33 protein-coding genes, 9 pseudogenes and 1 other annotated feature (1 of these 43 running past the window's edge) are annotated in these 57,671 nt (G+C 60.0%); of the genes and pseudogenes, 21 read left to right on the forward strand and 21 right to left on the reverse strand.

The genetic code is table 11. The annotated features are described in order from the left end of the window. Positions 1-621: 621 nt before the first annotated feature. Positions 622-1,815 carry a CoA transferase gene (locus IVA88_RS27880; RefSeq protein WP_247500432.1) on the forward strand — a complete coding sequence of 398 codons (1,194 nt, stop codon included), beginning with the start codon at positions 622-624 and terminating at the stop codon, positions 1,813-1,815. Between the two features lie 150 nt (positions 1,816-1,965). Here IVA88_RS27880 and IVA88_RS32360 read toward each other — a convergent pair. The 3 genes and pseudogenes from IVA88_RS32360 to IVA88_RS27890 form a co-directional block, all read right to left on the reverse strand. Then, positions 1,966-2,310, reverse strand: a pseudogene (locus IVA88_RS32360) (outer membrane beta-barrel protein); the annotation flags it as partial. Beyond that, positions 2,208-2,792, reverse strand: coding sequence for an outer membrane beta-barrel protein (locus tag IVA88_RS32365; protein WP_253075362.1), 585 nt, complete (start codon positions 2,790-2,792; stop codon positions 2,208-2,210). The gene IVA88_RS32365 and the pseudogene IVA88_RS32360, both read right to left, overlap by 103 nt. Positions 2,793-3,218: 426 nt before the next feature. Then, a complete protein-coding gene (locus IVA88_RS27890) occupies positions 3,219-4,088 on the reverse strand; it encodes an outer membrane protein (RefSeq protein ID WP_247500433.1) in 870 nt (289 codons plus the stop codon). A gap of 173 nt (positions 4,089-4,261) precedes the next feature. Here IVA88_RS27890 and IVA88_RS27895 point away from each other — a divergent pair. Further along, positions 4,262-5,028 (forward strand): IS5 family transposase gene (locus IVA88_RS27895; protein ID WP_247500434.1). Its coding sequence is split into 2 segments (ribosomal slippage): positions 4,262-4,586 and positions 4,586-5,028, totalling 768 coding nucleotides; the frame shifts between segments, so codons are not numbered across the junction. A gap of 36 nt (positions 5,029-5,064) precedes the next feature. Here the strand turns inward: IVA88_RS27895 and IVA88_RS27900 are convergent. From IVA88_RS27900 to IVA88_RS27915, 4 genes and pseudogenes are all read right to left on the reverse strand, one after another. Beyond that, positions 5,065-6,412 (reverse strand): annotated as a pseudogene (locus IVA88_RS27900) (IS701 family transposase). A gap of 112 nt (positions 6,413-6,524) precedes the next feature. Further along, positions 6,525-8,042 (reverse strand): tripartite tricarboxylate transporter permease, encoded by a 1,518-nt coding sequence (locus IVA88_RS27905; RefSeq protein WP_247500435.1) that lies wholly within the window; start codon positions 8,040-8,042, stop codon positions 6,525-6,527. Between the two features lie 11 nt (positions 8,043-8,053). Beyond that, the gene (locus IVA88_RS27910; RefSeq protein WP_247500436.1) at positions 8,054-8,596 is read right to left on the reverse strand and encodes a tripartite tricarboxylate transporter TctB family protein; all 543 of its coding nucleotides are present in this window, start codon (positions 8,594-8,596) and stop codon (positions 8,054-8,056) included. A gap of 155 nt (positions 8,597-8,751) precedes the next feature. Beyond that, positions 8,752-9,738, reverse strand: coding sequence for a tripartite tricarboxylate transporter substrate-binding protein (locus tag IVA88_RS27915; RefSeq protein ID WP_247500437.1), 987 nt, complete (start codon positions 9,736-9,738; stop codon positions 8,752-8,754). A 919-nt stretch (positions 9,739-10,657) separates the two neighbouring features. On the opposite strand from IVA88_RS27915, the gene IVA88_RS27920 reads away from it, so the two are divergent. Continuing rightward, entirely contained in the window at positions 10,658-11,113 is a 456-nt protein-coding gene (locus IVA88_RS27920; RefSeq protein WP_247500438.1) for a hypothetical protein, read from the forward strand. Positions 11,114-11,232: 119 nt separating this feature from the next. Here the strand turns inward: IVA88_RS27920 and IVA88_RS27925 are convergent, their stop codons facing one another. After that, the gene (locus tag IVA88_RS27925; protein WP_247500439.1) at positions 11,233-12,030 is read right to left on the reverse strand and encodes an enoyl-CoA hydratase/isomerase family protein; all 798 of its coding nucleotides are present in this window, start codon (positions 12,028-12,030) and stop codon (positions 11,233-11,235) included. A 43-nt stretch (positions 12,031-12,073) separates the two neighbouring features. After that, a complete protein-coding gene (locus IVA88_RS27930) occupies positions 12,074-13,273 on the reverse strand; it encodes an aminotransferase class V-fold PLP-dependent enzyme (RefSeq protein ID WP_247500440.1) in 1,200 nt (399 codons plus the stop codon). A 244-nt stretch (positions 13,274-13,517) separates the two neighbouring features. Between IVA88_RS27930 and IVA88_RS27935 the strand changes: the two genes are divergently transcribed. The 3 genes from IVA88_RS27935 (at position 13,518) to IVA88_RS27945 (ending at position 18,682) form a co-directional block, all read left to right on the forward strand. Beyond that, on the forward strand, positions 13,518-16,529 hold the full coding sequence (locus tag IVA88_RS27935; protein WP_247500441.1) for an FAD-binding and (Fe-S)-binding domain-containing protein: 3,012 nt from the start codon (positions 13,518-13,520) through the stop codon (positions 16,527-16,529). Continuing rightward, the gene (locus IVA88_RS27940; protein ID WP_247500442.1) at positions 16,522-16,950 is read left to right on the forward strand and encodes a heme-binding protein; all 429 of its coding nucleotides are present in this window, start codon (positions 16,522-16,524) and stop codon (positions 16,948-16,950) included. Before IVA88_RS27935 ends, IVA88_RS27940 begins: the two co-directional genes overlap by 8 nt. A gap of 964 nt (positions 16,951-17,914) precedes the next feature. Beyond that, a complete protein-coding gene (locus IVA88_RS27945) occupies positions 17,915-18,682 on the forward strand; it encodes an outer membrane beta-barrel protein (RefSeq protein WP_247500443.1) in 768 nt (255 codons plus the stop codon). Between the two features lie 402 nt (positions 18,683-19,084). Here IVA88_RS27945 and IVA88_RS27950 read toward each other — a convergent pair whose 3' ends face one another. The 3 genes from IVA88_RS27950 to IVA88_RS27960 all read right to left on the reverse strand — a co-directional run bounded on the left by IVA88_RS27950 (position 19,085) and on the right by IVA88_RS27960 (position 20,551). Then, complete coding sequence (locus IVA88_RS27950; RefSeq protein WP_247500444.1) at positions 19,085-19,222, reverse strand: hypothetical protein; 138 nt, start codon at positions 19,220-19,222, stop codon at positions 19,085-19,087. Between the two features lie 665 nt (positions 19,223-19,887). Beyond that, positions 19,888-20,310, reverse strand: coding sequence for a hypothetical protein (locus IVA88_RS27955; protein ID WP_247500445.1), 423 nt, complete (start codon positions 20,308-20,310; stop codon positions 19,888-19,890). A 19-nt stretch (positions 20,311-20,329) separates the two neighbouring features. Further along, the gene (locus IVA88_RS27960) at positions 20,330-20,551 is read right to left on the reverse strand and encodes a hypothetical protein (RefSeq protein ID WP_247500446.1); all 222 of its coding nucleotides are present in this window, start codon (positions 20,549-20,551) and stop codon (positions 20,330-20,332) included. 449 nt (positions 20,552-21,000) lie between these two features. On the opposite strand from IVA88_RS27960, the pseudogene IVA88_RS27965 reads away from it, so the two are divergent. After that, positions 21,001-21,270, forward strand: a pseudogene (locus IVA88_RS27965) (hypothetical protein). 3,017 nt (positions 21,271-24,287) lie between these two features. Here the strand turns inward: IVA88_RS27965 and IVA88_RS27970 are convergent. The 4 genes and pseudogenes from IVA88_RS27970 to IVA88_RS27985 all read right to left on the reverse strand — a co-directional run. Then, positions 24,288-24,491 carry a hypothetical protein gene (locus tag IVA88_RS27970; protein WP_247500447.1) on the reverse strand — a complete coding sequence of 68 codons (204 nt, stop codon included), beginning with the start codon at positions 24,489-24,491 and terminating at the stop codon, positions 24,288-24,290. Between the two features lie 230 nt (positions 24,492-24,721). Further along, positions 24,722-25,297 carry a hypothetical protein gene (locus IVA88_RS27975; RefSeq protein WP_247500448.1) on the reverse strand — a complete coding sequence of 192 codons (576 nt, stop codon included), beginning with the start codon at positions 25,295-25,297 and terminating at the stop codon, positions 24,722-24,724. A gap of 2,395 nt (positions 25,298-27,692) precedes the next feature. Then, positions 27,693-28,796 (reverse strand): ISAs1 family transposase, encoded by a 1,104-nt coding sequence (locus tag IVA88_RS27980; protein ID WP_247500449.1) that lies wholly within the window; start codon positions 28,794-28,796, stop codon positions 27,693-27,695. Positions 28,797-30,167: 1,371 nt separating this feature from the next. Beyond that, positions 30,168-30,380: pseudogene (locus tag IVA88_RS27985) on the reverse strand (hypothetical protein); the annotation flags it as partial. A gap of 699 nt (positions 30,381-31,079) precedes the next feature. Between IVA88_RS27985 and IVA88_RS27990 the strand changes: the two are divergent. The 7 genes and pseudogenes from IVA88_RS27990 to IVA88_RS28020 form a co-directional block, all read left to right on the forward strand. Beyond that, positions 31,080-31,496, forward strand: a pseudogene (locus IVA88_RS27990) (IS5 family transposase); the annotation flags it as partial. A gap of 2,973 nt (positions 31,497-34,469) precedes the next feature. Beyond that, positions 34,470-35,077, forward strand: a pseudogene (locus tag IVA88_RS27995) (NYN domain-containing protein). A 1,342-nt stretch (positions 35,078-36,419) separates the two neighbouring features. After that, positions 36,420-36,557 carry a hypothetical protein gene (locus IVA88_RS28000; RefSeq protein ID WP_247500451.1) on the forward strand — a complete coding sequence of 46 codons (138 nt, stop codon included), beginning with the start codon at positions 36,420-36,422 and terminating at the stop codon, positions 36,555-36,557. 660 nt (positions 36,558-37,217) lie between these two features. After that, positions 37,218-37,487 (forward strand): hypothetical protein, encoded by a 270-nt coding sequence (locus IVA88_RS28005; protein ID WP_247500452.1) that lies wholly within the window; start codon positions 37,218-37,220, stop codon positions 37,485-37,487. Between the two features lie 491 nt (positions 37,488-37,978). Continuing rightward, positions 37,979-38,362, forward strand: a pseudogene (locus IVA88_RS28010) (outer membrane beta-barrel protein); the annotation flags it as partial. A gap of 773 nt (positions 38,363-39,135) precedes the next feature. Then, positions 39,136-39,435 carry a hypothetical protein gene (locus IVA88_RS28015; protein WP_247500453.1) on the forward strand — a complete coding sequence of 100 codons (300 nt, stop codon included), beginning with the start codon at positions 39,136-39,138 and terminating at the stop codon, positions 39,433-39,435. Positions 39,436-42,420: 2,985 nt separating this feature from the next. Then, positions 42,421-42,630: a hypothetical protein gene (locus IVA88_RS28020; protein WP_247500454.1), complete on the forward strand. Its 210-nt coding sequence runs from the start codon at positions 42,421-42,423 to the stop codon at positions 42,628-42,630. Positions 42,631-42,801: 171 nt separating this feature from the next. Here the strand turns inward: IVA88_RS28020 and IVA88_RS28025 are convergent. The 3 genes and pseudogenes from IVA88_RS28025 to IVA88_RS28035 all read right to left on the reverse strand — a co-directional run bounded on the left by IVA88_RS28025 (position 42,802) and on the right by IVA88_RS28035 (position 47,124). Beyond that, positions 42,802-43,886, reverse strand: a pseudogene (locus IVA88_RS28025) (IS3 family transposase). Beyond that, positions 43,562-43,675, reverse strand: a sequence feature (AL1L pseudoknot). Its footprint overlaps the pseudogene before it by 114 nt. Positions 43,887-43,966: 80 nt before the next feature. Then, on the reverse strand, positions 43,967-45,790 hold the full coding sequence (glmS, locus tag IVA88_RS28030) for a glutamine--fructose-6-phosphate transaminase (isomerizing) (protein ID WP_247500455.1): 1,824 nt from the start codon (positions 45,788-45,790) through the stop codon (positions 43,967-43,969). Positions 45,791-46,119: 329 nt separating this feature from the next. After that, positions 46,120-47,124: an aldo/keto reductase gene (locus IVA88_RS28035; RefSeq protein ID WP_247500456.1), complete on the reverse strand. Its 1,005-nt coding sequence runs from the start codon at positions 47,122-47,124 to the stop codon at positions 46,120-46,122. A 377-nt stretch (positions 47,125-47,501) separates the two neighbouring features. Here IVA88_RS28035 and IVA88_RS32530 point away from each other — a divergent pair. Beyond that, a pseudogene (locus IVA88_RS32530) lies at positions 47,502-48,487 on the forward strand (NAD-dependent epimerase/dehydratase family protein); the annotation flags it as partial. Between the two features lie 392 nt (positions 48,488-48,879). Then, positions 48,880-49,137, forward strand: coding sequence for a hypothetical protein (locus IVA88_RS28045; RefSeq protein ID WP_247500457.1), 258 nt, complete (start codon positions 48,880-48,882; stop codon positions 49,135-49,137). Between the two features lie 107 nt (positions 49,138-49,244). Here IVA88_RS28045 and IVA88_RS28050 read toward each other — a convergent pair whose 3' ends face one another. Next, positions 49,245-49,937: a response regulator transcription factor gene (locus IVA88_RS28050; RefSeq protein ID WP_247500458.1), complete on the reverse strand. Its 693-nt coding sequence runs from the start codon at positions 49,935-49,937 to the stop codon at positions 49,245-49,247. A gap of 555 nt (positions 49,938-50,492) precedes the next feature. On the opposite strand from IVA88_RS28050, the gene IVA88_RS28055 reads away from it, so the two are divergent. Together IVA88_RS28055 and IVA88_RS28060 are read left to right on the forward strand one after the other, a co-directional pair. After that, positions 50,493-51,293, forward strand: coding sequence for a response regulator transcription factor (locus IVA88_RS28055; protein WP_247500459.1), 801 nt, complete (start codon positions 50,493-50,495; stop codon positions 51,291-51,293). Between the two features lie 307 nt (positions 51,294-51,600). Beyond that, entirely contained in the window at positions 51,601-52,851 is a 1,251-nt protein-coding gene (locus tag IVA88_RS28060) for a hypothetical protein (protein WP_247500460.1), read from the forward strand. Between the two features lie 20 nt (positions 52,852-52,871). Here the strand turns inward: IVA88_RS28060 and IVA88_RS28065 are convergent, their stop codons facing one another. Continuing rightward, entirely contained in the window at positions 52,872-53,870 is a 999-nt protein-coding gene (locus tag IVA88_RS28065; RefSeq protein WP_247500461.1) for a glycosyltransferase family 2 protein, read from the reverse strand. A gap of 492 nt (positions 53,871-54,362) precedes the next feature. On the opposite strand from IVA88_RS28065, the gene IVA88_RS28070 reads away from it, so the two are divergent. From IVA88_RS28070 to IVA88_RS28080, 3 genes are all read left to right on the forward strand, one after another. Then, complete coding sequence (locus IVA88_RS28070; RefSeq protein ID WP_247500462.1) at positions 54,363-55,136, forward strand: FkbM family methyltransferase; 774 nt, start codon at positions 54,363-54,365, stop codon at positions 55,134-55,136. Positions 55,137-55,376: 240 nt separating this feature from the next. Beyond that, positions 55,377-56,681, forward strand: coding sequence for a lipopolysaccharide biosynthesis protein (locus IVA88_RS28075; protein WP_247500463.1), 1,305 nt, complete (start codon positions 55,377-55,379; stop codon positions 56,679-56,681). A gap of 182 nt (positions 56,682-56,863) precedes the next feature. Further along, a protein-coding gene (locus tag IVA88_RS28080) for a thioesterase domain-containing protein (protein ID WP_247500464.1) crosses the window boundary here: on the forward strand, positions 56,864-57,671 show its 5' portion. Its footprint extends 44 nt past the window's final position; only the first 808 of its 852 coding nucleotides appear in the window; its start codon is at positions 56,864-56,866; the stop codon falls past the right edge of the window.

The following is a 57,671-nucleotide window of genomic DNA, read 5'->3' on the forward strand; positions in this document are numbered from 1 at the left end:
GCCCCCATACCCCCCACCAGCATAGCCGCCGCCGTAACGGGGTCCGCCGCCATACCCTCCCCGAGCTATGCACAAGCCATTTCGAGCATAAAAGTCATAGCCGTCCGGACAAACAGCCGAACCTTGGTAATTCCATTGCGGTCGAACAGCTTGCTGGGCGGATGCGCTCGTGGCCCATATGCTGGCAAAGGCGGCACACGTGATAATCATTGAAGCAAATCTCATGGTCCCTCTCCTCGCCCATTTAAGCGCTGTAAAACTAAGCTGCCGTTCGGCACCTTAATGGTTCCTGAATGGAAGGCGTGGCCGGCCTACGAATTCGCCAAGACGCCATCAATTGCCACACAGCGGCTGCTGTGACATCGATCAGCACCGCGATCGGGCGGCGCTTGCAGCGCAGTCATTTCGTGACCGGGCCCGCGGGATTCTTCGCGCCTGCCGCTTTCTTGGCGGCCTCGAATTCCAACTGGGCCGGAGAGCATGACTCTCCGGTGTGGTACGTCGCCGAGCGCGACCGCCACCGTCCCAGGTCCCGCGCGGCCCTGACCTGCCGCGTGATGTCTTGCCGCATGGTCATTCGGCACTATGGTAGGCCCGCAATCTGTCCCGGAGCCCACCAAGATGCCTTTTCCGCATGCCTCGGACGCCCTGTCGCGCTTCACCGTGCTCGATCTGACCCGCGTCCGGTCCGGGCCGACCTGCGTGCGGCAGCTCGCGGACTGGGGCGCCAACGTGATCAAGATCGACGCGCTCACCGAGGATGCCGGCGGCGAGCAGCCAGGTGGGCCGCGGCGGGGCTCCGACTTCCAGAATTTGCATCGCAATAAGCGGGCGATGACGCTGAACCTGAAGGACGAGCGCGGGCTTGCCGTGTTCAAGCGCCTCGCCGCCAAGGCCGACGTTGTGGTGGAGAATTTCCGCCCCGACGTGAAGAAGAAGCTCGGTATCGACTATGAGGGCCTCGCCAAGATCAATCCGCGCATCGTCTACGGCAGCATCTCCGGCTTCGGCCAGGACGGGCCCTATCACAAGCGGCCGGGCTTCGATCAGATCGCGCAAGGCATGGGCGGGCTGATGTCGATCACCGGCGCGCCGGGCCAAGGCCCGATGCGGGTCGGCATTCCCGTCGCCGACCTCACCGCCGGTCTGTTCTGTGCCATGGGCATCCTCACCGCGCTGCTGGAGCGCGAAGTCTCAGGCAAGGGCCAGTGGGTGCAGACTTCGCTGCTGCAGGCCCAGATCTTCATGCTCGACTTCCAGGCCGCACGCTGGCTGATGGAGAACGAAGTGGCAAAGCAGGCCGGCAACAACCACCCGACCAGCATTCCGACCGGCGTGTTCAAGACCTCGGACGGCTACATCAACATCGCCACCACGGGTGGCCGGATCTGGGAGCGGTGCGCGCAGGCGATCGGCGCGCCGGAACTCTATAGCCATCCCGACTATCTGACCGCGCCGGCCCGCTCCAAGAACCGCGACGCGCTCAACGCGGAGATCGAGAAGCGTACCTTGACGAAGTCCACGGAGACCTGGGTCCGTGAACTCAACGAGGCCGGCGTGCCCTGCGGGCCGATCTACGCCATCGACCAGATGTTCGAAGACGAGCAGGTCAAGCATCTCGGCATCGCGCAGGAGGTGCCGAATGACGAGGGTCGCGACATCCGCCTGGTCGGTCAGCCCGTGACGCTGTCGCGCACGCCGAGCAGGATGGTGGCGCGGCCGCCGGAATTCGGCGAGCAGACCGACGAAGTGCTGAAGGAGTTCGGCTTCGGCGCGGACGAGATTGCCAAGCTCAGGCACGCCAAAGTGGTGTGAGCGCCTCGTTAGAGGTCGGCCAACGAAAAAGCCCGGCGCTCGCCGGGCTTTTTGACTCGCGGAGCTGCGTCGCCGCTCAGGTGCCCCGCTGAAGCGATAGTTGACGCCGAAGCGCAGGATGTTGTCGGTGATGTACGAGCGATAGCCGACGACCAGGGGCGCGCCGCTGAGCGCGATCACTGGCGTTGCGAGCGAGCCCGAGACGGTTCCGAGATCGACATAGAGATATTCGAGCCTGGCGCTCCAATTGTCGGCGAAGGCGCCTTCGATGCCGGCGCCTGCGGTCCAGCCGAACTTCGTCGTGCTGTTGCTGAAATCTGCTGTAACGGGCGTGAACGTCAGGTTGTCGCCGCTCCCGGGGCTGCGCTGACATTGGTCGCGGTGATGGTGCCCTAGTAGGTGGAGACGCGGCCATAAGCGAGACCACCGGTGCCGTAGAACAGCACGCGCGGCGTCACCGCGACACCAAGCCGGCCGCGAACGGTGCCGAACCAGTCGAGCTTCTGGACGAGATTGAACGTAACGGGCAGCGCGGGATCGAACGTGTTGTCGCCGCGATGACCCGGCGTGCAGACGCCGTCCTGCAAACCCGCCGGCGCGCCGGCGCACAGCGCGTCGAAACGGCCCTTCCGGCCGCTGCCCTGGAAATCGGCCTCGAAGCCGATCACGAACATCTCGCGCTGCCAGTTGTAGCCGATCTGTCCGCCGCCGGTGACGCCGTTGAGATCGAACTTGCCGGCGCTCGAATTCAGCAGCGCGCCACCTCCGCTGTCGATGAAATCCGCCGTCGTGGCCGAGCGGCCCCAGCCATAGCCGACGTTGATGCCGGCGTAGAAGCCGCTCCAATTGTGGCCGGGATCCACGGCCACCTGCGGCGCCTTGGTATAAATGTGCGGCACCGCGAGATCAGCGGCGAAAGCAGGCGGTGCGAGCAGCATGGCGGTCGCGACCGCAACTAGCAGAGTTCGTGTCGTCAATCTTCCCTCAACCAAAATTGCCTGTTCGCCTGCTCGCGCGAGGCGGGCGATTCAGTGCCGCGACATTAGGGAGAGCGCATCGCTCCGCGCGTGCGAACGAAGGTCAGTCGTTTGTGGGATGCGAGCGCACGGCCGCGTACGGAAGGCGTGCGCGCGCCATCCGGGCGTTCTCGAAAACACTGCTATTTCAGTACGATTTGATGGTCGGATGGATTCCGCAGACTGATGCGATGGCGTCGGGAGGCGCCCGATGCATACGGCTTCGCGGGTCCAACCAGAGCAGATCAGGCCGCGGATGTGGCGCGACCGCAACAAGTCAATCGCGCCGTCCGATCGTCGGCCCTGCGCCATTTCCAAAAATTAGGACAGAAACGACAAAGCCCGGCTCGAGCCGGGCTTTGCTTCTTGTTGACGCCCCTGTTGTTCTTAGTACCTGGCGACCACCGGGCCGCCGAACTGATAGTTGATGCCGGCGCGCAGGATGTGGTCGGTGAAGCGCGACGAGACGTTGGCACTGACCGTGGAGAGCGGCGCCAGCGTGAACGGACCTGACGAGAAGTTGCGGAGATCCATATAGAGATATTCGAGCTTGGCGCTCCAGTTCTGGGTGATCTTGCCTTCGACGCCCACGCCAGCAGTCCAGCCCGCGCGCGTCGTCGAATTCGAGCCGACCGAGCCGACCGCCACGCCCGCGGGCGTGAAGCCGGTCATGGTGCCGGTGGTCTTGATCTCGCCAAAGGCCAGACCGCCAGTGCCGTAGAACAGCACTTTCGGAGTCGCCAGGATGCCGACCCGGCCGCGAACCGTGCCGAACCACTGAAGATGCTGATCGACCGTCAGGGTGGTGGCAGTCGCAAGGCCAGCCGGAGCGGCCGTCAGACCAGGAAGGCAGGCGCCGCCGGCAACCGAGACGGTAAAGCAGCTATAGGTAGCGCGGCCATTTTCACCCGACCACTGCAGGTCGCCTTCGATGCCGAACACCCAGTTGGCGCTCTGCCAGTTGTAGCCTGCCTGGCCGCCCGCAATGCCGCCGTTCATGTCGAAAGATGCGTTGGTGATGGAGCCGGCCGGAGGGGCGATCGCCGCGCCGGTTGCCGAGTTAAAGTAGGAGACGTCGGTGCGCGAACGGCCCCAGCTATAGCCGCCATTGCCGCCGACGGAGAAGCCGGTCCAGCTCCAGACCGGATCGACCATGACCGGCGCCTTGACGTAGGGCCTTGCGGCCAGATCGGCAGCCAGTGCGCCCGTCGCGAACAGCGACAACGCCGCCGCCATTCCAATCACAATCCGCTTCATGGCAATTCCTCTGCACAATTTTGTGATGAAAACAAACCCTGAGGGGCGCCCAACGGCTGTGCCGCGCCGGCAACATCGAGAAACAATCTGGGCGCGTAACGCCTAGGTTCTGTACCTATAACCATTGAGCGTTTGCGTTTGTCGTGATTCAAGGTCCCAGGAGGACCTTGAACATGGCCCGGTACGATGTTTCGGAGACCGAGTGGCGTTTGATCGCACCGCTGCTGCCCAACAAACCACGGGGCGTGGCACGGGTGGATGACCGACGCATCATCAATGCGATCTTTTATGTTTTGAGGACGGGCTCGCCTTGGCGCGATCTGCCCAGTCGCTACGGGCCTTATACGACCGCCTATAATCGCTACAACCGCTGGTCAAAGGCTGGCGTCTGGCTACGGATTTTCGAGACACTTGCGGCGCAATCACCCGGATCCCTGCACCTCATAGACTCCTCGATCATTCGCGCTCACCAGCATGCAGCCGGCGGTAAAAAGGGGGCCCGGATCACGCCATTGGCCGTTCTCGTGGAGGACTGAGCACCAAGATCAACGCCGTCGTGGACGAGAATGGCCTTCCATTGCGGATCGTGCTCTCCGCCGGCCAAGCATCCGACAAGGCCGCCGTGGCAGCCCTGCTTGAAGGACTGCCGCCCGCCCGCGCTCTCATTGCCGACCGCGGCTACGACGCCCAAGCCATTGTCGAACTGGTTCGCCAGCATGGCGGCGAGGCGCACATCCCGACCCAGCGGGACCGTAAAGTTCAGCGCTCGGTCGATCCCGGCCTTTATCGCCAGCGCAACATGATCGAGCGCTTCTTCTGCAAACTCAAACACTTCCGCCGCGTTGCTACGCGCTTCGACAAACTCGCTAGAAACTTCCTCGCCGCTGTTCTGCTGGCATCAACTAGACTTTGGCTCAGAGCTTATGAGTCCACGACCTAGCACTACTTTGGCAGAATGTGTTTGCGCCACTGTTTTTCAAGGATTTGCTTTCGGCAATATGGGCACTGCTGAGACGGCGGCCGAAGGATGAGATCGACGATGGCGTGACGTACGGCGGGCATGGTTGGTTGAGGCGGAGGCCCGTTGATTCTTTTTTTTCCGCCCCGTATGCGAGGCGATGATGTTGCAGGAAGGCGTAGGCAATCATTGTCATCAGGGCGTGGCGATGCAGACCTTGCCATGATCGCCCTTCGAAGTGATCAAGTCCAAGCTCCTCCTTCACCTGCTGATGCGCCTGCTCACAGATCCACCGTGCCTTGATGGTGGCGGCCAGTGTGCGCAGATCCGTCGCCGCCGGAAGATTGGCGAGATAGTATTTCTTCTCCCCAGAGGCACGTTGCTCGCCAATGAGCCAAGCTTCGTCGCCTGGGAGATGCTGCTGACCTTTATCCCATATCCGCTGCGGAGGGCCGTCGGCGGTCCGGACACGGAGAGCAGCAAATCGGGCTTTTAGCCGACCTTTCGTCCCGCTGCGCCAACTCACGGTTTTCCATTTGGCGCTGGCCAGCATTTGTTCTGCCGCAATCGATAAGATATCGGGCACGTGGTGCTTTCGTGGTTTCCCGCGAACTTTAGTAATCGGCCAAATGAGCTTCACATCGACCGGATACACTTTCAGGTGCCGAGGGATACCGACAGCCCAGGCCAGCCCGCGCTCTGTTAGCCCTTGTCGAAACGGTGCGCTGAGGCCGTATCCTGCATCCGCCAGCACACATCCAAAGCGCACCTTGGCTGCCATCGCGCGGTCAATCTCGGCTAAAGCAATCTCCGGCTTGGACCGTGGCGTTCGCTGTTCGACTGGCACGCGAGCGCGCTTCAAACGAGACATGTCGCTCGTCCAACTGTCGGGCAGAAAGAGACGTAACGCGACCATCACAGGCACTTCGCCGCGCGCAAGCGTTAGAGACACCAGCGTTTGGCAATTTGCCGTTTTACCGAGAGCCGACGCGTATTGAGCCGCAACACCGACCGAGCGCTCACCCTTCTTCGGCAATGAGGTGTCATCGATAACCAACACCGCATCGCTGCCGCCGACAAGTCGGTCCGCCTGGCTGAGCAGCTCTGTCTCCAGCGGCGTCGCGTCCCATACACCGTCCGCAATGAAATGGTGCAACTGGTCGTAGTTGCTCGTGGCAAGGCGTTCCGCCATCGGCTGAATGCTCTTGCGATCGCCAGGACCGATCAGTCCCGCAACATACAGAGGACACATCCGCTGTCGGGTCTTATGACCCAGCCGGTCCAAGAACGGCCTCAGCCAGCGTTCGAGTTCGTCTTCCCATCCCGGCATGGTCAGCCCTCCAAGAGCCGACCACCCATGAATCATTGAAAAATTGATTCGGGAATCCTATAAAACGAGACAAAATCAACAATCTGCCAAAGTAGTGCTAGGGCCAGGACGGCAGCACGGCTATCTTTTTGAAATAAAGAAAATATGCCTAGCGCGGCGTCGGTCTGGACCCCTGCGTCAATCCGACACGGGCGAGCAACCCATCGATCACAGGCCAGAACAGCAGCACGATCGCTAGCGTCGTGATCGAGCCGACCAGGCCGTTCGACCAGAACACCTTGAGGTCGCCGCCGGCGCCGATCATCGACAGGCGGAAGGCGTCCTCGGCGCGGTTGCCGAGCACGAGCGCCAGCGTGAACGGCGCGAGCGGAATGCCGATCTTCTTGAAGACGTAGCCGACGACGCCGAAGCCGAGCATCAGCCAGATGTCGAACATCGCGTTCTGGATCGCATAGGCGCCGATCGCGCAGGACACCACGATCATCGGCGCCACCGCGGCGAACGGCACGCGCAGGATCGAGGCGAAGATCGGCACCGTCGTCAGCACCAGCACGAGGCCGACGACATTGCCGAGATACATCGAGGCGATCAGGCCCCAGACGAAGTCCTTGTGCTCGATGAACAGCAGCGGTCCCGGATTGAGTCCCCACACCATCAACCCGCCGAGCAGGATCGCGGCGGTGCCGGAGCCGGGAATGCCGAGCGCCAGCATCGGCAGCAGCGCCGCGGTGCCGGAGGCGTGCGCCGCCGTCTCCGGCGCGAACACGCCCTCGATGCGGCCCTTGCCAAAACTCTCGGGATCCTTGGCAAAGCGTTTGGCCAGATTGTAGCCCATGAAGGAGGCCGCGATCGCGCCGCCGGGGGTAATGCCGAGCCAGCAGCCGATGAAGGAGGAGCGCAGCAGCGTCACCCAGTATCTCGGCAGGTCCTTCCACACACTCAGCACGACGCGCAGCGAAATGCTCGCCGCGTGTCCGCGCAGCGCGAGGCGCTCCTCCATCGTCAACAGGATCTCGCTGATGCCGAACAGGCCGATCACGGCGACCAGGAAGTTGATGCCGCGGAGCAGCTCGGACGAGCCGAAGGTCATGCGCAGATTGCCCGACACCGTGTCCATGCCGATGCCGGCGAGCAACAGCCCCAGCGACATCGAGATGATGGTCTTGTGCTTGGCCTCGCGCCCCAACCCGACGAAGGAGCAGAAGGTCAGCAGATATACGGCGAAGAACTCGGGCGGGCCGAACTTCAACGCAAAGGACGAGATCATCGGGGCGAGGAAGGTGATCAGGAGCACCGCGACCAGCGAGCCGATGAAAGAGGACGTGAACGCCGCCGTCAGCGCCTCCGCCGCCCTGCCCTGCTGCGCCATCGGATAGCCGTCGAACGTGGTCGCGACCGACCAGGCTTCGCCGGGGATGTTGAACAGGATCGAGGTGATGGCGCCGCCGAACAGCGCGCCCCAGTAGATGCAGGACAGCATCACGATCGCCGAGGTCGGATCCATCGTGAAGGTGAGCGGCAGCAGGATCGCAACGCCGTTGGGTCCGCCGAGCCCGGGCAAGACGCCGACAAAGATGCCGAGCACCAGCCCGACCATCATCAGCACGAGCGTCTTCCATGTCAGCAGGACGGCGAAGCCGTGAAGCAAGAGACCGAAAGCTTCCATCGCGGGCCCGCCTAGTAACCGAAGGCCGCTTCGAGCGGCCCTTTCGGCATGATGACGTCGAAGGCGATGTCGAAGGTGACGAACATGATCGCCGTGAACACAACGGCAGTGAGCAGCGACTTCCACAGCGCGATCCTGCCGACGAGGCGCATGAAGGCCGCAATCAGCAGGAAGCTCGCGACATAGAGGCCGAGATACTGCGTCGCCAGGCAGAACAGCAGCGTCGGCACGAACACCGCCATCACGCGGCGAGCCTGCGCGCGCGTGACGAAGGTTTCGGGTGCCGCGCGGTGCGCCACCAGCGCCGCGATCAGGCCGTAGAGGCTGCCGCCGCCGAGAATGACGGAGAGATAGAACGGGAAATAGCCGGGCTCCGGCCCGGTCGAATCCCAGGAGGCGCCGGTGCGCCAATTGTCGTAGCCGAGCGTGGCGGCCAGCGCGAGCAACAGGAGACAGACGAAGATCTCGATCGTGCCGGAGGAGACGAGCGAAGGCGAGTCGTCTTCGGGCGCGGTCGGATCGTCGACGACGATTTCAAGATCGGTCTGGGACATGCTCTGCCAGTTCAAATTGGGCTGTCGTCATCCGCCTAGCGCGCGATTGCGCACAGGAGCGGATGATCCAGTACGCCGTGCAGAAGCCGTCTTTGGTCGAGCTCTGTGCAATACCGGATGCGCCGCTTCCGCGGGGGGTGACGTGGAGGATGTGATTACTTCGCGACGAATCCGGCTTCCGTCATCAGCGACTTGTTGACGGCATCGTCCTCCTCGAGGAATTGCACCATGTCCTTGCCGGTGAGGAAGATCGGCTTCAGCGCCTGCTTTTCCATGTAGTCCTTGTATTCCGCGGTCTGCGTCACCTTGTGGAACAGCTCGACATAGAACGCCTGCTGTTCCGCGGTGACCTTGCCGGGCAGGAACATCGCGCGCAGCATCAAATACTGCACATCGACGCCCTCCTCCTTGCAGGTCGGGATGTCGGCCCAGGACTGCGTGTCCGTCACCTTGCTGGTGTAGGAGATTCGCTCCTTGTCGAACACGCAGAGCGGACGCACCTGGCCTGCACGCCAGACTTCGAGATTTTCCGATGGATTATTGACGTTGGATTCGGTGTGGTTGCCGACGAGCTGGGTCGCGGCCTCGCCGCCGGACTTGTAGGGCAGATAGGAGAATTTCGCGCCGGTCTTCTGCTCGAGGAACACAGTCAGCACGTGATCCTCGCGCTTGGAGCCGGTCCCGCCCATCTTGAACGGCGCGCTCGCCGCCTTCGCCGCGGCGACGAATTCCTTCACCGTCTTGGGACCCCCGCTGTTGTCCCACAGCACGAACTGGTCGAGCGCAATCACCGAAACCGGGGTCAGCTCACGCCAGTTGAACGGGATCTTCGCCGACAGCGGCAGCATGTAGATCAGCGAATAGGCGATCAGCACCTTGTTGGGGTCGCCCTCGCTGGATTTCATGTACATCAGCGCTTCGGCGCCGGAAGCCCCGCCCTTGAGCGAGACCACAATCGGCTGCTTCATCAGATTGTTCTTCTGGATGGCGGCCTGCATCATCCGCGCCATCTGGTCGGAGGCGCCGCCCGCGCCCGCCGCCACCACGATCTCGACCGGTTTGGTCGGCTCCCAGCCGGCGAAGGCCGGCGTGCCGCAAAGCGCAGCCGCCAGGGCGATCGCGGCCTTGATTCCATGTCCCACGACGCGTCTTCCCTATGCTCTTGTTCGGATTGGAAATTCAGAGGTGAATTCAGCGCCCATTGTGCTGGCGAATCCAGCCGAGTTCAAGCCGTCCGATGTCATCCCTCTTATGACTTTGGAATGAGACAAGCCTCGCGGAATTGGGTTACAACCCAGCCGCTACTCTCGCGGAGGCTCCGAAATAAGGATCGATGGCTTGATCAGGTCCAGAGATTTAAGAATCCTAGATATTTCGAGTAAGTAGAGATGCCGCGCCTCCTCTACATCAACGAGAGATTTGGCCACGATGCGACGATCATCTTGGACAGTGGAGAGGCCTGTTGGATCTCCGTGGGTAAGAAGGGCGTGTTAGTACGTTCTCACAAGCATAGCTTCTGGGGCGGATTACTGGGAAGCCTCGTTGGTCCGAAGCTCTATGAGGAGCGAGATATTTACCGAGCGCTAAGCCTTGCTCAAGCTCTCACTGCAACGTTTCGGCCGGTTCCACAGATTGGGTGCAAGGACGTGATACTCAAAGCGTTCTGTACAGCGGTTTGGTACTGCTCTTCACCCGAACGAGTTACGGATGTTTTAAATGAGCCCGCGCTGCTCCAGTAGCGTTGCCGCCCGTAGCCCGATTCATAGAGGCCCTTTTCTCCCGGTCATGGAACGCCCATGGCCACACAGCTTTCACTTCGGCTTGTATGGGCCTGATCAGTTTCGTACTTGCAATTTTCTGATGCAACCATATTCCTGAAATATGGATGCGACCAGAAAAGTCAGTGTAAATCACGATCACCAACTGAGAAGAGCGCGGTGGAAAGTGCAGTGGGGAGTGCCCGCCCGTGCGGCCGGTGGCATTGCAAGAGCAGCTACACTGTCCGATGACGAGCGAAGGGAGATTGCTCGGAAGGCCGCCAAAGCCCGTTGGGCGAGACACTTGCCGCAGGCCACGCATGAGGGCGTCATTCGATTCGGAACCATCGAGATTGAGGTTAGTGTTCTCGACGATGGGCAGCGTGTGATCACGCAAAGCGGCTTTATGGTCGGCCTAGGTCGCATTCGCCCACCTAAAGGACGTCAATACTACAGGGGCAGCGCCAATCTGCCCGCTTTTTTGAAGGTCCCGAATCTAAAGCCCTTCATCAGCGAAGACTTGCTCGAGCTAGCAAACCAGATTGAATTCCGCTCCAAAAAAGGCGTCAAGGCATTCGGGTACAAAGCGCGCTTCCTCGCAGAGGCCTGTGACGTCTTTGCGTGCGCCCAGCGCGCCGGAGTCCTAAAAGCCACTCAGCGCAATGTCGCTGACCGCGCCCGAATTATTGCGGAGCAGCTCAAACTCTCAGGTACGACCCACCTCATTAATGAAGCTACGCGTCATCAGGAAGCGCGCTGAAAATGGGTGCAGCAATACGTCCGGGTGCTTCTCGGCGCAGGGAACTCGCAGAACGGGCACAGCAGGTTCGATTGATGGCAAGCCCCTGCATTCTTTCGTTCTGAAGTGTCAATCTGGTATCACTTGCCCTTCCAGTTCGGCGTGCGCTTGTTGAGGAAGGCGTCCATTCCCTCGCGGAAATCTTCGCTCATATAGGCCTTGAGGATCAGATCCTCGCCCTCTTCGCGCGACAGCGTGCGGCGGATGCGACGCACTGCCTCCTTGGTCGCTTCAAGCGTCAGCGGGGCGTGGCTCGCGACGAGCTTGGCGGTCTCGTCAGCACGGCGCTGCAACGTCTCGACGTCGGGAACGATTTCGTTGAGCAGGCCGAGGGCCAGTGCTTCCGGCGCCTCGACCAGGCGCGCCTTGAAGATCAAATCCTTGGTGCGGGCGGGGCCGACCAGCGAGACGACGCGGCTGATATTCGACATCGACAGGCAGTTGCCGAGCGTGCGCGCGATCGGAAAACCGATGCGCGTCGCTTCAGTCCCGATGCGGAGGTCGCAGCAGGCCGCAATGCCGGCGCCGCCGCCGGTGCAGGCCCCCGCGATCGCCGCGATCACGGGCACGCGGCACTGCTCGAGCGTGCCGAGCACGCGATCGATCCTCGCCTCATAGTCGAGCGCATCCTGCGCGGTTTTGAACGCGCGGAATTGAGAAATGTCGGTGCCGGAGGCAAACGCCTTGTCGCCGGCGCCAGTCAGGATCAGCGCCTTGATCGTGCGGTCGGCATTGATCTCCTGGCAGATCTCCGCCATGCGCTCGTACATGGCGAAGGTCAGTGCGTTGCGCGCCTGCGGGCGGTTGAACGTGATCCGCGCGATGCCGTCCGTGACGGAGTAGAGCAGGTCTTCATTCGCAGTCGTCGGTGCGTTCATCGCGCGCTCTCTTTTCTCTAGGTTGGTTCGGTGACCTGAGCCTTCAAGCCACCTGAGCCTTGGCCATCGGCACCGCGTCGCGTCCCTTCAGGACGTCCATAGCCGCCAACACGCCGCCGCTCCGGTGCGGAATCTTTGCAAGATCGAGGCCCATCTCAACGCCGGCGAGCGTGCCCATCAGCATCAGATCATTGAAGTGGCCGATATGACCGATGCGGAACACCTTGCCCTTGACCTTGTTCAGGCCGGTGCCGAGCGACATGTCGAAGTTTTCCAGCACCACCTTGCGGAAGGCATCGGCGTCATGTCCGTCCGGCACGCGCACCCCGGTCAGAGCCGGCGAATGCGCGGCAGGATCGGCGCACTGCGTCTCCAGGCCCCAGACCTTGATCGCGGCACGCGTCGCCGCGCTGTGACGCTTGTGCCGGGTCCAGACGTTCTCGAGCCCCTCCTCCTCCAGCATCTTGACCGCTTCGCGCAGGCCGTAGAGCAAATTGGTCGCGGGCGTATAGGGGAAGGTGCCGAGCTTGTTGAAGCCGATGACCTCCTGCCAGTCCCAATAGGAGCGCATGCCGGGGTTGGCCTTTGCCACCGCGAGCGCCTTCTCCGAGACGGCGTTGAAGCCGAGGCCCGGCGGCAGCATCAGGCCCTTCTGCGAGCCGGCGACCGACACGTCGATGCCCCAGGCATCGTGCTCATACTCCATCGAGCCGAGGCCGGAGATGGTGTCGACCATCAGCAGGGCCGGATGCTTGACCCGGTCGAGCAGCTTGCGCACTTCAAGTGGCGGCGTCACGCAGCCGGTCGAAGTCTCGTTGTGGACGACGCAGACCGCCTTGATGGTATGCTGCTTGTCGGCGGCAAGGCGCTTCTCGATCTCGGCGAGGTCCGCACCATGGCGCCAGTCGCTCGGGACGAAGTCGACGTCGAGCTTGAACTTTTCTGCGATACCGCGCCACAGCACGGCGAATTGGCCGGTCTCGCACATCAGGACCTTGTCGCCGGGCGCGAGCACGTTGACCATCGCAGCTTCCCAGGCGCCGGTGCCGGACGAGGGGAAGATGATCACGGGCTGCTTGGTGCGGAACACCCGCTGCATTCCCGCGAGGACGGCGAAACCGAGCTCGGCGAACTCCGGACCGCGATGGTCCAGCGTCGGCATGTCCATCGCCCGCAGCACCCGGTCGGGCACGTTGGTCGGTCCTGGAATCTGTAGGAAATGCCTTCCAGTATGCACGGTCATCGGCGTCCTTCCCGGTCTTTGAGGCTTGTCTCTGAGTCTGTCTTGGAATCTGTCTTGGCCTTGAGCCCAGCTTGACTTCGGGCCTGTTGGCCTGAAGGGGGCTGCGCGAGCCGCTCGAATATCACTATTCGCCGGGCTTGTCCCTCGCCGGGCGGGGTCCGTCAATGCACAAGAAGCAGGGCTCGCCTTGCCAAGGGCCGTGCCCGTAGGCAAGACGGAGGCGGCGAACAGGCAAGAGCGGACCATGGCAGCGGAAGTGCCCGGGAAATCACAGGAATCGGCCAAAAGGGACGGCATAGCGGCACGTCTGGCCCGAGAAATTACCGGCGACGTCCTGTTCGACGGTTTCAGCCGCGGCCGCTACGCCACCGACGCCTCGTTCTATCAGATCGTGCCTGCGGGCGTGGTCGTGCCCAAGACCATGGACGAGGCCCTCAAGACACTGGCGATCGCGCGCGACGAGGGTCTGAAGGTCACCCCGCGCGGCGGCGGCACCTCGCAATGCGGCCAGACCGTCAATGACGGCCTCGTGGTCGATCTCTCGAAGCACCTGAACCGGATCCTGTCGCTCGACGTCGAAGGACGGACCTGCGTGGTCGAGCCCGGCATCGTGCTCGACCACCTCAACCGCCAGCTTAGGAAACACGGCCTGTGGTTTCCGGTCGACGTCTCCACGGCCTCGCGCGCCACCATCGGCGGCATGGCAGGCAACAATTCCTGCGGCGGCCGTAGCTTGCGCTACGGCACCATGCGCGACAACACGCTGTCGATGGAGGCTGCGCTCGCGGACGGCACACTGAATCGTTACGGCGAGGTGTCGGGCGATCTCTCAGATTTCGATGCGAACGACAGCGCGCGCGCCCTGTTCCGCGACATGCTCGATCTCGGCGCCCGCGAGGCCGGGGAGATCGCCGCGCGTTTCCCAAAGGTGCAGCGCCGCGTCGGCGGCTATAATCTCGACGCGCTGGTGCCGCGCAATGCGCGCAACAACATGGCGCATCTTCTCGTCGGCTCCGAGGGCACCCTCGCCTTCACCACCAGGGTCGAGCTGAAGCTGTGGCCCGTGATCCGCAACAAGGCGCTCGGCGTCTGCCATTTCGGCAGTTTTTACGAGGCGATGGACGCGGCCCAGCATCTGGTCAGGCTGAAGCCGATCGCCGTCGAGCTGGTTGACCGCACCATGCTGGCGCTCGGCCGCGACATCGCGATGTTCCGGCCGATCATCTCTACCGCAATCAAGGGTGATCCGGATGCGGTGCTGGTGGTCGAATTCGCCGAGGAGGATCAGACGGACAACCTCCTACGCCTGAAGCAGCTCGGCGAGCTGATGGGCGATCTCGGCTTCGGCTGGAATAACGACAAGCGCAAATGGGGCGGCGTGGTCGAGATCACCGAGCCCGCGCTGCAGAGCGGGATCGCCGATTTCCGCGCAGCCGGCCTCAACGTCATGATGTCGATGAAGCAGGAGGGAAAGCCGGTCTCCTTCGTCGAGGACTGCGCCGTGCCGCTGCCGCATCTCGCCGACTACACTGCGCGCTTGAGTGAGGTGTTCGCCAGGCACGGCACCAGCGGTACGATGTACGCCCACGCCTCCGAAGGTTGCCTGCATGTGCGGCCGGTGTTGAATCTGAAGCTCGAGAAGGATGTCAAGGCGATGCGCGCCATCGCCGAAGAGGCGTTCGAGCTGGTGCGCGAATACAAGGGCTCGCATTCCGGCGAGCATGGCGATGGCCTGGTGCGCTCCGAATTCCACGAAACAATGTTCGGCGAGCGCTTGGTCGCCGACTTCCGCGAGGTGAAGCAGCGCTTCGATCCCGATGGCGTGCTCAACCCCGGCAAGATCGTCGACGCACCGAAGATGGACGATCGTTCGCTGTTCCGCTTCAAGCCTGAGTATCGCGTCGCTGAGCTCAAGACAAAACTCGACTGGTCCGCTTATCCCGGGGCCGGCGGTGGTTTTCAGGGCGCGGTCGAGATGTGCAACAACAACGGCGCCTGCCGCAAGCTCGAAGGCGGCGTGATGTGCCCGTCCTACCGCGCGACGCGCAACGAAAAGGACGTGACGCGAGGCCGCGCCAACACGCTGCGCCTCGCGATCTCCGGCCAACTTGGCGCGGGCGCACTCTCCTCCGACGAGATGATGGAAACGCTGAAGCTCTGCGTGTCCTGCAAGGCTTGCCGCCACGAATGCCCAACCGGCGTCGACATGGCCAAGATGAAGATCGAGGTGCTCGCCGCGCGCGCGGCCTCGCACGGCCTGACCTTGCGTGACCGCCTGGTCGGCTACCTCCCGCGCTATGCCGGTCTCGCGTCGCGCTTCGCGCTGCTGGCGAATTTGCGCAACCGCAGCCCGCTGTTGCGAAAGCTGTTCGAGCATTTTGCCGGCATCAGCGCGCGCCGCACGCTCCCCGCCTTCCGCAGCGATGTGTTTGCACCGCCCGCGGACAGCGTGGGACCGAAATCCGGCCGCGAACTCGTGCTGTTCGCCGACACCTTCAACCGCATCTATGAGCGCGAAAATCTCGACGCCGCGCTGCGCGTGCTCGCGGCGGGCGGCTATCGCGTGCATCTGCCGAAACCCGCAAGCGGCGGCCGGCCGCTGTGCTGCGGCCGCACCTTCCTGTCAGCGGGTCTCGTCGACGAAGCCAAAGTCGAACTCGATCGTCTCGTTGCCGCATTTGCACCCTTTGCCGCGCGCGGCGTGCCGATCGTCGGTCTCGAGCCAAGTTGCCTGCTGACCCTGCGCGACGAGCTCGCCTCACTGCGCAAGGACGATGACGCCAAGGCGGTCAGCGCCCACGCGCTGACCTTCGAGGAGTTCCTGGTGCGGGAAGCCGAGGCCGGCCGGCTGCAACTGCCGCTCGGCGCGATCGCCGACAAGGCAATGGTGCACGGCCATTGCCATCAAAAATCATTCGGCGCCTTCAAGCCGGTCGAGCAGGTGCTGCGTTTGATCCCCGGCCTGAGGGTCGAGACCATCGAGTCGAGCTGCTGCGGCATGGCCGGCGCCTTCGGCTATGGCGCGGACACCTACGATGCCTCGATCGAGATGGCCGAGCTCTCGCTGCTGCCTGCCGTGCGCCGTGCAGATCAGGCGACGCTGGTCGTTGCCGGTGGCACCTCCTGCCGGCACCAGATCCAGGACGGCGCCCAGCGCGAAGCCCTTCACGTCGCACGCGTGCTGGCGATGAGCCTTGATCGCGCAAAGACCCAACCCACAACCACTCCCATTACGAAGGAAACGAGCCATGGCTGACCTCACGCTCGACACCGCCCGCAAGATCCTCGACGCCGCCTTCGCGAAATCCACCGAGCTGAAGCTGAAGCCGCTGGTCGTCACCGTCCTTGACGCCCGCGGTGTGCTCAAGATCGCCGCGGCGCAGGACGGCACCAGCCTGATGCGCGCCGAGATCGCGCACGGCAAGGCCTATGGCGCGCTCGCATTGGGCATGGGTTCGCGGGCTTTATTCCAGCGCGCACAGGAGCAGGCCTATTTCATCGGCGCCGTGAACACCATGGCCAAGGGCGCGCTGGTGCCGGTCCCCGGCGGCGTGCTGATCATGGACGGAACGACGCTGCTCGGCGCCGTCGGAGTCAGCGGAGATACATCCGACAACGATGAAGCTTGTGCGGTGGCTGGTATCCAAGCTGCAGGATTAAAGGCGAACGCCGGGTAAAGTCCGTGTGGCCGCAGAGCGCACCCGATAACGGCTTGGGCCGTCAGAGGCGATTCTCACGGCCGGCTGTCAGACCTAACACCAAGCACATTCGGCCGCGCCGGCACTTCGCTTCATCGGCGGAACTTGCCCGCTATGAAAAGAGGTGATCGGCCAACGACTCGTGTCGTGCGCTGTTCGTTCTTTTACAACCGCGTGTCACAACCCAGCACTCGCACAGGGTGTTCCGCGGGTGAACGCCAGACTTGCCCCGCCAAATTCAAGCCGAGCAACAAAGAGTCAAAGCCGGCCAGCACCGATGGCTGCCAGAAGAACGTTATGGGAACCGAGAACGCGCCAGGCTCCTTGTTCCGCAGCGACGGGCTTCTATGTCATGGTTGCCAGGCTCACTTTGCTACTGGTTAGCTAACAGAAGTGCGCCAGCGTGAGCCGGCGGGCCTCCGCCGCCTCGGTCCTCCCGGTTCACGCCCAGAGGCCCTCTGAGACAATCTCGACGCGCGACATGCTTCCTCGAGGGCGCGCGGCAGGCGACGCCCGCGCGCCTACCCTTTCAAGGCCGTGTTAGAAAAAGCCGGCGTCGAGTTCTTGAGAATGGCGGGAGCGCGGGTGTGAGGCTGGCTAAGCTTGGCAGGCAGACTAAATGATGGGTGCGCAACCCCGCTCGGAAGATCTAATTGTACCGCTCGAAGATGCCGCGCCTTTGCGAGTTTTTGCATTCGGCAGCGAGACGTAGCCAAGCCTTCTTGTCCCATCGTGCGTCCCAAAGGCGTACGAATGGTGAGGTCTATGCACGCCAAAGCGCATTGAGTTCCATCCAAGCACTTCACATACATTGACAAATTCCCCGCGCCTGTTTCGGAACAGGTGATGCAACGACGCTACAGCAATTCCCAGTAGAACGATTAGTTTCAGCGCGGCAGGTGGGCGCCTATTCATTGACTCGTTATTCTGGGGAGAGACTCGCATGAAGAAGGTTATTGCGGCTGCCGCCGGAACATTGGCTCTAGCTCTGGCGGCTCCGGCCAGTGCGGCAGATATGGCGGCTAGGCCGTACACCAAGGCCCCGGCCCCGATGGTCGCTGCCATCTACGATTGGAGCGGCTTCTACATCGGCATCAACGGCGGCGGCGGGTCGAGCCACAAGTGCTGGGACTTCGTTACTCCTGTGACCGGCGTTTTGGTCGGCGAAGGTTGCCACAACGCGACAGGCGGTACCGTCGGCGGCCAGATCGGCTACCGCTGGCAGTCCGCCAATTGGGTGTTCGGGCTGGAAGGCCAAGGAAACTGGGCTGACTTCTCGGGCGACAACGTCAGCACGATCCCAGGGTTTGGGACTCGCAACCGTTCGCGCATCGACTCGTTCGGCCTCATCACCGGTCAGGTCGGTTACGCCTGGAACAACGTGCTGTTCTACGTGAAGGGCGGCGGCGCCGTCGTCGGCGACAAGTACGATGTCTACGCGGCCCCAGGTACGTTCGGCGCAGGCACGCTGCTGGCTTCGGCAAGTGAAACTCGCTGGGGTGGGACGGTCGGGGCCGGTTTGGAGTTCGGCTTCGCACCCAACTGGTCGCTGGGCTTTGAGTACGACCACATCTTCCTTGGCAACCGCACGATCGGCTTGACAACGCCCCTGGGTGCGGCATTCGGCAGCGACCGTATTCGCCAGGACGTCGATATGGGCCTCGTCCGCTTGAACTATCGCTGGGGCGGTCCGGTCATCGCGAAGTACTGATCAGCTCGAACAAGGCCGGCTCTTTGAGCCGGCCTTCTGCGTTGGAGGCTCGAGTGACGAACTTACCGGCCAGTTACCACTTCGCAGTTGGCGCATGAGCTGAATCAAGCATTCGCTTCGGCTGAAACTCGCACAATTTGCAAGGCGATTGGACAAGCGCTCAAAGATTTCAAGATTTCAGAAATCTTGAAAAGACGGGGCTGCAGCGTACCAGCATCTATCGTGCTTCCGGCAACGAACAGCTTCCGAATTTTGCGACCGTCTTGGGGCGCTCACGGCCAGAGGCTTGAACCGAAGGTAGCCCCCATGCGCCGCGGCCATAAACAACCTGAACCGCCGGAGCCACAGGCGTAGAACTAGTAACGCAGACAATCGATTCCGCTACGGCGCGCAGCATGGAAGTCATGCGTCCGCTGTAAGGAAGCCGCCGAAGGTGACGGCGTCGCCGACTTCAACGCGCTGCATTCGCGCAAGCACAACGACGAGGTGCAGCTGTACGCCTTCGACATCATCGCGCCCGGCGGCGAGGATCTCCGGCAACTGCCGCTGAGCACGCGCAAGACCAATCTGGCCCAGCTGCTACGCGGCCGCCCGCGGCATGTTCGTCGCGCCGTTCGAGACTGGCGAGATCAGCGCTGACCTGTTCGGTGCCGCATCCCGTATGGGCCCCGAGGGCCTAGTCTCCAAGCGCTCAACCGGCGCTACAGTGCCGATCGGCCGAAAGACTGGAGCAAGGTAAAGAACAGGACTCCAACCGGCGATGACGCGGGTGATGGATGCCCACACCGCCGTCGCGTCCGTGACCCAAGCCAGCCGTACTACGAACCACCTGATCTCGTCGAGAAGCGTCGGCAACTCACCGCAATATTCCGACAAATCGTCGCAACGCGTCGTTGCTGAACCGCTTCTTGGTGAAGATCGCGCTTCTGTCGGAGCCGAGGGACGTCGCGCACGCCCAACATGTCCGGTCTGAGTTCGCACGAACGCTGCAAAAGGTTGAAGCAATCGCCTCGCGGTCCGCATCCGCAAACTCATTAGGCACCGTTAAGCAACCCAAATAACCTTAAGGGACAGACGTTCTTGCGCCTGCTGCCGCAGGCGCCGATGCTCGATGCAGTCGCCAAGTCGTCCTCGTCTCGCGTACTGGCGCCTCCGCGGCAAGGGGCCGGCGCCGTCACAAGCGACGGCCCCGCCCATGATGAGCTCTAGCAGGCGCGCCGCACTGCTCGGGGCACAAACGGCAGTCTCGGAGAAAACGGCTTTGCGATCGCGAGAACCGCGGCTTCGTCAGTTTCGAGCGCGATCTTCTGGGCGAGCATCACATCGCCAATTGCCAGGGCCCGTTCGGGAAGGAAGCACCACCCCGTCTTAGGCTCCAGTTTTTCATCCAGCTCCAAAACATTGCTCATGGCGCCCTGGTGAATTCGGTATCGCCGGCCGGTATGGGAACCAGTGACTTCAAAAAAATCGTTGGCATCAAATTGCGCGCGCTGTTCTGGAGATAACCATTCTCGCAAAAGACGGCGTGCACGAGCTTCCGGGCCATTTTGCTCGTTGAAGCTCCGGTAGAGCGCACGCAGAGCACGCAAACGCGCACCTTGGGCGACGTTGCGTCCGAACAAAAACATCTTCCGTGCTGCGAAGGGTCTAACCGCCGACTAAGTGCGGATAGAACAGCGTTTCTTCCGCTGTTGGATCAAATGACCTTATAAGCTTGAGATCGCCGGCCGCGGTCCGAGTGGCAGCGGTAAATCCCTGGTTCGTAAGCTTCTTGAACCGCAGCTCAGCCTCGGCAAGCCCCTTGGGGTCATCTTGCTCAAAAACATGTCTGCGGTCGCCTGTGCTGTCCATTACGATCTGGGTAGCCATGGGAGAGAACTCCGCAATGCTAGACCCCGATGAAGAACAAACCTCCCCGAAGTGGATGATGTTCCTGCTCTCGGCAAATTTCATTGTGCCTTCTAGTCAGCGGTCGTCTGGCTCGCCGAAATTGACGAAAACCTGATCCGCAGCGCCCTGACGACGGCACAACGGGCGAAGCTGGTCGCAAAGCGGAAGGCGGCGTATGAGGCGGTGCATCTGGAGATGAAGAAGGGGGCGACCACTTGGACCTTTGGCGAACCAAAAATCTCGATGCAGGAAGACTGTCGCGCTCCGTGTTCGCACCACAAACTACGCAACCTCGAAACCTCGGGTGAGTTACGGACCCGAAGAGGAATTGGAAGGTAAGCGGAAGAGCGGAAGTCTGTCGTGCGCGCAACAGCACTTGGATTGCCATTTATCCGTGCGTCCTCTTTTCCAGCATTGAACAGGTGACAATGAAAGCATCCCTTCTTCTTGCTGGCGCACTCAAGGTCGGATGCGCTACCCAGCTATCGCTGACGAGTTCTACGTCGTGCAGGGACCTAGCCACAGCTGCACGATTACCTCCCCGCGCCCGGCGGACAAGGCAGTCGTGACGCAGATCGGTCCGATGGCCTTCAAGAACCGCGTTGAAGCTGAAGACGCATCAAGCAGACCAAAGTCTGCGAGGAAGGCACTGTGGTAGCAGCACCGGCAGCACCACCGTTATCAAAGAGAAGCAATGAACTTCTGGTCGAATTCTGGCGAGTTTGGAGAAAGATCGCGTCCCGGGGGCGCAAGCTAAGTCCGCCGATCTGTCATCCCACAGCGAAGAAGCGCTGAAGACAGCGCACAAGGGCCCGCCGCAGAGCTGACCACTCCCAAGAGGCCGCCTCGGGCGGTCTCTTCCTTGTCGGTACACGCCCACGATGTGCGGCGGGCCACCAGCCCTCTCACCTACCTCCGGAATGAGCGATCGATGTCCCGCAGGAGAGCCACGGCGGCGTCGGTATAGCGCCCGTAGGACAACTGCTGATCTGCAAGACTGGCACACGCCAGTACAAGGGCAGCTATGGCCACGCCCTTGATCATGTCGGATATGATGCCCGGAGCTCGCCGCGATGTCGCCTAGGCCGGCCATCCAGGCCTTTCCAGTCAGATGGTGACCATCGTTCGTGTGGCAGCAGCACCGACCAACGCTCTCGCCGACCAGTGGCCCGACTCGTCCGGCTCTCCGATCTCGATCCCGCTTCGTCTGCAACGCCCCGACTCGCGAGCAGATGGACAGTTGCCCGAAGTGGCCGAAGAGTTGGAGCGGCCGATGATGCTCTTGGTCCCGGCGCGAACGGGAACATAGCTGGATCGTGGATTCGTCCTGCACGACTGGTCCGCATTCTTCGAACATGCCGGGATATTTTTCCACGTCCACAACGTTGCGCCAAACAAGGATGAGGAAGGCGAAGAGTTGCCGGACGACGAAGCAGCATGGCGAGAGGGCACGACCTTCGCAAGCGCTCTGTTAAGGACGCCGATGACAAGTCCGGCGGGCGAAGAATGGAGCCCAGAGGTGATGGACCAAGCCGGCAAGCCGATCTACTTCACCAGCATGTCTCGAGAAATGAAGTACGCCCCCTTCGTTCCAGGCCTCTCATTCAGGCTACAGGAAATTCCGCTCGTGGCCTTTCACTACTGTGGAAGCAGTGCGGCTACATGTCGGTTCAGGGGGACGCCACCAACTTTGCAGTGGAGCGCTAGACCGAGGCTTTTGACCCAGAGGAGAAGTGGTAGATTGATTTGCCCTCCCTTCCAGAAGGCGCGCCACGCGGAAGGCCGCTACCCTCAATCCAGATCGACAAGAAATGCTAGGACCAAGTCTTCGGTCTGAGCTTGAATAGCTGCGTTTCGATAAATGACAATCTCGGCTTCGTCAGCTCTGCGAACTGTCAACTTGGCCGTCGAGGAGCAAAGCGGGAGGCTGTTCGACGTAATCGTGTCAAGTCGTCACGAACCCAGTCCTCTTTGCACAACTCGAAGGCTTCCGGGAAATCTCTTTGCCTCGACGCGCACCTAGCTTTGCCGTCAACGTCCATCGCGAATACCGAACCTGAGGAAACAGTGACACTCACTTTTCATCAGTATCGGACAAACCTGGGAGGGTTTTGCTTCACTTCACATTTGCTCACGAACTGGCCGCATTCGCGAGGCGTCCAGCTACTGTATCGGCCTCTTTCGGCCCGCAAGCAACGTCCGCTCATGGCTAGACGTCCGGCGGGACAGGTCGATGACGGCTTTTAACCAAGGAGAACGTTGACGTGGCGCAGCCGCGGTTCGCAATCCGTTCTCGTTACTGGCTTGCTCTCACTCGCTGCCCGGTACTAGCCTGTTTCCATCGTCGGTGGCCTAGCTTGATCTTGGGGACTGGCCTAGTTTCGATCCGGGCTATCGTCACGCGCGATCCCTTTAGGGAACACTTGGAGCTACCATTAAGAAACAACGGCACAATTCGCAGGGGATTGGCCGTGGGCATCGAGCGGATGCACAGGCCGAAATACTGGCGGGAGCGTGGGGTGGAGTTTCGTGCCAAGGCAGACAATTGCGAGTATCCCGAGCCACAGCCCGACCCCGTTGTGCCAAAGCGCCTTGAGCGTGCCGGCATGACCACGGACACAAAAATGTCGCCGGCAGAGGGATCTCGCCCAGCGCCCTCCGGCACCAGCAACGCCAGGCCCTGCATGCCTTTGCGCATGTCAGTGTGACCAGTTGCGATCCAGATTTTTGACCTTGCTGCGATCAGGATCATCGCCGCTCCAACAGATCCAACACACGAGACAACGCGGTCATATCGATGCCGGCATCGACGATCACTCGATAAGCTTTGCCGGAGACAATCTCCATGCGTCCGCTCGCTGACGTAGCTGTCGACTGCACTGGCGGCGGACCCGGCAGCACCATTGCCGGCACAAAGCCGTGTGAGGCTCTTCATCACCGGCCCGGCCGGGCCGCAAACGATCGCCACCAAGTCAGCGGAAGCGAGCGCGAGATGCCGCATCGCCGGGCTGTCGATCTAGCTAGAGCTGTCGATCGCACTGGCGGATCCGCTATCACCATTGCCGGCAGAGAGCCGGGGCAATGCTCTTCATCACAGCCCCGGCCGGTCCGCAAACGATCGCCACAAGTCAGCAGCAGCAAGCGCGAGATGCCGTATCGCCGGGCTGTCGATGAAACGGCTCGTGGGGGCTGCAAAGTCTACAGGACGATCTTGCTTTCTCATCGTCGGTCCATCGACGACGCCGGCCAGTCTCAACAACCTCGAACCGTTCGACCTGAGCACTGCCCTTACTGCTGTCCACAAGCGCTGTCACACAGCACTCCTCTTAACCAGAGAAGGCAGCCGTCACCGGACGGAGAGGCGGCTCCAGACGCTTGTGGGGAGTTTAGCCAGGTGGAGAAGCTTCGAAGTAAGCTCCGACATACACGAGCGCAGAGCTATCGCAGAAGATGGCGTACCAAAGCGGGCAGCAGAGCAAGAGCCGTTTAGGGCCCGCCAGGTCCGAAGGTTGGCCCCGGTTGGTTCACTCGCGTGATCCGCCTGCATGCATGACCGGCCATCCTCGCGTCTGCCGTCATTTGGAGTAAGGCTGGCACCTTCATCCGCCGAGTAGCGAGCCTCGACAACTGTGGCCCTGCGATATGTCCGCAACCTGGCAGACTGGTGTGACTCGCATGTTCGAACGTCAGCGCGGCCGCGAGACCGGCCGTCTATTCAGGATCGCGCGCTCACCCCGATTTTCGTTTGTCGTTGCACCTCGGAACACAGCAACAAATCGATCGCCTTCCAAAGCTCAACGTCGTGCTCGCGATGCATTTGCTCGGCTCGCCGCCTCGCCGCCTGCTCGTCAATGCAGTCGAGCTTTGCCACGCAGATCACTTGCCGGCTGCTGTCCACCACGAACGCTTTGTACCGCATTACACAATCCCATCCCAACGCGGACCGTCATCGTAATCGAATGTCGGTCTAAGGCGGTGGTAAACTAAGTGTGGGCCCGCGGAACCTTTGTACGTGTGGCAATTCGGCGATACCTGGAATTCATCGACCCCGCGGCGACGCGCGTACCTGCCGAGGCGATTGCGCTACCTCACTCACCGCGTGCCGAAGCGTGCGGCTCGAGCTTAGGATTGAGAAGCCACCAAACATCATCAGCAGCACACCTGTGGGGGTGAGCCGGAGAGCGCAGGCGCGAGGAGCTGCTCAACGTCGACTTGGCCCGGCATGGAGTGCTCAGGCGTAAGCCGCCGGCTGTGAAGATGGGTAGGTACCGCTGACGTCACGGTGCCCATATCGAGTACAGAAGCGGCATCAGCCAGCTTGATTTCGGCTGCAGGCGGCTGGGACGGCTGGGCCGGTGCGGAGCGCAGCAACTCCGTGCGCGCATCAACCACCGCGGTCTGCCTGGGCCGCGTACTCCCGTTCTCGTCCAAACTGGCGGTGCGATCTTCGGCCCCGCGAGGAAGAACTGTCTTCTTCACCTTCGCGATACCCTCGGCCAGGAACCAGCATTTACGGTGACCGTCGAATTGATAGACCCAATGCGTCTCGTCCGCGGTCGTGTTGCCGTGTCGCGGCAAGCATTGCGTTTGCGCCAAAGAGGTTGCTGCGGGCTCGCGCGGAGCGCCATTGAACAAGTCGGCAAAAGGGTCGGGGACCGCAGGTGTCGCCGCAAGAGTTCCAACAAGAACCAAGCCGGCGAAGTAAAATCGCAAATAACCGGACATCGAAAACTCCCGGTGTTGCGCCCCTCACCGGGACCACCCTTCGCGGCCCACTTGGGCCGCCATGCGGCCCAAATCTGTCGGCGCCATGGATTCATTGTGGGCCTAAAACGAGATCCGGGTCCGAATTGAAAACCAGTGCAGCAGCCGAGGAATACAGGGAGCGCTTAGCCAGAACTGAGGCGATGAGTGAGGACCACCGGTGTCCGCTCTGCTCAGTTCGCCTCGGCACGAAGCACCTCGCGGCCCCTCGCTGATCCAGCCGTCGTCGGACGTCCAAAGGGACGGCGGACATCATACCTCCTCGACACTCCGGCAAGAGCGGAGCTCGCCCGTTTTCGAAAGACGAAATGAGAAGGCTGGGTTCGCCTTTCGAAGAACCGATAGTAGTAGCCGGCCTCAGGTTGGTGACCCTGCTCCTGCCGGTGAGTACATCGCCGCGCTGCCGAAGATCGAGCACGCTGCGCCGGAATGGCAAGCCGTACGGAGGCGCTAGCTCTCGTCGCAGAAGGTGGCGGCGCAACGATGTTTGCTTATCTGAACCAGCCGCAGTTTGTCTGCCATACCTGTGAGCAGCACGGCGCCATCCGGCGCGCCGGGAGCCAGCCCAAGTCGATGGTTTGAGAGTGCCGCCCGCAGAGGTTTTACTGCCGTGTGAGGCTGCGTAGTTCAGCTGCTAGCTCAGCTCTCAGTTCTTCCTCAAGCTCCCGGATATGCTTCGCCGTTGGGCCGTCCGGAAAATCTTTCGCGAGCTGGCGACAGTGCGCTAGCTTTCGCCCGATTGACAAAATATCCCGGTCGCTTTCCATGGAATCAAAATGATCCTTGGGACCGCGATCATTCAATACTCCAAACGATATAGGCCACCCCGGGATCGGCGATGGTTCCTGCACAGGAGCTTGCCAACTTTTCCCGATTTGATTCACATAGGCAAATGTGGTGCGCGATCGTTCGAATTACCTCACCCGAATTGCGCCAGGCAGTTCGGGGAGAACCGTCCTTTGTCGGATGAGCATGCGCCTTCACAGTCCAGATTTATCATACGGCAGGGAACGAGGGGTTGGATGGTCTATGATCGAGAACGCAAAGGCCCGGCTCTCATCGGGACCGATTGGGCGACCGACCTTACGATGCAGCAAGCCGAAGACGTCAAGCGGATGCTGATTGGTCCAACCGAGAACAAGGCCCACAGCGTGAACGGCGGACGGCGGTAAAAAAACGGCGGCCTTAGGGGCAACCCCGACGCCAAAGGACTTCCCTATCTCGTTGATCCGGACCTATACGCTCCCGCGGCCGGACGCCACGTCGTTACGGACGATCGCCACAGCCTCCCAATGCTGGGACGGCTCCTGCCGTAATCCGGGAATTTTCTAAAGAAAAAAGGCCGGCACAGCAGGACTCAGTTGACTGAACTAAGAAGCTTCGAGATCAGTACCGCCACCAAGTGGAGGACGTTGCTCATTGACGCACCCCCATCTGGCTCGGGGGCGCCCTGCGGACTCGCCCACGACAGAACTGCTCGGGGAAAAGGTTGGTGCGACCGGTAAAGCCCACGAGCGGACGCCGCTGGCCGTTCTACCGTGCTTTTCCTCCCCGCAAACTACGATCCTGGCCACGTCCATTTCGCAGCCTCGCTACCGTAGTTTACGGCCGTCTGGGGCAATGCCTCAGCCTTGCCAGGCACCCTGCTCTCCTCCGCCAGTTCCAGGCCGCTCCATGCGCGCGAGCTCGTGGATGTCGCGCTGATGTCGCCTCATGCGGCCGATCAGCCTCCGGCAACCCACGAGCGTCAATAGGCGCCCAGCCGGTGCGGATCGATCGGCGCTCGGCATAAGCCTGCCATCGTGAACAGCGAAGCCGGATGCACAGCTTGTACTCAGTCACGAGTGCTCAAGGCCCTTTTTCCCGTGGCCAAGGGTTACTGAAGATCTATGACTGCGCGAGCTGCGGCAACGATCTATGGCTTGTGACCAGAGTGTCAAAATCATTGGCGCGCAACCGGTCAGGGGGTGACTTCCTTCCGGTACGCCATTCAAGATCATCGACGTAGCGAGAAAGCGCCCTCGTGCAGCAGTTGTTCCGAGCTAAAGGGCCCGCGGCGTAAACCGCAGCACCTGCAGGTGCGCCGTTTGATAACACCTCAGTGAACGAAACCATCTGCTGAACCCTCGAAGCACTCCGGAAACAGACCGAGCCTACATTTGTCCTTGCGACTAAAGAGGAGATGTCAATGATGACGCTCAAAGTGATTGTAGCTGCTCTCGGCGCGGGATTTCTGATTTCCATGTATTCGGGAGACTTCGGCTCCGACGTTGTTCTCGCTCTTGTCACGTTCCTTTCGTAATTGCGCGGATTCCGCGCTCGCGGCCCGACGCGACGCTGTCCGCAAGACGCAGGGCTATCGCATATGGCCGAACAGGGCGAGGAGGAAGCTGTCGTCCCAGCCTGCACGCTTGATTTTCCGGCGTATGGAGGTGGGACCAGGACAAGATCGAAGGATGTTGAGCGCGAGCCTGCGTAGGATGGCGAGGTTCTCGGGAGCATTGTCCATTCTCGCCCGGTTGCCGTCCTCGTCGAAGTGGACGTCGAGCACCCAATGCAACTGGTTCTCGATCGTCCAATGACTGCGCGTGACCGACAGCAGCCGCTTGGCGGACATGGACTTGGAGAGCAGGTAGTAGCGCACGACCGACGGCTCGGTGCGATTGCCCTGCAATTGCCTGCGCGAGGTGACGCGGCCGATCGCAACCACGCCCGGGAAGCCATGGACGGCAGCTAGGCTGGTATTGCGCATGATGGTTGCCCGGCGCGCTTCGCGCCGGTCGTGGGTGGATGGCTCGATCGTCTTGACGGCGCTGCGCTTGCCGGACCGGGCAAACTGCCCGACCACGGCCTTGAACAGAGGTCCACGGTTGGCCTTGATCGCCAGCACATAGTCGCCACCGCGCTCGAGTACCGTCTTGGCCATTGCGCGATGGCAATGCAGCGCATCGGTCGTGACGATGCAGCCTTCGAGGGACAGCAGCGCCAACACCTCCAATGCCCCCTTGGTCTCGTTGCGGCCGGGAGCCTTCTGCTGGGCAAGAGACATTCGCGCCTCCACCGCAAAGACGTTGACCAGGTGCAAAGGCTCGTAGCGCGAACCGCGCTCGAAGGCGCCTCGCAGCGCCTTGCCGTCGACCGCAATAACTCCGGTCAGATTGAGCCGGTTGGCCTTGGCAAACGCCGCCATGAAGCGCCGGAACGCCGCTTCGAAGGTGTCCGGCTTGAGCAGACGGAACACGCGGCTGAAGGTGTCGTGACTGGGAATCCCATGCTCCAGGCGCAGAAACAGCCGCAGCAGGTCTTCCTTGGCCTGTCCAAACTCCGCCATGTCCGAGCAGGTCTCTGCTCCGCACAGGACCGCGGCCAGGGCGATAACCAGCACCTCCAGCAGATCGTGGCGTGCGTTCGCCGCACGCGGGTCGGACAACCGCCGAAGAGCCTTCTTGAACTTCCCCATGCGACTCCCTCCGCCTTGTGGGAGTCGTTCCCAGAAACCACCTTGCCAAAACAAAGCAATACTGGCCTCAAATCCATATGCGATTCCCCTGCCGCAAGACGCACGGGCCTAACCATTTCCAGCGACCCCGTAAGGTTTTGGCTGGCGTCGCGTTTGACCGACGCGATATACTTTCCAAGCTCGGATGCGATTTCAGCCGTGGTCGAGCCTTCGTCAATCATTTTGATCAGCGTCTGTACCTCGCCCTCTGTCCACTGCTTAGGTTTGTGGTTTTGCACGCTCCGCGCTCCGGTTTCGCCCTGGAGAGATCGGTCCGTTCTCAGAACCAAATGCTCGTTCAATGGATTTCGGTTCGTGTTTGCAAAGGAGGCAAAGCTGGGGCAGAATTTTTTAGCCGGGGCTGGCTGCATATTTCACTTGGTGTTTTAACCCGGCTTCATTTGACCATGCGCGGCCGCAGCCGTTTGAACCTCCCGCTGCGCCTTCGTATTTGCGGTGCGCCCGCCAGCTTGAACCGGAGCCAGCTCCGGCGGTTGCCCCTCCCTCAGCCCTGCAACTAGATCGCTCGCCCAGTAACCAAATCGGCCGTGTCTTCGGAGGTCCGCACCTGATCCGCAGCACGGGCCGAGCGTCGGCGCTGCCGCCGACTGCGGCCCATCGTGCATGCGGACTCGACGAGACAAGGGATAGAGCGGCTCTCTATCGGGCTAAGGCCCGCCTCCGCGACTCCTCGTCTCTAATCAGCGTATCAAGTCTCTCCAGTTGACCGGCTAAGCCCGCGAGGCTCTTTGCGATATTTCTCAATAAGAAAGCTCGGTTGTCCGGAGTGTCGGGAGCTGAGGAAAGGGCCTTGTATTGCGTTGCGAGATCCTTGCATTTGGCGGCCGTGATCATGTGAGTTCCAATCACTGCAATTGGCAATTGATGACTGTAATCACACGCCCTTGCGCCAGCCATAACTAAGATTAAAGACCTATTCGTCGCAAGCTGTCGCCGCGAGCGGCAAAACTCGAAAACGACGATCGCTCGTACCTGGTGCAATCGAAGCCGACGATGCACACCACATAGCGCTATCCCAAGATGGATGCGTTGCCTATTCCCAGCAGAACCAGGGTGCTGTGCCGCTCACGGCTTCCGGTTCTTTCGGAGGCAGGCTGATCACTTGAACGATCCAGCACCGTGACTAGGCCCATCCTTCGGCGACCCCTGCCGGCTCGCCATCTCTCCACATCTGTTCGTTCCAGCTCTGGCAGAGCAGGTTGTCGGCGGTTCGAATCAGAACTCATTCCGCAGATTGTGCAGCGAGGGTCGTCGATCACAGCCTGTACTCGTCCCCTCATTCGCGAGGGCCTTGCGGCCGTCCTGTCGGGCTCAGGTTCGCTTGTAAGACGGCCAGCAGCCGTCTTCCTCATGGCGCCCGGTCCTCAGCGAGCATGTGTTGTCCAGCAGGCGCTGGCCGACAATGCTCCAGATTGCGTCAGGACTGTACAGTATGACGGCGTCAGCCTTCTGAATCACGACACTCCGCGCACGGCGACGGCAACTCACCCTGAGGATATGCCTACGAATTTGGCTCAATCGCAGCGTCTCTTGAGCAGCGGTCGGCTGGATCTGTGCACGCGGCTCGTCCAGGATTAGCCAAAATGCACACGTTTGTACCGCGTTTGATCTCTCGGTGCACGCGTAGCGCACACGAATTCTGAGTGAGTGCGCACACAGTGGCGACCTTTACTAAGCCGGGCTCCGGAAGCCGGCTCGTCCAGATCAGAAGGAAGCGCCACTACGTCGCGAACACGTTCGTTCGGCGACGTGATGCCGAAGAGGGGAATCAAAGCTGAGCGCTCCATCAATCGATGGAAAACCCGATTCGAGCTCCAAACCCGAAGAGCAACCGGGGCATTTTCTCCGATTTGATTGCACTGTATCAGAACGATCTTGCCCAACTCGAACCCGTTCCACGATCGAAGCTATGGTGCTCAACGCACTCAAGACCTCGCTCGGCTGGTGAACCTCAAGGTCCTCGAGGCCGTGCTGATGCTGCCCCATGCGGCCGATCAGAGTCCGGCAGCCCCCGGGCGTTCAATAGGTGGTCAGCCCGTTTGGGTGCGGATCGGTGGCCATCCGCCTTATGCCTGATCCAAATGAAAAACCCCAGTGCCTTGGAGAGAGCACTGGGGTGTTCTCAAAAATGAATTGGCCAAGCAATGACGCCATAGTAGCAGCCCACGTGCTCGTCGCCTGTGAGTTAGTTCGCACGCCGATTTCCAAGCCACGTCGCGCGGGCAGACCACCAAAATCCACGCGCTGACTGACGATATCGACCGTCCCTTGGCCTTCCTCATCACCCCGGGCAACACCCACGATCTGGTCGGTGCACGCGACCTAATCGGCATGATCCGCAATCCGCGCCGCTTGCTGGCCGATCGAGCCTACGACGCCAAGAGCTTACGCGACGAACTGGCCGCACGCCGTATCAAGGCCGTGATCCCGCCAAATCCGACCCGCAAGCATCCGCATCGCTACGACAAAGCAGCATATAAAGGTCGAAACGTCATCGAGCGCATGTTCTGCCGGCTCAAGGGCTTCCGACGTATCGCAACTCGATACGACAAGCGCGCAGACATCTTCATTTTCTCATCGATGTGCTCGGGCGATCTCGGCGCGGACGTGGTCCTCGCCATTCTCGCTTGCCTGTCGTGAGCCAGAAGGCGCCCGGCGCCGACCCGGCCGAAGGCAAACGCCGCCGCTTCCAAAAAGCCGTCCCCGAAGGAGGATGAATTCCCTTGAGGCCGGAAGTTTACTCTACGCTGCTCCGAGACACTGCCCGGAGCTTCAAAGGAACGCCCCCCGATTGCCGGTTCTTCCCGCCTCGAAAAACACAGCGAAACGCCTAAACGCGAATACCCCAGATTCGGTTAACGTCGGATCTGGCTCCGTACGGGCCGGCCATTGTCCGTCCCATAGCCCTGCTGAAGGGGCAGACTGCCATATGACCCGCAGCATCCGGGCCTGAATGGCCGGTGTGATCGCTGGTTCGATTTCCGGCTCGACGCGCTCTCGTAGGATCAGCCGTACTCGGGGATCGGCTTGCGCCTGGTTTGCTCAGCGTGCTGCGCAGCAGGATCCGTGCAGCGAGCCGGTACAAGACGCCGAAGCCCACATTGAGAAGATCAACTATCCATTCCTCTACACCAAGGGAAGCAGCACGGAGTTCGGCGCCGGCATCAAGTATCCAGTCAGGCGCGCTGGCTCGATCTGCACGAGAGCGGTATCTATATGCGGCTGCTGAAACCTGATGATGATCTGCTCGTCAATAGATCAGCGTAAAGGACAACCACGCTGCGACTGACGCGCAGAGACAAATTCCTACATAAGGCAATACAAGGCGCATCGGGCTTCCCTCCGAAACGCAAATATGCGTCGACGCTGCGGCCGCCGCGGGTTCATCGTACATGCGGCCCCGTAGGGCACAACAAAATATGTCGGGGCGGCCCTGCTGCTAGCCGGCCCGGGAGAGCCTTTGCGACTCTTCGGCTCTAACCACAGAGTCGAGTCTGTCCAGTTGCCCCGCAACGCCCGCAAAGCTCTTCGCTATATTTCTCAATAAAAAAGTCCGGTCTTTAGAAGTGTTCGGGACTGAGGAAAGGGCCTTGTATTGCGTTGCGAGATCCTTGCATTTGGCGGCCGTGATCATGTGGGCTCCAATCACTGCAATCGGCAATAGATGATTGTAACCACGGAATCGTGCGGAGCACAATTTGGGAAATTGTCGCGGATCCCGAAGCCGTAAAGCCTCGGCAATTCCTCTGGGAGTGCCATTCTTCCCGGCTTGCAAACAGCTTCGATGAGCACCGAGCGCCTTTCATATTCTCTGGTATCGCCCGCAAGCGTCCTGCGAAGGCCGCCGTCAAAGAACCACTTGGTCGATCCAATGTCGACGATCACTTTGCGTTTGAGGCACCGCACCTGCATCTGCCCAATCCGTTTCCGGCCAAAACGTAATGAGGAATAGGTAACAAGTGCTGCCTAAACGGAAAGGAGACCTGAGGTCCAAGACTACTCTCTGTTCGCCGCCATCTTGGATATTCACTGTAGGGGCCCTTTTTGGTCATTGAAGTCGAGGCTTCGGCGGCGCGCTTCTGGACAGACCGTTAGTTCGCGACATTTCGTCCGGTTAGTTTGCCCTCCATTTTGGTGGCCGACGCCGGTCTCGGCATAAATCCCACGGCGATAATGACGCCTCCGAATGCAGCGATCGTGAATAGGGCGAGAGCTCTCAGGAGTAACATCTGCTGCTCGTAAAAATGATTTTCCCAAACGCCGCGTGAATAAGCACGTAGCTCGGAGAGCCTATTTCGGATCAACGTCCCCTGCGAGCCATTCTTCAGTTTGAGAGAAAGAACCGGGTAAGGAGGGCTGTCACAGAGGTCTCAGGAGCGCGGGAGTGCTCCCAGCTTTTGGACCGTTCCATGGCTTGGAAACACGCCCATTCCCGCGTCAGAATAGGTATGAGCTTTGCCCCGCGTCCCTCTGTAAGGGCCGGCGTTTATCCAGTCTACTGCCCGCGTGAGCACAGGTGATGACGAGCACCATGGTCCGGCCAATCGGTTCCTAGCATTGGTTCATAGACCCATGAGGAGTACCGACGGCCATAGAACACAAAACAACTACGTGCGGCTGCGAAGCCTGCGCTCGCCGTGGCGCCGAGATCCTACCTGGTTCAACGGGGCGTACCTGCCGGCCCCGCTGTTGGGCATCGAGATACTTGCAGTCACCGCACTTTGAATGGCTGGTCAGTTCGCGGCGGTCTTGCGAGCTGCGAGAGAGACTCGCGGAGTGCGTCGCGGAGATCCGAGAACTCCAGACATCATGCTCGAAGCGCGCACCGGTGAGGACCGGGCACTCTCGCTGAGGATCTGCGAGGCGCCCGTGTTCCGTCCGGCCCTGATCCGTTCCGGCCGTTAGCACGCCTGAGGCCGAAGGCCCAACCAAGCATGCTCCAAGGGTGCATCGCCTAGACGCAAAATGGCACCGCACGAGCGTGAGCATAGCGACGGCGAAGGCGGCACGCGGGGCCGAGTGCAGCGACGAGACCGGTGCACCAGTCCTTCGAACGTATCCGGTTGCGCTCACCCGCTCCGAACTGCAGACCCGCCTCAATAGCAGCGACGTCCTCGTCGACCTAAGTGATCCACCACCGAAGCGCCTCGTGGCATTCAGGCCGACGTCACCATGCCGCCGTATCTTTAGATCTCATTCCATTGCGGTAAGGAGCTGTCACAGCAACTGGGACACGGCTCGAGCAGCCATGTATTGAGCTGCGGGTCGGTTGCTCTCGGTTCCGACCCGGAGAATGTCTCCGCCTGGAGCTGAGAGGGACCACCGCCAGCCGCGGCCGCGGGGTGGAATCAAACAGAGCGAAACCGCCAACCGTCATGGCGCGAGCACCCTGAAATGAGCACCTGGAATTGGACAGCCCATATTACAAATGCGACAAACCAACTCTCGGCTATCGTCAGACTTCGATTCCCATCGAAAATAGAAGGTCAAGGCATCCGTCTCCTCGACGATCCGCGGTAGGTATCTATATAGAATGCGACCGCCCCATCCGCGTCGCGCGCCCGCGATGATTCCAGCTTAATCCCCGCGCTGCGTCACCGAAAGCGTGAACTGATGTCACCTTGCTCTACCGACAAGATCGCGCTCCATCGATGGAGCCAATCTCTACCCGACGGCGAAAACTCTGGGCTTCGACATTGATTGCAAGCGCCTGCTGAAGGAGTTTCAGAGCCGCGGGACGCTGACGCGAGCGTTCTATTACACCGCCATCATCGAGGATCAGGAGTACTCCTCGATCCGCCCGCTGATTGATTGGCTCGACTACAACGGCTACACCGTGGTCACGAAGGCGGCCAAGGAGTTCATCGACGCCTCCGGCCGCCGCAAGGTCAAGGGCAACACGGACATCGAGCTCGCCGTGGAGCTCGCCGAGTACATCGACCAGATGGTGCTGTTCTCGGGTGACGGCGACTTCCGCTCCCAGGTCAAGGCCGTTCAGCGCCGCGGCGTGCGGGTCACCGTGATTTCCACGATCGCAAGCCAACCGCCGATGATCGCCGACGAGCTGCGTCGCCCAGGCCGACGTCTTCACCGACCTCGTCGAGCTGAAGTCCAAGCTCGGCCGTGATCCGTCCGACCGCCCGGCTCCGCGCGATCGCGAAGCGCGTGCACACCTGCCAAAATTCTTGCAAGAGCCGAAAGGAAACGACCCACTCGGTTAGACGGCTAAGGCGGCGCACGCTTCGATCAATTTTGGGCAGATTAATCATCATTCATTTCAGAAGAAAAGAAACGCCGCCGGCTTAATAATCTGCGGCCGGCAGCTTCCCAGCCCCGGGGAATGAGCAAAATCTCGGTGGCAAATCCGGAGCATAAGCCGTGCCGAGAATTGGTGTCGGTTCCGGCCTTCTCTGTCGGGGTCCCTGCACCTCTCTTGCTTCGTCGCCCATCAACAAACAGGCGCAAGGGCGTCTGCTTCAAATGGAGCGTTCACATGCACCCACATCCCATTTCGACGCAACCACATCATTCACGTCCACACTCTTATTTTCCGACTTGGATCGACAGGTCCGCATGCTCGAGAGCGATCCCAAGAGGAGGAGCGAAAGGCAGGAAATCCCGACCCAGCCAACCTCTCCTAACCCATGCTCGCGCTGAACCTCCGAGCTCGGTGCGCCAATCTTCAGGATACGATCGCGATGCCCGAACGCGAATTTCGCTCGTCGCGCCGAGTTGGCAACGGGTGGCTAAGCCCATTGGCCTACGATTTCGTGGCGGTGTATCAAGCTGCCGATCGAAGCTTCGCAAGGGCGGCTGGGCCCCTGGCATTTGTCGCTTTGAGATATCTCGGCGACGGCTCGATGTCGCTTGCATGAAAGGGGCCGGCATCCGGCATCATGCTTTTGCTGGGCGAAGCGAACCTGCTGTGGCTCTGAAGAACCCCGACGCTTTTGCGATCATCGTGACCGCCCTCCTGCTTTCTCACGGCGACGAAGCTGCACCAGCGTGCTGGTCCGCGGGATGAGCTTGGCCGCACTGATAGAGGCGATGTTCTCCGCGTCGGTCCGGCGACGCAATGCCGTTCACAACATCAAAAGCGCGTTGGGTGACTTTGCCGTTTCGCGCGAACTCGGTCCAGTCTGTCACCTTCTACGTTTACGACAGCAGTAAAGACGTCTGGCTTCGTCTGCCGGTCTAACTATCTCGCCACCTAATTGCTTGTGGGGAAGGTTCTTAGGACGGGCTACCTTTAACGGGCATTCGATCATTAACCGCTGAAGAGTCCGAGACAATCGCTGCTCTCATCTTCGCACGGATCACTGAGCTCGAGCTGTAGCTTGCGGCCCGGGATTTCAACATTCCCGGGAGCGGCAACGACGGACCCACGTGACGAGCTGTATGTTCGGTTACGGTCCACTACGGAGAGAGCTGGAGCGCACACGAGCCCAAACTATCCGGCTCACGTTCTCGGAAATCGAAGAAGTTCTCGAAAACTTGTCCTCTTGAGGAGTGGCACCGTCCGCAATCCAGCAGATGACATTACGTTTGGGGACGATGACGTCCTTGGCCGAGCTCGACGTTTCGAACATCTTTGTTTTCGGTGGGCGGATAACGCTGATGAAGCCGGTCGAGTTTGCGGTGAAGCTCGGAGAAAATCAGGACGCCGGGAGCGTTAGCCTGCATTACGAAGGGATGGAGTAGAAGCTATTCGGCATCACGTTGCCGCCAAAGGTTTTGTCCAGCGTGGTGGACCGGCTACCGACGCACTGAGACCAACACCTGAAGACAAGAAGCCAGCTTCGCGGTTCTGGCCAGCGTCGCGCCCCAGAAGTAGCCATCTGCCTCTAGAGAAACACATGCTCGAACTACGTCGCCAGCAGAGGGCACCGAGCAAAGGCATCCGGAGCAACGGACCCAGTTGGCTAGAAGGCCACTCATGATGCCGCGGACGAGTTCGTCTCATTGCAGCTGAAGGCGCTCGCCCCAGCTTTTCCAGCTTAAGCCAAGTCATCGTCTGGCGGAGCCTTCCCTCGGCCCAGACCGACAGCTTCAACTCTCCGGCAGGGCATGCACCTGTAGGCGTAGGCGGCGGGTAGCTCTGCAATTGCCGGGAGCATCGCGAGAAACTCCATTGGACGCCGACATCTATTGCAGATGTGGGTGGGTGCCTTGTCCGTGTCACCGCCGCGCGCCATGGCCGGTCCGCCCAAAGGCGACGACGGTATTCCATTAGTCGGGGTTTACATCTCCGGACGACTACAAGGCTGCCGTATCCAAAACAGGCCCCGCCAGGTGAGCCGCTATTGCTCTTGAACCAAGACTCAGTTCTCATTGCGGCCAAATTACTTGCGGGAGGCAATCGTGAACGGCGAAGCCGGATGCACGGTTTGTAGCCAAGCTCGACTGCTCAAAGCTATTTTCCCCGTGGCCAAATGCTACGAGCTGAAGCTGTATGAGTGCGCAGGCTGCGGCAGTGATCTGTGGCTGGTTACTAAAGTGTCCAGATCATTGAAACCTAAGCGGCAGATGGGGAGATCTCGTCGAGGTTCGCGGCTCAACACCATCGAGGCGGCGTTGAAGAGCCCTGCTAGTGCTGCAGTCAATCCAAAGCTGAAAGGCCAGTCAGCGTAAACCGGCCGAGCCTCAAACCCGGTGTCATCGCATATGACGCAAGGTGCCGTATGGGGGACTAGCCGGTGGGGGACACACGTGGCCTTCTGCTTGAGTTGGAAGGCCCGCCAGCAGCCAGCGCAGAGGGCGCTTCCCTCACCTCCATGCACCTTAAGCCTGCTTGCGAAATAGACGCATCGCAAGCCAGGAATGCTGCGATATGATGATTTTACCGGGGCTGGCTGCATATTTCATTTCGACCTTTTGATCCGGGAATTTTTGACCGCCCGGGTCGCAGCAGTACCATGCTGCGGCCTCGTGTTCACGTTACTTAGCGTAAGGATCAACTTGTCGCGGGCGCAAGTTTCGCATTTTTATATCGATCAACCGCGGCGTCCTGATTGTAAGTGGAGGACGGTATTGTGCCCAAAGAAAGTTGCTGGTCGCTCGTGCTGCCGGAAGACAACTGGCCCGCTACGGGGGGAAGCTCAGCGCGATTCCGGCGTTGGGCTCGCAATCGTTAGCGCATCTACTCGTTCGGTCTGATCACTGGTCAGGGGGCTACGCCTGGAACAATGTTCTGTTCTACGTCAAGGGCGGCGACGCGGTCGTGGGCGGCAAGTATTATGATGTCTTCGGTATTCCGACCGGAGCACTCTTCTCGTCCGCTTGTGAAACCCTGTTGGGGCGGCACCGTCGGCGCAGGTCTCAAATATGCTTTTGCACCGAATTGGTCCGTTGGCGTCGAGTACAATCACATTTTCCTGGATGATCGCACGATCGAACTCACTACGCGCATCGGAGGTTTCGGCGGAGCGACCGGATTAGACAAGGAGTTGACATGGGGCTGGTCCGCTTGAACTATCGCTGAAGGTCCGAGCATCGCGAGGTACTGAGCGCACCTCGATTTAATGACGAAGGGCCGGCTTAAAGGGGCCCTTTTATTGTGGAGACCGAGACTCCCCACCTCACGATACGTGAAGGGCAGCCTACAAGCGAGAGTCTGACGGCGTTCACCATGCCAATCTCCCACGCGAGGACGGGCGCTTGCACAGTGAGCAAATAGCTCAGGTATTTCCAACCAGCCGTTACCTCTGGCGGCAGCTTCATCCGTCTCAGGTTTGGCAAAGACCTCCATGTATTGTCGTGTCGCTGCGGATGATCTTCGGCGTGAGCGGCTCGAATGGTGCCTCGCTAAGGCCCCGCAGCATCAAATGCCCGAGGGGGCGCACCTTGATTTCTCCTGCGGTCTGCACGATGCAGTGTAGTCGAAGCAACAATTCGACTCCTGGAACTGAGCTTGACGTTCACTAAGAAACTTCTACTTTCCCGTCTCCCTATCGATTCATCTGAGCAAACGCGAGCCGCGTTGACATGCTTTCCTCCGGGCTGCAAGTTTTACCCTTGATTTTTCCCCGAGCGCAGAACGGCAGCAATGCCGTGACCGTGATTTGAGCACGGTTTGATCAGCCGTTTCGCGCAGGAGGCCGCCTTAAGACGGCCTCTTCACGTGACCGCTGAAGCGCTGTTGAACAGGATCCCTTGGTGCGTTCCCGGAAGCCGCCACGTCGTCACCACTGTTGCGAGTAAGTGAGTTCTGTTGTCGCATTTTTGACTACTCGACTGCATTTTTCTGCTCGCTTCTCTCCTAGAACTTTAAGAGCTCGGTTTGCCGGGGGACGTGGTGATAGCAAAAAACCTGCTGTTTCTCGCGATGCCTTCCGCGGCTTTGTTTGCGCTTTATGCAGCGGAGGCTCATCACGACAACAAGCCCGATGCCGAGCAGTGTCTCTTGAAGCTGTTTGGATCAGGAGAAGACATTCCTGAAAGGTTGCTTCAGCAATGGTCAGGCGGGGCAGAGCTGCTCGGATCGAAAAAAATCGGTCACATCCTAAGCCTCGCGCCCGTCAAGCCGCGAGAGGCGATACACAGTATGACCATGCAAGCGACTTTCTCCACGCTTGTCTAAGAGACCTCGGGCACAAAGTGCGGTGACAATGCTTTGCTGCACTCCGCCTTGTTCGCTTGAATTACACCGTAGCTGCCCCCCTTCGGAGCGGCCCCCGACGATGCCGAAAGAGATTGCGACGCATGGTCCTTCGGCTGCGTGCGTGTTCGCATTCAGTCTGGCTGCAGTCGTCGCGCCCCATTGGCTGCAAAGAAAAACCGGCCGGCTCAGGTAGTCGCATGCCATGCGTGCCGCGGTACTCGTCACCACTCTCGACGACAAGTTTGTACTGCTACCTCCTGACGGACTCTTACCGCCTCAGCTCGACCATTCAGATGCTCTTTCTGTACTGCTGATCTTTCCCAGCCACCCCCACCACCAGCGCCTTGCCTAAGCGCTGTACAGAGCAGTGACTGACTGGCTTAGTCCAGCTCCCGACACCGTCGCCTCGCGAGCGGCCTCAAGCCGGTCGTCATACAGCTCGGTCCTGGACAGCAGCGAGCCCGCCCCTCGGGGAAAAAGTCCCAGAATGTTGATCCACCGTTACGCGACTTAGGGAGAACTCGCTCCAAGTCAGTGATACTGCATCTTTCGAATCGGTTATCCGTGTTCACTTAGGCACGGTGTTCTGGTCGCAAGGTGCCCGTGAGCAATTTCTATCCGTGCCGATGCTTGTCACGGCGGTTTTGCCGGCGCTGTTTTGGAGTGGCTGCCTGGCGGAACTCCGACGGGAATGGCTTCGAGATCACCGGCCAACCCCCGCACCATCGCCGGCCGGACTACGCGGCGATCGGACATTCGAACCGCGGCTTTATTTGCGAAGCCTACGGTCGCCGTCGCACCGAGATCCACCTGATTTCGAAGCGAGGCGCCCCTGCCGGCCCCGCGCTTGGGTCGAAATACTTGCTAGGCAGCTACGACACTCTGAAGGGGTGCCTCTTTCGCACAATCATCGTTCTCACTCATCAGGCGTAGAATGAAGCGGCGTCCGGGCTCCAAGCCCCAGCCCCCTGTCCGGAGCGCAGGCGGCCTCGCCATTTGTAGCCGCGTTGGCGGGGCCGCCGCCCACAGCTTCCGTCCTGCAGGACGTTGATGATCTTGTCCACGTGGCCATTGCCGCGGGAAAGTAGGGTGACTGCGGAATGTCAGACGTATAGAAGGCGGGCCGACAGCTCAGGCAGAACGGTCCGTCAAGAAGTTAGCGGGTACAAAGTTGTCATGGCGGCTAGGTGACGATTACCGCGTTACGCATGGAATTGAGAGCCGCGTCTCCTACCGGAGCCGACTGGTTCTTCTTTGCCGGTAACGGTCGCGATGACTGCAGCCGGACTGAACGCGATCACGCACCAGCTGCCAAGGCCAAAGCGCTATCGCAATCTCTCTTGACATCGTGGCGGTCTGTTCGGAGCGGTGGTTTGTCATTGGCCTTGGAATTCAAGGAAGGCGGGGCCGCGCGGCCCTGTCACTGCACTTGTGCCGAGGTCCCTCAGAAGACAGTGCAGAAGTCGCAAAAAGGACCCTGGTCAGGAGTAGATTACTCGGGCTCGACGCACTCCCGCGGCATCGGCCGTGGTCGCGTCGACTTGCGGTCTGCTCAGCATGCGGCGCCGCAGGATCTGTGCATCATCTTCCCTGCGGCCCGCGCATGCTCGAATGAAGCCGGGTTAAAAAGACCAAGTGAAATATGAAAGCCTGCCCAAGTGACAAAAATTCTGCCGCAGCTTTGCCTTGGTTGCAAGCACCGTGCGACCGGAGCTTGGCCGTGCGAAACCACAAACCTAAGCAGTGGACCAAGGCCGAGGTACAGACGACCAAAGAAGAACTGGCCATTCTGGCAGCTCCACCCTTTCGCAGCCGTGGTAAAACTGTCTCCAAGTCAGTCCTACTGCATTTCTCCAATCGGTTATTCGTGTTCGTGCAGGCTCGGTGTTCTGGTCGCGAGGGTGGGCGTGAACCAGTGTTTATCCGTGGCTGATGTTTCGGAGTGATTGCTGGCGGATCTCCGACCAGAATCCCTCGAAATCACTGACCAGGTTCTGCGCCAGTCCTATGGATTGAAAGCGCCCGCGCAATTGGAACATTTGGCTGGCGAGTCTGATGACGACCAAGGTGCCATTCGACCTATGGACAAAGCGGTTGCCTATGCATCTCGGCTTCATCGTGTCTTCGGCGCCGTAGCCCTTTTTGCGGTATCAGTTTCGAGTTCGCCCGCCATCTGGACTTGCCTTGCCGTTGCTCTGCTTGCGATCGGCCTCGTGAGCGCTTTTGATGACTGCTAACGCCTTATGCCCGGTCGCTTGGAATAAGTTCAGCCTCCCTAGTAATGGCATGAAATGGCTCGTCGGGACGCTTGACGCCGTCATGCTCTGTTTGGGCGTCTAAAGCCAAAATCGGCTTTCGTTTCGCTACTAGGTTTGGTTTCGGCCGTTCGGAATGCAGATGTCGCGCTCGAATCGTGGCCCGGACGGATATGACGCGCCTCCGCCACTCCCTCGACCAGGTGATTGCCTCCCCTGGATCGCTTTGAGCAGAAACGGCCAGTCCGACCAATGAGCGGATGGCAATCAACACCTTTGCCTCAACAATCGCCGATGATCTCACCGCCAAAGTCATGACACCGGCGAACCTGTCAGTCCTTCTGAAAAGCTGCACAGTTCGCAATGCGGCGGGCGACATTACGTTTGGATCGATGTGGTCCTTGGCAGAACTAGACGTTTCGAACATCTTCGCCATTGCCGGACGGATCAGGCTCGTTAAGCCCGTCGAGTTGCCTGCGGCATGCCGAGGGCGAGAACGGTGGCAGCATCAGTAGGCGCTTTGTGGGACAACATGGAAGCTGTCCGGCATCACCTTACCGCCTCGTGTCCTCGCCCAGATGGACAGGCTGCCCGCGCGCTGAGAGCTTGCGCTCGCCCTCCAGTTGCGGTTTGGATCTGGATTGGAATCGCCCTGTGGCCATCCTATTGATGTTCCGAACATACTCAGAGACGAGCTCGCATCAGATCGTTGACCGCCAAAGAATTACAGGCGATCGCTGCTGGCATCTTCGAGCGGATCACTGATCTTGAGCTGGAGCTTGCCCCGCGCGACTTGATCAAGGTTGAAGAGTTGCGAGGGCGGACCAAGATGACGAAGCGCGGTACTGATTCCATTTACGATCTGCTCCGGAGGACGGTGGAGGGCGTGCGACAGAACCTTGTGCGTTCATATCCGTAGAAGTTGAGAACATCTTGGGAAGGCCGCTACCTGCTCCTGCCTAGAGGTTCAGTGCGTGGTCAGAGCAGTCGAGTTCGGGCGCCGCTCCGGTCCCTCGACTCGCGCTGCCAAAGGCTCGACCAAATGTCACCTTTGAACCGTCCCGGGTTGCCTGAGGCCATTTGATTTAAGTTATGCCGCCATGGCCCGGTCGTTCCAGCCGTAGTAGCGTTGGTCGGCGTAGCATTGCTCGGCCTGGGCCGGCGGTAATCCTGCCGATGGGCTCGGAGGAGCCGCCGGTTGTTGATCCCGTCCACCCATCCCAGCGGTCGTGAACTCGATGGCCTCGAAGCTGCGCCATAGTCCGCGTAGATCGATCACTTCGGCCCTGTAGAGACCGTTGCTGGTTTCGGCGAGAGCGTTTGTCATAGCAATCTCCGACGCTGCCGACAGAAAGTTCGACGCCAGCTTCAGTACTTGATAGAGACATATTGGCCGCCCTATCGCTATGATGCACGAGCTCGCCGCGATGGACTGGTCGCGATCGTGCAGGGCCTGCTCCAAGCCTCGAGCACGAAGCCTACGTGCGCCGTGCGGGAGGACGCCAGCCCACGAGTCTTCGGGCATACGCGTCCATGACGAAGGCGACGTGCCTTGAACTGGCGATTGACGTCATCAGGGGCCTCGCGCGGCCTTGTCGGTGATCGTGCTCTTGACGGATTTGCCGCCGCGGCCCCTTGCAGAACCATTTCCCGCATCAGCCGCGACATCGCGTAGCGGGCATCATCGAAGCCTTCGCGCTTGAGCTGCCGCCAGACCTTGCGCACGCCGTAAACGGAGAAGTTTTGATCGAAGACGCGCCGAACCTCGATGTTCAGCGCGACCTCCTGCCTGGCATGCGCGACAGCTTCGCGGGATCACGCCGCTTCGCCGCATTGGCGTGGTAGGTCGGCGGGCCGTCGGCAAGACGTTGCAGATCGGCTCGACCCATGCGCCCCACGACTATCGTCGATGAAGGCGATCATGGCTGAACCGGCGGTCGAGCTCCGCCATCGCAAAATAGGCGCTTGGTAGGATCTCATTGGCCTGCCGAAGCTCGCGGTTCTCCCGTTCGAGGGCTTCTGCTTCTCGGCCATCGCGTCGGAACGCCTGCAGCTACCGACTTCGGCCTTCTTAACCCAGTCATGCGGTGTCTGCGGCGTGCAGCCAATCTTGGCCGTGATTGACGCCAACGTCGCCCAGCGCGAGGGGGGCTACCGGATGTGATCCAGAACCATTCGAACCGCTCGGGTCCGGACCTCGGGAGAAAACACTCTTTCCGAAGCGGAGCCCTGTCGACATCGTGCGAGCGAACGGACTATTCGACCGTCACCGACTTGGCGAGATTGCGCGGCTGGTCTACGTCCGTTCCCAGAATTGCCGCGCTGTGATAGGCTAGCAGTTGTAGCGGCACCGCCAGAGCCAGCGGCGCCACGCTCTGCGGCATATCCGGGAGCACCAGCACCGACCAAGCACTGGGCGGGGCGACTGAAGCACCTCGCTGGTCGGTTAACAGGATAATGCGCCCGCCACGAGCCATTACCTCTTGCATGTTCGACATTGTCTTCTCGAAAGTCGAGTCGCTCGGCGCAATCACCATAACAGGAAAGTCCTTCTCGATCAGCGCGATCGGTCCATGCTTAAGCTCACCGGCCGCATAGCCTTCTGCGTGGATGTAGGTTACCTCCTTGAGCTTGAGTGCTCCTTCCATTGCCAAGGGATAGTTCGTACCCCGGCCTATAAATAGCGCATCGCCGGCCATTGAAACCTCGCGCGCGATTTCAAGAACCTTCGGCTCCAACTCGAGCGCGCGAGCCATATAGCCTGGAGTATCGGCAAGTGCTCGGACGAGTGCTATCTCATCTTTGGCCGAGAGTACGCCACGACACCGACCGGCCGCAATTGCAATGCACATCAGCGTCGCCAGCTGACAGGTGAACGCTTTCGTAGATGCGACGCCTATTTCAGGGCCCGCTAAGGTAGGGAATACGACATCGCTCGCACGCGCCATAGTCGAGGTTTGCACGTTGACGACAGAGATAATGCCCTGGCCATGGGTCTTGGCGAATTCCAATGAGGCAAGCGTGTCGGCCGTTTCGCCAGACTGCGACACAAAAAGCGCGACGTCGCCTACGCGAAACGGAACCTCGCGGTAGCGGAACTCCGAAGCCATATCTATTTCGACCGGAAGCTTGGCGTACCGCTCAAACCAGTACTTCGCGATGAGACCGGCGTAGAAGGCCGTGCCGCAAGCCACGATCGAGAGGCGACTAATAGTGCTGAAATCAACATCCGCGCCTCTCGGCAGCCTGATTGTACCGTTGGGCTGGATATACTGTGCAAGCGTCTGCCCGACGACCGTCGGTTGTTCGTGGATCTCCTTGGCCATGAAATGACGATGTTCGCCCTTATGAACTGCCACACCCGAGATAGCTATTTTCGCCGACGCACGATCCAGAGCGTCGCCGTTCACATCGAAGAACTTGATTTGTTCTCGCGTAACGACGGCAAGATCGCCGTCCTCCAGGTAAGTAACAATGTCCGTCAGAGGCGCAAGCGCGATCGCGTCCGAGCCCAGGAACATTTCGCCTCGCCCGTATCCGACGGCCAAGGGAGAGCCCTTTCGTGCACCGATCAAAAGATTTTCGTACCCCTCGAAAAGGAACACGAGCGCGAACGTTCCCTGTAAGCGCGGGAGCACCTTACACACGGCAGCGACCGGTTCGCACCCCTTCTTCCGCTCACGGCTAACGAGATGCGCGACCACTTCAGAATCGGTTTCGGTCGTAAAGTGGGCACCGGCCGCTTTGAGGTCATTGCGCAATTCTCGATGGTTCTCGATGATTCCATTGTGCACAATCGCCACACCATCAACCATGTGAGGATGCGCATTCGTCTCATCTGGACGGCCGTGCGTCGCCCAGCGAGTGTGACCGATTCCAATTCGCCCAGAAAGCGGCTCCGAGTCGACCCGAGACTTGAGATTCGCGAGCTTTCCGACGGTACGACGACGCCTCAACGAACCGTCCTCGAGAGTAGCAATACCCGCGGAGTCATATCCCCGGTATTCAAGCCGCTTCAGCGCATCTAAAAGGATAGTCGAGGCAGGACCCCGCCCGACGACACCAACAATTCCGCACATAGGCTGCCTCCAAGCATCTAGCAACGGCCTCACGAAGCGCAACCGCAACTGCGGACAACTCCTTTGCAGCGGCTTGGCGCCCTCACCTTTGGCCTTCCCTGCTGCGCACGCTTCACCGAGACGCTCAACCTAGCGGTCTCCGGGCCGCCCCCCGCGCTTTTCGAGTCGTCGACAGCATTGGCGATTAGTATTTGGGCGCGAGCTGTACCATACGCAGCCCCGATTCTATGATGATGGAGGAGTAGGCCTCATGCCATAGCTCTGCACTTAATCGCTACAGGGAAACACGCATGACCGAATCCGGGCAGCAGACACTGCCCGCGCCGCGATCAGCATCTCTTGACGCGCTGATCATTCGAGACGCCGCACATTCGCTCAGTTTGCCGAGGGCCATTCGAGAACGCGGCGGCTAAGCGTTTGAGTTGATGAAGCATTGGCGCTTGCGCCAACCGGAGCAGATTGAATACCAGATGCTCTTTTCTGAACATCGAGAACAGTGTGACTCCTGCCGAATTTGTTGCCAGCGCATAATCCACGATAAAAGCAGCAGCAATCTCGGTGAAATCGCCCTGATATCCCATCTCGCACAGGGCGTTTAATATTTCTCTGTCCGATCCGATCTTTGCGACAAGCAGATCGAGGCTCGAAAATGATCCATACGTGACAAACGTCCCCCGCAGCGCAATCTCCGCTGATCTCTGGAGATTCGGCTCGAACGGGTTATTGGCGATCTGTATCAGACGGTATGGCAACGCTTCGTGGAGGCCACCAATTCCACCCTCGTTATCGCCCGCAATCGAAATCGCCCGCGCCTTCCCGTCTTGAAGAATGCGCTCGAGCGCTCGAATGATGTCTTCGCGAACTACCTCTTCGCGTGTCGGACGATGGAGAGCAAGCACATCTACATAGTCCGTGCGAAGACGTCTCAAGCTGTCGTCGATGCTCGTCCTGATTAGGTCGGCTGATAACGGCACTTTAAAGGGCTTTGACTTCATCGCGGAGAGGCGCGGCCGAATCCCGGGAAACACAGCAAGAGAGGCGCGCGCTATCGGCTTCAGGATTCGCATGGCCGCGGAGATATCGGGTGGGCGCATCCCGACCTTTGTGCAGATATAGACTCTGCCCCGCTTCATGGATGCGAATTGCCCCAAGATCGACTCGGCCATCCCATCGCCATACGAAGGCGCTACGTCGTACCAGGTTATTCCGGCGTCGTATGCACGCTCGAGCCCCTCGATCCCCCTGCGAGCCCCAACGCGCCCTCCGAGCGAAGCGCAGCCGAAACCGATGCTCGATACATTCGCGCCGAGAGAATCAACACGAACCATCTTCATCGCAAACACTCCTGACTACACCGTTTGCGCGCAAGTCACTGACGTCGATCGTAAGACGGCGCGTACTTCCAAGCCGACGGGCACGTCCGGCAACCCGGACGCCGAAGGAACTGTGCAGGTTTGATCGGCTTCATCTTCATGCAAATGAATGATGACGGGGTTCGCTCGGGCATCACATACGGTTGGCCGCTGGAACTTGAGACAGTGGGGAGGATGCACGGAGTAATCCGTTCGAGCGGGTATCGGCAGCTCGACTCCGCCGCCACTATCAGGTGCGCCCATTTGCGCAGTAACGATGCGGCGCGGTTGAGAGCTGATGTGCTGCGATCGATGGCGCCCTATTCACCGCACGAAGACCTCATGTAATTTAGACAAGAATGCCATCACGCTCAGAACAAGTTGCCGGCGAGGTTCTGGTGACCGGAGCAGCTGGCTTCATCGGTTTTCATGTTGCCCGTCGGCTGCTCGCTGAGGCGCGCCGGGTCGTCGGATTGGACAACCTCGACAGCTACTACGATCCCGCACTGAAGCGCGCACGGCTCGACATTCTGTCGCCGTGATCCGCGTTTTTCTTTTGTCCAGGTGGATCTTGGACATCGGTCGAGGATGGCCGAGCTGTTCGCAAAGCATCGATTTGCGCGTAGGCGTGCGGCTGATCGATCGAATGCCGGGCGCCAGCCTGAGCGGCCAATTGGATCACCTATGTCGAACCCAATCTCAAAAGGTTTCCTTACGGTCCTGGAAGGCGCATAACGCCTGCGGTCATTTGATCTACGCATCATCATCGTCCAATACGGCTCCGATGCCGAGTTGCCATTTTCGACGGGGCATAGGGCTGATCACCCCCTCAACTTCTATGCCCCGAGGAAGAGACCCAATGAGTTGATAGCCCACTCTTAGAGCCACCTTTACCGGCTTCCGGTCACCGGCTTACGGTTCCTTACGATCTATGGCCTTTGGGGCGCCCCGACATGGCGATTTTCCTGTTCGCTGACGCGATCGTTAAAGGCCGGTCGATCAAACTCTTCAACCATCGCGGAATGCGGCGCGACTCACCTATATCGACCACGTCACTCGCCTATCCCGCGGCTGATCGAACGTCCTCCGGACGACAACGTCGATGCGATGGGCGCTCCAACCAAGCTTTACAATCTAGGCAATAATTGCCCGGAATGCTGATGCACGTCCTCGACTTGATGGAGAAAGAACTGGGACGAACCACAGCGAAGGAGATGCTGCCGATGCAGCTTGTGGATGTTCAGAAACGTTTGCCGACATTGGTGATCTGACCCGTGATACCGGGTTTTCGCCATCCACCCTTATCGAAACCGGTATATGCAATTCCGTCCGATGGTATCGCGACACTACGAGATATGACCTTCCGATGGTCTCTTCCACAAGTTTCAACGGTCCGCACCCGACGGATCGGGGTATCGGTTGCAACTTCTCCGCGGCTGTGATGAACGACCAGGCGGGACTCGAAAAGATGCGGCCCCGGGGGCATTGGGGATTCGCAGGTCCGGGGCCGCAACGCTGCGCCGAGGTGGGCTCCATCGACGCAACATAAACGTAGTCATTGGGAAGCAATCGTTCACTCTGAATTCGTGATCATACAGATCAACGTGGGGGTACCCATCATGGTGAATGAGCCTCCTAGAATAGTCGCTTGCTAGCGCTCCCCTGTGGTGCGAAGTCTCGACCGCAATGGGGGGCTCGCTGCAGTCGTCGGAATGTTCGCGTTGTCCGGAGACATCTATGCCGCGGTATTTCTTTCATATTCATGACGGCTACTCAGTGCTCGATGACAGCCACTCAGTGCTTGATGATGTCGGACTGGATCTCCCCGACATTTCTGCGGCCCGGACTGCGGCGATCGAGCTCAGCGGCGAAATCCTCAAGCATGACGCGATGGACCCACTCCTGCATCACATTTCATGGCAGGTGGAAGTCAGCGACAGCCCCGAGCTTGGCGGCCGGTCGCTGTTCGTTCTTCAGTTCTCCGTTGAGGAATAGGGGACCGAAAACCGGCTTTGCCGAAGCCTGTGCAACCTGATGGCGCACCTTCGTTGGCTGCGCTTCGGCGCAATGCCCACAGATCGCAAGCAGCGCGTGCTGGTGCTTTACCGCTCCTCCTCCACCGGATTAGATCCAGCATGCGCCGGTTTGTCCTGCGCTGAATTGGCGCGGTCATCCTCCGAGATGGCGAGGGCAGCAAGCTCTGTGCGATTGTTGATTTCAAGCTTCTGGAAAATGCGGTGCATGTGCACCTTGGTGGTGCCGTCTGCAATGTTAAGCCGGCGCCCAATTTCCTTGTTCGACAGCCCCCGAGAGACCAGGTACATGATCTGCCGCTCGCGTTCAGTGAGCACTGCGAGCGCACTTTCCGGATTCAGGTTCTGCTCGCGAGGCACGGCCTGATCGCTGGGCGCTAATGGAGCAACGGTCTGTCCATCCAAAACATCTCGCAAGCCTTGCACCACGGCCTGGCTCGTCATCTCTTTTAGGAGGATACTGTACCCGGCGGGGGCCTGCGCCGAGACAAGATCGTAATCCTCGCCAGCCGCAAAGAACACAAAGCGCGTTGATCGGCCGTCCAAAGGGCCGAGCGAATTGTTCATCAGCGCGGCCAGCTCCGGCATTGCCGCATCTAGGATCGCGATGTCGGGCGCAAGTGTCAAAATCGCCTGGATGCAGCTCGCCGCGTCGACGCAGGCCGCAACGATCTCGAACTCGGATTCTGAACCGAGGACACTTGCGAGACCTTGCAAAATCATTGGATGTCTGTCTGCAATTACTACAGTCGCACGATGCATCAGGCGCTCCTAACCTGCCGCCCCCAAAATTCCGCGATTGAAGCTACAGGCCCCCCTTGCCGCTCCACAAATTGATCACCAATAAACAAACTTCCAGCAATTCCCTAAGTTCTCTCGATGCGAACCCATGAGGCAAATAGCCCAACCAGTCTGTGATTCCAATATACACAAGTTTGGCTGATGAAAGGGCCGTACAAACCCGGTGGTCAGGCCTAGAGAGCGCTGGCGAGCGCAACTATCCGTTTGGCAACATGGTGGACGGATGGCTTTCGCGAGCGGTTTCCACTCGCTGAGGACGAACATTCAAAGGTTGCGTCAGTATAATTGTTCGCCTCAATCGATCTCTGGTGGTTGTTCACCAGCAGCTTGGAATGCCTCGGAGTATATCGAAAGGTATATAGGCAAGACCTAAAAATCGAATCTAACCTTCAGCAAACATTAACCAAACGACGTTCCGGCCTCTGTTAAGGGGGAAACCGGGCCCGCTCTACGCTTTGGTCTTTTGCGGCGCTTTTTCATTCAAGTTGTGTGATTGCGTTTGTTGCGGAGGGTAAGATGAGGACGCGTCAATCCTGCAAGGTTATTTTGATCGGACGGAGTATTTTGCTGCGAGAGGGAATTTCACAAATACTGCGTGCGGCAGATTTTCAGATTGCGGCATCGGCCTCAAGCACCGATGAAATAACAAGTACCTTCCAGGCACATTACAAGCTCCTGTTTGTGATTATCCACAGCGCCGGAGAACTCGATGCGCTGAAGCATATCGGATTTGTAAGAGAGCACTATCCGGACGCGCGCGTCGCGATCGTCTCGGACCATTACCGGCCGGATGAGCTGATCTCGGCTTACAAGGCCGGTGCCAGCGGTTATTTTGTCGACGTCAATTCATGCGACGCTTTCATCAAGTCGATCGAGCTCGTGACAATGGGCGAGACGGTGTTTCCGCCGGCATTTCTGTCGTTCGTGCTCGATAGCGGTTTCGATCGCGAGCCTCAGCTTCAGCCAGGGATCGAAGAGCCATCAGATCTGCTTGTTGCGGCCGAAGAAGTAGCACCTCATCTGTCCCCGCGAGAGCGCGCTATTCTCGCATACCTGATCGAGGGCAACTCCAACAAGTGCATTGCGCGAAAGATCGATATTGCCGAGGCGACGGTGAAGGTTCATGTCAAGGCGATCCTGCGCAAGATACGCGTTCGGAACAGGACGCAGGCCGCAATTTGGGGAATGAACAACGGACCACTGGTGCGGGTCTCGAATGGTCACGCGCTGCCGTTGTCGATCGATCGGAGAACTCGGCCTAGCCTTGTGCCAAGTGACCGCGGACGTCACGAAATCGGCGCCTCCGAACCAGACTAGCCTCGCCGATGGCCTCACGCCCATCAAGCCGCCGAAAGCTGCGCGGCGTCTGTACGCGCCGCCCAGCCTGCCGCGCGGGATTGATCTATGGATCGAGAGGATGGAGTCCGACCGTGGGTTCACCATCTTGCGGGTGACGTCTCCTGCATTCAAATGATGCGCGTTTCGACTCAGCAGCTAGAAGGCATCGTCGACCAATCTTGCCGGTCGCCGTCGGAGCCTGGTGACCGGGGAGCGTCGAACCTCATCTCGGGCGCTTGCCCACCTGGATGATCCGAGCCCCTGCTTGCCCTGGAGCATGATACCGATGTCTCGATCCCTCTGCACGCGAATTGGCCTGCCCGGCGCTGTGGTGGTCGTGCTTGCTTTGGCAGGCATCGCTGCCGCACAGACGCTTGCAAAGGCCAGGCTCACTGCTGCCAGCAGCCTGAACCTGCCCGACTATCTCGTTCCGGTCACCGACCCGGACACGGGCGCCACGATCGTGCGGATAACGACCCCGGGGTCGTTGGGAGCTGGCTTGGCCTGTCAACCAACCTATTGTACTCACCGATATTCAAGCGCGCAGGCCTGGAATGCCGACCAGACTCTGCTTCTGATCGCGAACGGCTGCAACGGCCTCTGCTTTCTTGACGGGCGGACCTACGTGCCATTGTTCCGTCGGCAACGCGAAGACGAGTGCGAATGGCACCCGCGTGATCCAGAGCGCATGATATGCGTGATAGGGCGCAAAATCTCATTCTGGAGGCCGCGAACCAATGCCGAGGAGATCGTGATGATGGCCGACGGCTATCGCAACCTTCAGTTCGGACCGGGTAAGGGCAACCCCTCTCAGGACGGCCGGCGCATCGCCGTGCGGGGCACTCGCGCCGACGGCGTCGTCGTCGCGTTCGCGTTTGACCTCGTGAGCCGACAGAAGTTTCCGGATATCGAAGTCGGAAAACTGCCCGGGCGAGACGGCGTTTGCGAGATTTCTGCCTTGGGCAATTACATCAGATGCAGCCGATGGGTCGACGGGAAAGATGAGGCATTCATATTTACCGTCGGGGGCGATCTGGTGCAAAGCTGGACCGAGCATCATCGTCCGAGTCATGGCGACATGGCTGTGGACGCTGATGGACGCGAGGTATACGTAGGAATCAGCAAGTCTGATCCCGACATATACCGAGTGATCAAACGCCGGCTGGATGACGGCTTGGTCACCGCCCTTGCTCCGCGTGGAGAGGCTTCACATGCATCCGCACGCGCGATCCACTCGCCCGGCTGGGTGATTTTAAGCTATGGTGGCGATCCAACGGAGATCGCCCAGCAACCAACGTTTGCGCCCTTCGCTCGGGAGGTTATTGCTCTGCGAATTGACGGCAGCGGCGAATTCCGACGCATTGCATACACACGCAACGTCCCGAACAACTACTGGAGCGAGACTCACGGCTCACCGTCGCCCGACGGTTCCCAGGTGATCTGGTCGACCAATTGGGGGGTCCCGGCCGGGCCCGTGTTCGACTTTGTAACGCGCCTCGATGCTCCTGATCGGACCAGCGCCTTCTCCCGACAATGATCGGCGGCGGCTCCGTTCCGTCATGCGTGACCCAAACGAATAGGTGAGCCCCCTGCCGTTGTACGCGCTCGCGCCTGGATGGCTTTGTGGGCCGCCTTGAGAACCGAGGGGCGCAGGATTTGGAGCGCGTCCCTGATCGTTGCTTCCCAGGACTGATGGCGAAATCTTCCGCGCAATCTTGCAACCCGCAATGCACGCACGACCGTTTCGGGATCTGGAAGCCCTTGCTTGTCCTCCAGGAGGCTCCAAGTTACAGTTTTGAGATCAAGGGTCTCCTCATCGATCTGAGAGAACGATTTGGAAGCGGTTATATTATCGTGGTCCGTCATATCGTAAAAGATCAAGCCATTGTCGATTGCAACCATGTTGCCATGGCAGGCGAGGTCGACGAAGAACAGCTGGTCCACCCCCCAACGGATCGACTTGTAGTTTCGCATCAGACAACCGGCATGAATGACCTCGCTGTTGATCAGCAGGGTGGACGGAACAATACCCAGCACCCGGGTCTTACCAACCAGATAGAGATCCGTCAGGCACTGTTGGCTCGAATACAGCGTGACCCGCCCTCCCTTCCGGTATCTTATGCCGTCATCCTGAACGAGATGAGACGTGGAGGTCATGAATGCGGCCGTGGGGTACGTTCTCGCCATTTGCGCAAAAGTCTCCAGCGATTCCGGCACAAGCCAGTCGTCGTCGTGCAACACTTTAATCCAATGACCGCGACATGCGAGCATCGCGCTATTCGTATTCTCGACCTGCCCCCGTCCTCGGCGGTTCTCTACAACCCGAATACGGGAGTCGGTCCGAGCGTATTCAGATAGAATGCTCCAGCTGAGGCCTTTTGGGCCTTCGTCGTCGCTGATCACCATTTCCCAATCGGGGTACTTCTGCTGCAGTACGCTTTCGATCGCACGGCGTATCATATCCGGTCGACGGAAGGTTGGTATGGCTACCGAAATCGTGGGGCGGATGTACGGATCTCGGATACCCTCCGGCCAGTCGAGCTGCAACGGGTTCATCGCTTTTCCCTCAAGCTCAGTTCATTCATTCCAGCAGCCGATCCCGAACCCGGATGGCTCGGCAAACAGCCGGCGTCATTCTGTTGGACCGCGTCGTCGCCTGATGGACAGTGAACGTCGACACCGACCGAACGAGCACGAAGAATGCTAGGTAGCGGAGTGGGCCTGGTCATCCTTCATTCGCATGAGGATGATTGCCCCGAGGCGCGAATGTGAACCTATCAGCTCCTTGGGCAGGCTCATGGCGAAGCGGGGATTCAGAACCGACAAATCGATGCCCTCATGCAAATGAAGGATGGCTGAGCGCTTCGGTCAGCCTACGCTCTGCCGAGCACCTAACCGCTAGAGATGGGTCGATCCTTGCACAAATTGCATCAACTGCTCACCAGAATTCAAGAGGAGCCCGACAAGGCTCGATTCCTACTCTCACGCGCACTGTGGGCGAGCGGATTGTGCCGCTTTTTCACCTTCGGCTTTCCGGCCGGATACAGAATGCGTTTCTATCCGAGCTCCATGTCCGCAGGACTTTGGCGCGAACGGAACCTTCGCGCCGAAGACGCCCACTTTGTCGGAACTTACCTCCAACCCGGAGAAACCTTCGTCGATGTTGGCGCGAACGTGGGACAGCTAAGCCTCGCAGCCGCGGTACGGGTTGCACGGTCGGGACAAGTAATTGCTATCGAAGCACATCCGCGCATCTTCAAATACCTGCTGGGCAACATTCGTCTGAACCGATTGACCATCGAGGTCCACAACACCGCCATCGGCAGCGCGGAAGGCGAACTCGTCTTCACCAACTTTCGGAGTGATGACATGAACTTCGCATGCGCTACTTCTCCCGCCGACGGCGCGGCGCTCCGAGTTCCCGTACGGACGCTCGACTCGATCGTCGGCGATCGGCCAGTGGATCTTCTTAAGGTCGACGTCGAAGGGTTCGAAGTCGATCTTCTCAAGGGCGCGGTCCAGACCGTTGCCAACTGTCGATGTCTCTACATAGAAGATTCTGAGCTCAACCTTCGGCGGGCCGGCACCTCGCGTGCCGAGATGTATAAGCGACTGACCGATCACGGGTTTGAGCTCTTCCACCTCAGGGCGGGACGACTTGAGCCGGCGTCTCCCGACATACCGGGACCGGATGACGATAACCTGATCGCCGTCAGACCATCAGCCTTGTCGGACCTGCTCGCGCGGACGGGCCTTCGACTCGCACAGCTCACATCACCATCGTCTGTAGATCGGCGTTTCCCGGCCGCGCGGCTTGCGTGAAGATCCATTGTCCGCCACAGGCCACGCGCATCACCAATCGGATCTGCCATCCGGGCGTCGCCTCTTCCGCAAAGCACGATCCGTTCGTGCAAGCCTTCCTTCGATTTCGCGACACTTCAGTCAACGTCATGCGAACGAATGATGGCGTGCACGCGGCTCCATCCTAGGATCACCGAAGTACATCGCTCAGCCGCTACGATCTTGCCCTTCTGACTGAAATCTGGACCGAGGAACGTTTTCATGGCCGCGAAACCGGCTACCGGTCCGACGCGGACAGCGGCCCTTATTCGTGTAGCGGCGGGCGTCTCCGCCCTCGCACTCACCGGCCAGCTCATGCTCGTAGCGGCCATTCCCATCCTCACCCGGCTCTATTCGCCGGAGGATTTTGGAATCTTCACGATCTATCTTTCAATCGTAAACATTCTCGGCGCGATCGCTGGGCTTCGCTTCAGCACTTCTCTGTATGTTGTTGAGGACAGAACTCACGCGCTGGTCGCACTCAAGCTCACACTCGTCGCGGTCTGCTTTACGACCTCTGTTGTGACCACCGCGGGATACATGCTGTCGGACGTGGTGCCAGGACGCCTGCAACATCTTACCTACCTGGCACCCATCGGGATGGCTGCGGTCGGCATCGCCGACGCAATGAACTGCTGGTGCTTGCGCTTCAATCATATGCGCGACTTCGGCATGGGCCGCCTCATCCTGCCTGCGACGATGGCACTGCTCCAGGTGAGCTTCGGCCTCGCTTGCCTCGGGGACGATGCGATGATCCAAGCCCACATCCTGAGCCAGGCTGTGCTGATCGCATTTCTCTGCGCCCGGCTCCTGAAATGGGAGGATATCCGCCGCATCAGGCAAGCTCCATGGGGTGCGGTCGCGGCGACTGCTAGGCGCGAGTACAAGTTTCCCCTGTTCGAGCTGCCCTCGGCTCTCGCAGGATTTGCTATCATCAATCTCCCCGCAATCTTCATAGGCTCGCTATTCGGTACCGCATTCGCCGGGCATTTTGGCGTCGCCGCCCGTCTCGTGACCGGTCCGGTCACCCTGATGGCCTTGCCGCTCAGCAATGTCTTCGTCGCCGAAGCTAGTAGGGGCTTCGATCGTCAGCATCTGCTCGGCACCGCATGCGGCTTGCTGGTCGTTGCGGCCGGCCTGATCGTTCTACCGGTACTCGGCCTTGGATTTGTTTCGCCCTATGTTGTCGTTCCGCTGCTCGGAGCGTCCTGGATACCTACGGGTCAGATCATGGCCGCTCTGGCGCTCATGTGCGCCGCGCAGGCGCTGTCGACGCCCATTCAAGAAGTCCCGACACTTTTTCGTCGTCAGGAACTACGGCTGCTGGTTGACCTGGTGAGAGCCGTCTTTGTATTTGCCCCGCTTCTCATTGGTGCTCACCTGGGTCACGATCCGTTGCAGGTGATCTACATGATGGCCGCCGGAGGAGCTACCGGCTACGCCTTAGGAATTATCGTGGCGCTGTTTCTGTTGAATGGGCATGGCGGTGCGCGGACGTCGGGCGCACCGATCAATGGGCCTGTATGACCCAGACGGTCGACAGAGTACGCCTGAGGAGGCGGACATGGACGATAGTTGCGCAGGGCGAAGACAGTCAATTCGTCGGCGCGCGGTATGCTTCATGCAAACGAATGATGAGACGATTTCGAACATCTTCATACTCCACCCCTCCGGAGTTCGGTCGGTTAGATCCAATGAAACTACGGCCATTGATCGATACAAGCGAGGATTTGGCTTCTCCGCCGTTGCGCATTGTGGCGGCGGCCCCGCCCGTGCTTTTTCTATTGCCCGGCTCACTTGGCTACGGAACCAGCCTGGTGGCCTTGACGGCCTCCATGCGCGAGATTGCACACGTCGTTCCGATCCGCTATCCGGATCTCGGCAAGATATTGCAGGGTCGGGACAGCGTTTGCGATATGGCTGCCGCAGCCGTGGAGCAGATCAATCGCATCCAGCCGCAGGGCCACATCAGACTTCTCGGTCATTCACTTGGTGGAGCGGTCGCCTTCGAGGTCGCGACGCGAATGTTTGCCGCCGGCCGCTCCGTGAAGTTCTTCGGTATTCTCGACACTAGCCTCATGGGCGAGCGCAGTTCTGCATGGGAGACGTTGACGCGCACGATTCGCCGGATCCGCAACAACCGGATCACGGCTCCCCGGATGGCCTGTCGGGCCCTCGCCAAAGCAACCGTTGCGTTCGGCCATGAGGCTTACCTAGCCCGAATGATCGATCACCGCGCGAAGGGGCAGTTCAACCTCACCTCATTCAGGCTCAAGCAGGAACTGCAGGAAGTCTTGCGGGCTAAGGCCTATTTCCGCTGGTTGGCGGAGCCGAAATCGATGCTGCCGATTTCCGCCGTTTTGTTCCGATGCCAGCGAAAGAAGATGCCGCTAGCTCTGGGGTGGGATCGTGCGTTTGCCGAGATCGACGTCGTCCCAAGCGCAGGCACTCACACGGATCTGGTAATGCCGCCTTACCTCGCAATGAATTTGCACCTCGTCCAGACGGCGCTGTCGC

It is taken from the genome of Bradyrhizobium sp. 149, from assembly GCF_023073915.1.
Lineage (GTDB): Bacteria > Pseudomonadota > Alphaproteobacteria > Rhizobiales > Xanthobacteraceae > Bradyrhizobium.

What these genes read in the sequence shown, in the direction of transcription:
- IVA88_RS27880 (WP_247500432.1), top strand. Translation starts at nt 622, where the DNA reads ATGCCTTTTCCGCATGCCTCGGACGCCCTGTCGCGCTTCACCGTGCTC.
- IVA88_RS27890 (WP_247500433.1), bottom strand. Translation starts at nt 4,088, where the DNA reads ATGAAGCGGATTGTGATTGGAATGGCGGCGGCGTTGTCGCTGTTCGCG.
- IVA88_RS27905 (WP_247500435.1), bottom strand. Translation starts at nt 8,042, where the DNA reads ATGGAAGCTTTCGGTCTCTTGCTTCACGGCTTCGCCGTCCTGCTGACA.
- IVA88_RS27910 (WP_247500436.1), bottom strand. Translation starts at nt 8,596, where the DNA reads ATGTCCCAGACCGATCTTGAAATCGTCGTCGACGATCCGACCGCGCCC.
- IVA88_RS27925 (WP_247500439.1), bottom strand. Translation starts at nt 12,030, where the DNA reads ATGAACGCACCGACGACTGCGAATGAAGACCTGCTCTACTCCGTCACG.
- IVA88_RS27930 (WP_247500440.1), bottom strand. Translation starts at nt 13,273, where the DNA reads ATGACCGTGCATACTGGAAGGCATTTCCTACAGATTCCAGGACCGACC.
- IVA88_RS27935 (WP_247500441.1), top strand. Translation starts at nt 13,518, where the DNA reads ATGGCAGCGGAAGTGCCCGGGAAATCACAGGAATCGGCCAAAAGGGAC.
- IVA88_RS27940 (WP_247500442.1), top strand. Translation starts at nt 16,522, where the DNA reads ATGGCTGACCTCACGCTCGACACCGCCCGCAAGATCCTCGACGCCGCC.
- IVA88_RS27945 (WP_247500443.1), top strand. Translation starts at nt 17,915, where the DNA reads ATGAAGAAGGTTATTGCGGCTGCCGCCGGAACATTGGCTCTAGCTCTG.
- IVA88_RS27955 (WP_247500445.1), bottom strand. Translation starts at nt 20,310, where the DNA reads ATGTTTTTGTTCGGACGCAACGTCGCCCAAGGTGCGCGTTTGCGTGCT.
- IVA88_RS27960 (WP_247500446.1), bottom strand. Translation starts at nt 20,551, where the DNA reads ATGGCTACCCAGATCGTAATGGACAGCACAGGCGACCGCAGACATGTT.
- IVA88_RS27970 (WP_247500447.1), bottom strand. Translation starts at nt 24,491, where the DNA reads ATGCGGTACAAAGCGTTCGTGGTGGACAGCAGCCGGCAAGTGATCTGC.
- IVA88_RS27975 (WP_247500448.1), bottom strand. Translation starts at nt 25,297, where the DNA reads ATGTCCGGTTATTTGCGATTTTACTTCGCCGGCTTGGTTCTTGTTGGA.
- IVA88_RS27980 (WP_247500449.1), bottom strand. Translation starts at nt 28,796, where the DNA reads ATGGGGAAGTTCAAGAAGGCTCTTCGGCGGTTGTCCGACCCGCGTGCG.
- glmS (WP_247500455.1), bottom strand. Translation starts at nt 45,790, where the DNA reads ATGTGCGGAATTGTTGGTGTCGTCGGGCGGGGTCCTGCCTCGACTATC.
- IVA88_RS28035 (WP_247500456.1), bottom strand. Translation starts at nt 47,124, where the DNA reads ATGAAGATGGTTCGTGTTGATTCTCTCGGCGCGAATGTATCGAGCATC.
- IVA88_RS28045 (WP_247500457.1), top strand. Translation starts at nt 48,880, where the DNA reads ATGCCGCGGTATTTCTTTCATATTCATGACGGCTACTCAGTGCTCGAT.
- IVA88_RS28050 (WP_247500458.1), bottom strand. Translation starts at nt 49,937, where the DNA reads ATGCATCGTGCGACTGTAGTAATTGCAGACAGACATCCAATGATTTTG.
- IVA88_RS28055 (WP_247500459.1), top strand. Translation starts at nt 50,493, where the DNA reads ATGAGGACGCGTCAATCCTGCAAGGTTATTTTGATCGGACGGAGTATT.
- IVA88_RS28060 (WP_247500460.1), top strand. Translation starts at nt 51,601, where the DNA reads ATGTCTCGATCCCTCTGCACGCGAATTGGCCTGCCCGGCGCTGTGGTG.
- IVA88_RS28065 (WP_247500461.1), bottom strand. Translation starts at nt 53,870, where the DNA reads ATGAACCCGTTGCAGCTCGACTGGCCGGAGGGTATCCGAGATCCGTAC.
- IVA88_RS28070 (WP_247500462.1), top strand. Translation starts at nt 54,363, where the DNA reads ATGCGTTTCTATCCGAGCTCCATGTCCGCAGGACTTTGGCGCGAACGG.
- IVA88_RS28075 (WP_247500463.1), top strand. Translation starts at nt 55,377, where the DNA reads ATGGCCGCGAAACCGGCTACCGGTCCGACGCGGACAGCGGCCCTTATT.